At 61.7% G+C, this 57671-nt stretch carries 51 protein-coding genes, 1 tRNA gene, 1 other RNA gene and 1 pseudogene (1 of these 54 only partly in view); 36 read left to right on the forward strand and 18 right to left on the reverse strand.

Features of this window, described 5'->3' with window-relative positions:
* Nucleotides 1-403 carry the 3' portion of an NUDIX domain-containing protein gene (locus tag JOE62_RS07180; RefSeq protein WP_204721477.1) on the forward strand. It extends 101 nt beyond the left edge of the window, so 403 of the gene's 504 nt are visible here — the last part of the coding sequence; its start codon lies off the left edge, out of view; it ends in the stop codon at nucleotides 401-403.
* On the opposite strand, the gene JOE62_RS07185 is transcribed toward JOE62_RS07180, so the two are convergent.
* The 6 genes from JOE62_RS07185 to JOE62_RS07210 all read right to left on the reverse strand — a co-directional run bounded on the left by JOE62_RS07185 (nucleotide 400) and on the right by JOE62_RS07210 (nucleotide 5613).
* A complete protein-coding gene (locus JOE62_RS07185) occupies nucleotides 400-630 on the reverse strand; it encodes a helix-turn-helix domain-containing protein (RefSeq protein ID WP_204721479.1) in 231 nt (76 codons plus the stop codon). The genes JOE62_RS07180 and JOE62_RS07185 overlap by 4 nt on opposite strands.
* Nucleotides 630-1127, reverse strand: a complete 498-nt coding sequence (locus tag JOE62_RS07190; protein WP_204721481.1) for a DUF2975 domain-containing protein — start codon at nucleotides 1125-1127, stop codon at nucleotides 630-632. Before JOE62_RS07190 ends, JOE62_RS07185 begins: the two co-directional genes overlap by 1 nt.
* 152 nt (nucleotides 1128-1279) lie before the next feature.
* Nucleotides 1280-2419 (reverse strand): bifunctional 2-methylcitrate synthase/citrate synthase, encoded by a 1140-nt coding sequence (locus tag JOE62_RS07195; protein WP_128470670.1) that lies wholly within the window; start codon nucleotides 2417-2419, stop codon nucleotides 1280-1282.
* A gap of 95 nt (nucleotides 2420-2514) precedes the next feature.
* Nucleotides 2515-3444, reverse strand: coding sequence for a methylisocitrate lyase (gene prpB, locus JOE62_RS07200; protein ID WP_204721483.1), 930 nt, complete (start codon nucleotides 3442-3444; stop codon nucleotides 2515-2517).
* A gap of 1 nt (nucleotide 3445) precedes the next feature.
* Nucleotides 3446-4963, reverse strand: coding sequence for an MmgE/PrpD family protein (locus tag JOE62_RS07205; RefSeq protein ID WP_204721484.1), 1518 nt, complete (start codon nucleotides 4961-4963; stop codon nucleotides 3446-3448).
* On the reverse strand, nucleotides 4960-5613 hold the full coding sequence (locus JOE62_RS07210) for a GntR family transcriptional regulator (RefSeq protein ID WP_204721486.1): 654 nt from the start codon (nucleotides 5611-5613) through the stop codon (nucleotides 4960-4962). The genes JOE62_RS07205 and JOE62_RS07210 overlap by 4 nt, the downstream gene beginning before the upstream one ends.
* A 187-nt stretch (nucleotides 5614-5800) precedes the next feature.
* Between JOE62_RS07210 and JOE62_RS07215 the strand changes: the two genes are divergently transcribed.
* On the forward strand, nucleotides 5801-7717 hold the full coding sequence (locus JOE62_RS07215) for an AMP-binding protein (RefSeq protein ID WP_204721488.1): 1917 nt from the start codon (nucleotides 5801-5803) through the stop codon (nucleotides 7715-7717).
* Nucleotides 7718-7729: 12 nt separating this feature from the next.
* On the opposite strand, the gene JOE62_RS07220 is transcribed toward JOE62_RS07215, so the two are convergent.
* Together JOE62_RS07220 and JOE62_RS07225 are read right to left on the reverse strand one after the other, a co-directional pair.
* On the reverse strand, nucleotides 7730-8479 hold the full coding sequence (locus JOE62_RS07220) for a response regulator (RefSeq protein WP_338085762.1): 750 nt from the start codon (nucleotides 8477-8479) through the stop codon (nucleotides 7730-7732).
* A gap of 15 nt (nucleotides 8480-8494) precedes the next feature.
* Nucleotides 8495-10192, reverse strand: a complete 1698-nt coding sequence (locus JOE62_RS07225) for an ATP-binding protein (protein WP_204721490.1) — start codon at nucleotides 10190-10192, stop codon at nucleotides 8495-8497.
* Between the two features lie 177 nt (nucleotides 10193-10369).
* On the opposite strand from JOE62_RS07225, the gene JOE62_RS07230 reads away from it, so the two are divergent.
* Both JOE62_RS07230 and JOE62_RS07235 read left to right on the forward strand, forming a co-directional pair.
* A complete protein-coding gene (locus JOE62_RS07230) occupies nucleotides 10370-11668 on the forward strand; it encodes a cation:dicarboxylate symporter family transporter (protein WP_204721493.1) in 1299 nt (432 codons plus the stop codon).
* A 127-nt stretch (nucleotides 11669-11795) separates the two neighbouring features.
* The gene (locus JOE62_RS07235; protein ID WP_204721495.1) at nucleotides 11796-12239 is read left to right on the forward strand and encodes a cytidine deaminase family protein; all 444 of its coding nucleotides are present in this window, start codon (nucleotides 11796-11798) and stop codon (nucleotides 12237-12239) included.
* Nucleotides 12240-12255: 16 nt separating this feature from the next.
* Here JOE62_RS07235 and JOE62_RS07240 read toward each other — a convergent pair whose 3' ends face one another.
* Together JOE62_RS07240 and JOE62_RS07245 are read right to left on the reverse strand one after the other, a co-directional pair.
* The gene (locus JOE62_RS07240; RefSeq protein WP_239543251.1) at nucleotides 12256-12543 is read right to left on the reverse strand and encodes a VOC family protein; all 288 of its coding nucleotides are present in this window, start codon (nucleotides 12541-12543) and stop codon (nucleotides 12256-12258) included.
* A 178-nt stretch (nucleotides 12544-12721) separates the two neighbouring features.
* The gene (locus JOE62_RS07245) at nucleotides 12722-13132 is read right to left on the reverse strand and encodes a hypothetical protein (protein ID WP_204721498.1); all 411 of its coding nucleotides are present in this window, start codon (nucleotides 13130-13132) and stop codon (nucleotides 12722-12724) included.
* 156 nt (nucleotides 13133-13288) lie between these two features.
* On the opposite strand from JOE62_RS07245, the gene JOE62_RS07250 reads away from it, so the two are divergent.
* The 11 genes and pseudogenes from JOE62_RS07250 to JOE62_RS07300 all read left to right on the forward strand — a co-directional run bounded on the left by JOE62_RS07250 (nucleotide 13289) and on the right by JOE62_RS07300 (nucleotide 25590).
* A complete protein-coding gene (locus JOE62_RS07250) occupies nucleotides 13289-14185 on the forward strand; it encodes a ParA family protein (RefSeq protein ID WP_038990337.1) in 897 nt (298 codons plus the stop codon).
* The gene (locus tag JOE62_RS07255; protein WP_204721501.1) at nucleotides 14185-15087 is read left to right on the forward strand and encodes a segregation and condensation protein A; all 903 of its coding nucleotides are present in this window, start codon (nucleotides 14185-14187) and stop codon (nucleotides 15085-15087) included. The genes JOE62_RS07250 and JOE62_RS07255 overlap by 1 nt, the downstream gene beginning before the upstream one ends.
* Nucleotides 15080-15670: an SMC-Scp complex subunit ScpB gene (gene scpB / locus JOE62_RS07260; RefSeq protein WP_204721503.1), complete on the forward strand. Its 591-nt coding sequence runs from the start codon at nucleotides 15080-15082 to the stop codon at nucleotides 15668-15670. Before JOE62_RS07255 ends, scpB begins: the two co-directional genes overlap by 8 nt.
* A gap of 102 nt (nucleotides 15671-15772) precedes the next feature.
* Nucleotides 15773-16867, forward strand: coding sequence for a pseudouridine synthase (locus tag JOE62_RS07265; protein ID WP_204721505.1), 1095 nt, complete (start codon nucleotides 15773-15775; stop codon nucleotides 16865-16867).
* A gap of 3 nt (nucleotides 16868-16870) precedes the next feature.
* Nucleotides 16871-17971: a prephenate dehydrogenase gene (locus JOE62_RS07270; protein WP_204721507.1), complete on the forward strand. Its 1101-nt coding sequence runs from the start codon at nucleotides 16871-16873 to the stop codon at nucleotides 17969-17971.
* Nucleotides 17938-18648: a (d)CMP kinase gene (gene cmk / locus JOE62_RS07275; protein WP_413456376.1), complete on the forward strand. Its 711-nt coding sequence runs from the start codon at nucleotides 17938-17940 to the stop codon at nucleotides 18646-18648. The genes JOE62_RS07270 and cmk overlap by 34 nt, the downstream gene beginning before the upstream one ends.
* A 65-nt stretch (nucleotides 18649-18713) precedes the next feature.
* Nucleotides 18714-20243, forward strand: coding sequence for a ribosome biogenesis GTPase Der (der, locus tag JOE62_RS07280; protein WP_204721511.1), 1530 nt, complete (start codon nucleotides 18714-18716; stop codon nucleotides 20241-20243).
* 101 nt (nucleotides 20244-20344) lie between these two features.
* Nucleotides 20345-20421, forward strand: a tRNA-Pro gene (locus JOE62_RS07285).
* A gap of 99 nt (nucleotides 20422-20520) precedes the next feature.
* On the forward strand, nucleotides 20521-21363 hold the full coding sequence (locus JOE62_RS07290; RefSeq protein WP_204721513.1) for a PhzF family protein: 843 nt from the start codon (nucleotides 20521-20523) through the stop codon (nucleotides 21361-21363).
* Nucleotides 21364-21568: 205 nt separating this feature from the next.
* Nucleotides 21569-23275, forward strand: a complete 1707-nt coding sequence (gene abc-f / locus JOE62_RS07295) for a ribosomal protection-like ABC-F family protein (RefSeq protein ID WP_204721515.1) — start codon at nucleotides 21569-21571, stop codon at nucleotides 23273-23275.
* Nucleotides 23276-23700: 425 nt separating this feature from the next.
* A pseudogene (locus JOE62_RS07300) lies at nucleotides 23701-25590 on the forward strand (FAD-dependent monooxygenase).
* Between the two features lie 245 nt (nucleotides 25591-25835).
* Here JOE62_RS07300 and JOE62_RS07305 read toward each other — a convergent pair.
* Nucleotides 25836-26198 (reverse strand): DUF488 family protein, N3 subclade, encoded by a 363-nt coding sequence (locus JOE62_RS07305; RefSeq protein WP_204721517.1) that lies wholly within the window; start codon nucleotides 26196-26198, stop codon nucleotides 25836-25838.
* Between the two features lie 266 nt (nucleotides 26199-26464).
* Here JOE62_RS07305 and JOE62_RS07310 point away from each other — a divergent pair, with 266 nt between their 5' ends.
* The 4 genes from JOE62_RS07310 to JOE62_RS07325 all read left to right on the forward strand — a co-directional run bounded on the left by JOE62_RS07310 (nucleotide 26465) and on the right by JOE62_RS07325 (nucleotide 29106).
* Nucleotides 26465-26917 (forward strand): FHA domain-containing protein, encoded by a 453-nt coding sequence (locus tag JOE62_RS07310; protein WP_038990347.1) that lies wholly within the window; start codon nucleotides 26465-26467, stop codon nucleotides 26915-26917.
* Between the two features lie 74 nt (nucleotides 26918-26991).
* On the forward strand, nucleotides 26992-27747 hold the full coding sequence (gene ftsR, locus JOE62_RS07315; protein WP_239543252.1) for a transcriptional regulator FtsR: 756 nt from the start codon (nucleotides 26992-26994) through the stop codon (nucleotides 27745-27747).
* A gap of 40 nt (nucleotides 27748-27787) precedes the next feature.
* On the forward strand, nucleotides 27788-28270 hold the full coding sequence (locus tag JOE62_RS07320) for a bifunctional nuclease family protein (RefSeq protein ID WP_038990348.1): 483 nt from the start codon (nucleotides 27788-27790) through the stop codon (nucleotides 28268-28270).
* Nucleotides 28271-28512: 242 nt separating this feature from the next.
* A complete protein-coding gene (locus JOE62_RS07325) occupies nucleotides 28513-29106 on the forward strand; it encodes a MerR family transcriptional regulator (protein WP_066137538.1) in 594 nt (197 codons plus the stop codon).
* 105 nt (nucleotides 29107-29211) lie between these two features.
* Here JOE62_RS07325 and JOE62_RS07330 read toward each other — a convergent pair whose 3' ends face one another.
* Entirely contained in the window at nucleotides 29212-30027 is an 816-nt protein-coding gene (locus tag JOE62_RS07330; RefSeq protein ID WP_038990475.1) for a ParA family protein, read from the reverse strand.
* A 351-nt stretch (nucleotides 30028-30378) separates the two neighbouring features.
* On the opposite strand from JOE62_RS07330, the gene JOE62_RS07335 reads away from it, so the two are divergent.
* Together JOE62_RS07335 and JOE62_RS07340 are read left to right on the forward strand one after the other, a co-directional pair.
* Complete coding sequence (locus tag JOE62_RS07335) at nucleotides 30379-33831, forward strand: pyruvate carboxylase (protein ID WP_204721519.1); 3453 nt, start codon at nucleotides 30379-30381, stop codon at nucleotides 33829-33831.
* A gap of 100 nt (nucleotides 33832-33931) precedes the next feature.
* Nucleotides 33932-34474 (forward strand): hypothetical protein, encoded by a 543-nt coding sequence (locus tag JOE62_RS07340; protein WP_038990352.1) that lies wholly within the window; start codon nucleotides 33932-33934, stop codon nucleotides 34472-34474.
* Here the strand turns inward: JOE62_RS07340 and JOE62_RS07345 are convergent.
* The 3 genes from JOE62_RS07345 to JOE62_RS07355 form a co-directional block, all read right to left on the reverse strand.
* Nucleotides 34447-36258, reverse strand: a complete 1812-nt coding sequence (locus JOE62_RS07345; protein ID WP_204721521.1) for an AMP-dependent synthetase/ligase — start codon at nucleotides 36256-36258, stop codon at nucleotides 34447-34449. The two genes, JOE62_RS07340 and JOE62_RS07345, sit on opposite strands and share 28 nt — an antisense overlap.
* Before the next feature lie 114 nt (nucleotides 36259-36372).
* Nucleotides 36373-36807, reverse strand: coding sequence for a hypothetical protein (locus JOE62_RS07350; RefSeq protein WP_204721523.1), 435 nt, complete (start codon nucleotides 36805-36807; stop codon nucleotides 36373-36375).
* Entirely contained in the window at nucleotides 36804-37577 is a 774-nt protein-coding gene (locus JOE62_RS07355; RefSeq protein ID WP_161567496.1) for an alpha/beta hydrolase, read from the reverse strand. Before JOE62_RS07355 ends, JOE62_RS07350 begins: the two co-directional genes overlap by 4 nt.
* 136 nt (nucleotides 37578-37713) lie before the next feature.
* Between JOE62_RS07355 and JOE62_RS07360 the strand changes: the two genes are divergently transcribed.
* Both JOE62_RS07360 and JOE62_RS07365 read left to right on the forward strand, forming a co-directional pair.
* Nucleotides 37714-38385 (forward strand): 1-acyl-sn-glycerol-3-phosphate acyltransferase, encoded by a 672-nt coding sequence (locus tag JOE62_RS07360; protein WP_204721525.1) that lies wholly within the window; start codon nucleotides 37714-37716, stop codon nucleotides 38383-38385.
* A gap of 71 nt (nucleotides 38386-38456) precedes the next feature.
* Nucleotides 38457-39860, forward strand: coding sequence for a class II 3-deoxy-7-phosphoheptulonate synthase (locus JOE62_RS07365; protein ID WP_204721527.1), 1404 nt, complete (start codon nucleotides 38457-38459; stop codon nucleotides 39858-39860).
* Between the two features lie 71 nt (nucleotides 39861-39931).
* Here JOE62_RS07365 and JOE62_RS07370 read toward each other — a convergent pair whose 3' ends face one another.
* The 3 genes from JOE62_RS07370 to JOE62_RS07380 all read right to left on the reverse strand — a co-directional run bounded on the left by JOE62_RS07370 (nucleotide 39932) and on the right by JOE62_RS07380 (nucleotide 47200).
* Nucleotides 39932-42148 (reverse strand): Stk1 family PASTA domain-containing Ser/Thr kinase, encoded by a 2217-nt coding sequence (locus JOE62_RS07370; RefSeq protein WP_204721529.1) that lies wholly within the window; start codon nucleotides 42146-42148, stop codon nucleotides 39932-39934.
* 202 nt (nucleotides 42149-42350) lie between these two features.
* Nucleotides 42351-42599, reverse strand: a complete 249-nt coding sequence (locus tag JOE62_RS07375) for a WhiB family transcriptional regulator (RefSeq protein ID WP_013348560.1) — start codon at nucleotides 42597-42599, stop codon at nucleotides 42351-42353.
* Between the two features lie 614 nt (nucleotides 42600-43213).
* Nucleotides 43214-47200 carry an FHA domain-containing protein gene (locus JOE62_RS07380; RefSeq protein ID WP_204721531.1) on the reverse strand — a complete coding sequence of 1329 codons (3987 nt, stop codon included), beginning with the start codon at nucleotides 47198-47200 and terminating at the stop codon, nucleotides 43214-43216.
* Between the two features lie 96 nt (nucleotides 47201-47296).
* On the opposite strand from JOE62_RS07380, the gene JOE62_RS07385 reads away from it, so the two are divergent.
* The 13 genes from JOE62_RS07385 (at nucleotide 47297) to ssrA (ending at nucleotide 57617) form a co-directional block, all read left to right on the forward strand.
* A complete protein-coding gene (locus JOE62_RS07385) occupies nucleotides 47297-48517 on the forward strand; it encodes an ATPase, T2SS/T4P/T4SS family (RefSeq protein WP_204721533.1) in 1221 nt (406 codons plus the stop codon).
* A gap of 2 nt (nucleotides 48518-48519) precedes the next feature.
* The gene (locus JOE62_RS07390; RefSeq protein WP_204721535.1) at nucleotides 48520-49371 is read left to right on the forward strand and encodes a type II secretion system F family protein; all 852 of its coding nucleotides are present in this window, start codon (nucleotides 48520-48522) and stop codon (nucleotides 49369-49371) included.
* Nucleotides 49368-50309: a type II secretion system F family protein gene (locus tag JOE62_RS07395; RefSeq protein WP_204721538.1), complete on the forward strand. Its 942-nt coding sequence runs from the start codon at nucleotides 49368-49370 to the stop codon at nucleotides 50307-50309. Before JOE62_RS07390 ends, JOE62_RS07395 begins: the two co-directional genes overlap by 4 nt.
* A gap of 63 nt (nucleotides 50310-50372) precedes the next feature.
* Nucleotides 50373-50606 (forward strand): hypothetical protein, encoded by a 234-nt coding sequence (locus JOE62_RS07400; RefSeq protein ID WP_371858970.1) that lies wholly within the window; start codon nucleotides 50373-50375, stop codon nucleotides 50604-50606.
* Between the two features lie 6 nt (nucleotides 50607-50612).
* Nucleotides 50613-51032, forward strand: coding sequence for a TadE family protein (locus JOE62_RS07405; protein ID WP_204721540.1), 420 nt, complete (start codon nucleotides 50613-50615; stop codon nucleotides 51030-51032).
* Nucleotides 51025-51471, forward strand: coding sequence for a hypothetical protein (locus tag JOE62_RS07410; protein WP_239543257.1), 447 nt, complete (start codon nucleotides 51025-51027; stop codon nucleotides 51469-51471). The genes JOE62_RS07405 and JOE62_RS07410 overlap by 8 nt, the downstream gene beginning before the upstream one ends.
* 46 nt (nucleotides 51472-51517) lie before the next feature.
* The gene (locus tag JOE62_RS07415; protein ID WP_204721542.1) at nucleotides 51518-51919 is read left to right on the forward strand and encodes a hypothetical protein; all 402 of its coding nucleotides are present in this window, start codon (nucleotides 51518-51520) and stop codon (nucleotides 51917-51919) included.
* A gap of 60 nt (nucleotides 51920-51979) precedes the next feature.
* On the forward strand, nucleotides 51980-53095 hold the full coding sequence (gene prfB, locus JOE62_RS07420; protein WP_204721544.1) for a peptide chain release factor 2: 1116 nt from the start codon (nucleotides 51980-51982) through the stop codon (nucleotides 53093-53095).
* A gap of 280 nt (nucleotides 53096-53375) precedes the next feature.
* Nucleotides 53376-54173 carry a cell division ATP-binding protein FtsE gene (gene ftsE, locus JOE62_RS07425; RefSeq protein ID WP_204721546.1) on the forward strand — a complete coding sequence of 266 codons (798 nt, stop codon included), beginning with the start codon at nucleotides 53376-53378 and terminating at the stop codon, nucleotides 54171-54173.
* A complete protein-coding gene (gene ftsX / locus JOE62_RS07430; protein ID WP_128470639.1) occupies nucleotides 54170-55084 on the forward strand; it encodes a permease-like cell division protein FtsX in 915 nt (304 codons plus the stop codon). Before ftsE ends, ftsX begins: the two co-directional genes overlap by 4 nt.
* Before the next feature lie 107 nt (nucleotides 55085-55191).
* Nucleotides 55192-56601 carry a M23 family metallopeptidase gene (locus JOE62_RS07435; RefSeq protein ID WP_239543259.1) on the forward strand — a complete coding sequence of 470 codons (1410 nt, stop codon included), beginning with the start codon at nucleotides 55192-55194 and terminating at the stop codon, nucleotides 56599-56601.
* A 54-nt stretch (nucleotides 56602-56655) separates the two neighbouring features.
* On the forward strand, nucleotides 56656-57135 hold the full coding sequence (gene smpB, locus JOE62_RS07440) for an SsrA-binding protein SmpB (RefSeq protein WP_204721550.1): 480 nt from the start codon (nucleotides 56656-56658) through the stop codon (nucleotides 57133-57135).
* Nucleotides 57136-57248: 113 nt separating this feature from the next.
* Nucleotides 57249-57617: a transfer-messenger RNA gene (gene ssrA, locus JOE62_RS07445) on the forward strand.
* The last annotated feature ends 54 nt before the right edge of the window (nucleotides 57618-57671 follow it).

The raw sequence follows: 57671 nt of genomic DNA on the forward strand, positions 1-57671 counted from the left end.
CGGGTTCGGCAAGGGAAATATCGTCTTGCCCGGCGGCAAGATCGAGCCCGGGGAGAGCGCAGAGCAAGCAGCCATCCGGGAATTCCGCGAGGAAACCGGTCTGGTGCTCGCACCGCAGGAACTGGAGCTGGCGGCGCACATCAATTTCCGATTCCCGGCTCAGCCGGCGGCCGACATGGAATGCGCAACCTTCATTGCCCGGCAAGCAACGGGCCAGCCGGAAATCACCGAGGAGCTGGAGCCGCTGTGGGCAGATCCGGCCGTCTTGCCCGTCGAGCAGATGTGGCAGGATTCCCCGTTGTGGCTGCCGAAGCTCGTAGCCGGCGGGAATTTCACCGTTGAGATCGTGCTGGCGCCGGACAACATTTCGGTGCAGGAGATCAGCTTCGAAGACTGGGACTAGCCATCGGCCAGTTGCCTGTCTTCATCGGGTTCGAAGACCAGCAGGTCGCCGGGCTGGCAATCCAGCTCCCGGCACAGCGCTTCAAGGGTGCTGAACCGTACCGCCTTGGCACGCCCGTTCTTGAGCACCGCGAGGTTGGCCGGAGTAATGCCGATGCGTTCGGCCAACTCGCCGACGGCCATTTTGCGGCGGGCCAGCATCACGTCGATATCTACGCGGATTCCCATCAGATGACGCCGCCCAGCTCGGTCCGCAGCTCAGCTGCCTGGGCCTCGGTCATCGCGGCTTGCTCGAGCAGCTGGCGCAGCACGAGCACGATGATGCTGATCCCGATCATCAGCAGCCCGGCTCCGCCAACGAGGAGGATGACCCCAGGGGCGATGTCGGTGCTCGCGGCAAAGATGGTCCCGAGGGCGAAAGTGGCAAGCGCGCCAACCGCGAAGGCGACGATGATGGGGGTGACATAGCCCAGCGACGCGGGATCGAAGACGGTGCCGCGCTTGACCCTCGTAGCCAGTTTCCACACGCTGTAGACACAAGTTTCAATGACCAGCCCGGCGAGAATCAGGTAGCCGAGGAAAACGGCTTGGAAGAACTTGTCGGTACCGTTGCTTGGCGACTCATGGATGAGGATCATCGGTATCATGAACAGCTGCACAAAGAGCGTGCCGGCCAGGATGACGGCGAGAACTACCTTCAAGCCGATAATGCTGTACTTTCCCATGGCTAAGACCTTATCGTTCTTCGAAATCTTCCTATCGTTAAACGATAGGCAAAGTGGTCTGCGGCGGCAACTCCGGACAGCTTGGGCATGGAAATGGCCACGGGCTGACGCGGTTGCGCCATTCCCGTGGCCAATGCCAGGACGCGAAGTGCTTACAGCGAACGCTGCTCCACGCCGTTGTAGGCCGAGAGCGGGCGGATCAGCGCGTTGGCTGCGCGCTGTTCGAAGATGTGGCTGGTCCAGCCGGTGATGCGCGCCGCGATGAAGATCGGGGTGAACATCTCGGTGTCGAAGCCCATCAGGTGATAGGTCGGGCCGGCAGGGTAGTCGAGGTTCGGCTTGATGGCCTTGGCCTCGTCCATGGCGGCCTCCAGGCCGTCGTACAGGCCCAGCATTTCATGGCGGCCATAGTGCTCGATCATGCGATCCAGTGCGGCCTTCATGGTAGGCACTCGGGAGTCGCCGTGCTTGTAGACGCGGTGGCCGAAGCCCATGACCTTCTTCTTGGCGGCGAGTGCTTCTTCCATCCAGGCCTTGGCGCGCTTGGCGGCATCCTCGCGGGATTCCTCCTTGTTAATGCCGATCTCGTTGAAGGTGTGCATGACTGCTTCGTTTGCGCCGCCGTGCAGCGGGCCCTTCAGTGCGCCGATCGCCCCGGTGACTGCCGAATGCAGGTCGGAGAGGGTCGAGGTGATGACGCGGGCGGTGAAGGTCGAGGCGTTGAAGGAGTGCTCCGCGTAGAGCACCATCGACACGCGGAAGGCGTCGACGACCTCTGGGGCCGCTTCTTCGCCGAAGGTCATCCACAGGAAGTTCGAGGAGTAGTCGAGATCCTCGCGTGGAGCCACAGCATCCTGGCCGCGGCGGCGGCGCTGGTCGTAGGCAACCACTGCAGGGAAGGCGGCGAACAGTTCCTTGGCCTTGAGCAGCTCAGCCTCGGGGGAGGAGTTCTCGGCCTCGGGGTGGTTGGCGCCGATCACCGAGACCGCGGTGCGGCCCACGTCCATCGGGTGGCAGTCGGTTGGCAGCAGGTCGATGGCTGCCTTGACGCGTGGATCCAGGGCGCGGTTGGCCCGCTCGAAAGCGCAGAACTCGGTCAGTTCGCTTTGGGTTGGCAGCTCGCCGGTCCAGAGCAGCAGGGCCACCTCTTCGAACGACTTGTTCGCGGCCAGATCCTGGACGGGGTAGCCGCGGTAGAGCAGCGAGTTGGTTTCTGGATTGACCTTGGAGACAGCGGTGTAGTCAACGACGACGCCTGCCAGGCCCTTCTTGATTTCCTCGGTGGCAGTCATTCTTGCTCCTCTTCATTGCCGGAGAATAATAATGCTTTGGGTTGCGCCAGCCGGCGGGTGCCGGCCGGCGCAGATGGTGCTAAATGCTTGCGAGCCTAGAGGTTCGCGCTGTTGGAACCAATGTCCAGGGTCGGGACCTGGAAGTTGAAGATTCCGGTATCGAAGCGGTTGTAGGCCTCGTAGTCCACGAGCTCGTACAAACGTGACCTGGTCAACATGTTATCCACTTCGCGCTGCTGGGTGCCATCTTCGCTGATGGCATCCAGTACGCGTTCAGCGGCGCCCATGGCGCTGCGCAGCAGGGTGACCGGGTAGATGATCAGCGCGACGCCTGCATCTGCCAGTTCCTGGCGCTTGAACAATTCCGACTTGCCGAACTCGGTCATGTTGGCCAGCACCGGCACGTCCACCGCGTTGCAGATCGCCTCGAACTCGGCGACGTTCTTCATCGCCTCCGGGAAGATCGCGTCCGCTCCGGCATCAACCATCGCCTTGGCGCGATCGACTGCCGCATCCAGGCCCTCGACCGCACGGATGTCGGTGCGGGCCATGATCAGGAAGTTCCCATCAATGCGCGCGTCGGCGGCGGCCGCGACGCGCTTGAGCATGGTTTCGGTATCCACCACGTTCTTGCCATCCAGGTGCCCGCAGCGCTTCGGGTTGAACTGGTCCTCGATGTGGCAGCCGGCCAGGCCGGCGTGTTCCAGCTCCTGGATGGTGCGGGCCACGTTCATCGGCTCGCCGAAGCCGGTGTCGGCATCCACGATCGACGGCAGGTCGGTCATGCGGGCGATCTGCCCGGCGCGGGTGGCGACCTCGGTCAACGAGGTCAGGCCGATATCCGGCAGGCCCAGATCGTTGGCCAGCACCGCACCGGAGATGTAGACGCCGTCGAAATTCTTCTCGCTGATCAGCTTGGCCGAGAGCGGGTTGAAGGCTCCGGGGAACTGGCGGGCAGCACCCGGGGTGAGCATCTCGCGCAGCGCAACGCGCTTTGCAGCGGGGGTCTTGGTTGAGTACAGCATCTTAGAACAGGCCCTTCGGTGCGGCCGCGGTGTCGATGACCCCTGCTGCGGCCTGGATGTTCAGCTGATCCAGTTCGCCGGCGGCCAGGTTTTCCAGGTTCTCGGCGGCGGCGATGAAGCGGTTGATCTCCGCCTCGTCGACCAGGCCCTCGGCGAGGGTGCGGAACTTGTTGATGTACTGCTCGCGGGCGAATGGACGGGCGCCCAGCGGGTGCGCGTCGGCAACGGCGATCTGATCGGTGATCACGGTGCCGTCGTTCAGGGTGATTTCCACCGAACCGCCGAAGGCCTTCTCCGCGATGTCCAGCGAGTGGTAGCGGCGGGTCCACTCGGCGTCTTCCTCGGTGGTGACCTTGTTCCACAGCTCAACGGTATCGGCACGGCCGGCGCGCTCCGGCGAGTAGGAATCCACGTGGTGCCAGGCGCCGTCCTGCAGGGCGACGGTGAAGATGTACGGGATCGAGTGGTCCAGGGTCTCGCGCGAAGCGGTCGGATCGTACTTCTGCGGGTCGTTGGCGCCGGAGCCGATGACGTAGTGGGTGTGGTGGCTGGTCTTGATCAGCACCGAGGCCACGTTCTTCGGGTCGGTGACTTCCGGGTGCTCGCCGTGCAGCTTGCGAGCCAGGTCGATCCAGGCCTGCGCCTGGTACTCGGCCGAGTGCTCCTTGGTGTAGGTGTCCAGGATGGCGCGCTTGGCTTCGCCGGCCTCTGGCAGCGGCACCTCGTAGGCGGCGTCCTTGCCATCGAGCATCCAGGCGATGACGCCGTCTTCGCCTTCGTAGATCGGCACTGGGGAGGTCTGGCCGCGCATAGCGCGGTCGGCGGCCTCGACTGCCATCTTGCCGGCGAAGGCCGGGGCGTGGGCCTTCCAAGTGGAGATTTCGCCCTTGCGCGACTGGCGGGTGGCGGTGGTGGTGTGCAGGCCCTGGCCCACGGCCTGGAAGATGGTCTCGACATCGAGTCCGAGCAGGGTGCCGATGCCGGCGGCGGCCGATGGGCCCAGGTGCGCCACGTGATCGATCTTGTGCTTGTGCAGGCAGATGGCCTTAACCAGGTCCACCTGGATTTCGTAGCCGGTGGCGATGCCGCGGATCAGGTCCTTGCCCGATGCGCCGGTGTGCTGGGCAACGGCCAGGATCGGCGGAATGTTATCGCCCGGGTGGGAGTACTCGGCGGCCAGGAAGGTGTCGTGGTAGTCCAGTTCGCGCACGGCCACGCCGTTGGCCCAGGCAGCCCATTCGGGGGACACCTTCTCGGAAATGCCGAACACCGAGGCGCCCTTGCCGCCGGTGGAAGGGGCATGGGTCAGCGCCTGGGCGCGGGCAGCGATAATCGGGCCGCGGTTCAGCGACGCGATGGCAACCGAAGCGTTGTCGATGATGCGGTTGATGATCATTTCGGTCACTTCGCTGGTGACCTCTACCGGATCGGCGGCAACCTTGGCGATCTTATGTGCCAGCTGGTCTTCGCGAGCCAGGTTTTCCTCGGAGCGGTATACGCGTACTGGGTGGTTGATCATGCTAACTGCCTTTCTGATCCGACCGCGTGGGTCATGATGTGGGTGAAGGATTCGTGCAGGTGGACTGTGGTGGCCGCGGCTGCGACCTCTGGGTTACCGCTGGCAATCGCTCGTGCGATGGCCGCATGCTCGGAAGCGGAAGCCTTGAGCCTTTCGGGATTGTCCTTGGCCAGGCGCCGCACCCGTTGCAGGTTCACCCGCAAGGTGCGCAGCGCGTTGGACAGGTACTTGTTGCTGGCCGCTTCGTCGATCGACTCGTCCAGCAGCTGCACCAGCTGGTAGTAGGACTCCCGGGATCCGGGAAGCTCCACTTCCTTGACGGCTGCTTCGAAGCGGCTGGCCAGCTCGTTGAAGGCCGCTCGCTCCGTCGACTTGGCAGCTTCGCGTGCGCTGGCGCATTCCAGCGCCACGCGCAGAACGAACAGGTCCTCTACGTGGTCTTCGCTGACCTCGGACACGACAGCGCCGCGTCCGCGTTGCTGCACCGCCAAGCCGTCGGCGACCAATCGGCCCAGGGCCTCGCGCACTGGAGTGCGGGACACGCCCAGGCGTTCGGACTGCTCTACTTCGGCAAGAACGGTGCCGGGAGACAGCCGCCATTCGACGATGTCGGCGCGGAGGCTCTCGTAGACCTTATCGCTTGCTCTCATGGCTCCAGTGTATACAAAGAAGGGAGAAATTTGTGAGCTGGATCCGATTTATTTGGAAGTTTTTCAAAATCTGTATACAACGTAGTTGCGATCATGTGATCGTACTCATACAGTTAATGCCAAGAGGACGACCTCAATCACCACGCAGGTGCCGGGTAATGACGCCCGGGGCCAGGAGGAGAGAACCATGGTGCAGGAATACCGCCAGGCCTTTGAGCAAGCCACCACTGACCCAGCAGCATTCTGGCTGCAAGCCGCCGAGGATATCCGCTGGGAAACGGCACCGCAGATTGCGTTGGACGATTCGCGCAAACCGCTGTACGGCTGGTTCCCGGATGGCACGCTGAACCTTTCGGCCAACGCACTGGACCGCCACGTCGACGCCGGCCGCGGGGAGAGCACCGCGCTGATCTACGATTCGGCCATGCTGGGCACCGTCACCAAATACACCTACTCCGAGCTGCTGCGCGAAGTGGAAGTCTTCGCCGGCGTGCTGGCCGAACGCGGCGTGAAGACCGGGGACCGCGTGCTGATCTACCTGCCGATGATCCCGCAGGCGGCCATCGCGATGCTCGCCTGCGCCCGACTGGGCGCCATCCATTCTGTAGTCTTCGGTGGCTTCGCGCCCAAGGAACTGGCGGCACGCATCACCGACTGCGCCCCGGTGGCGATCGTCACCGCCTCGGGCGGCATCGAGCCGAGCCGCCGCATCGAATACCTGCCGGCGGTGGCCGAGGCGCTGAGCCTGGCGGAGCCTGCGGTCAAGGACGTGATCGTCGCCCGCCGCGAAGGCTTCGAGCACTCGCTGTACGAATACCAGGGCAAGCCGGTCAACGGGCAGCAGATCAATTGGCTGGACTGGGATGAGCAGGCGAAGACCGCGTCGCCGGCCGGGCCGGTGTCCGTGCCATCCACCCACCCGCTCTACGTGCTGTACACGTCGGGCACCACCGGGGCACCGAAGGGCGTGGTGCGTGATACCGGCGGCTACGCCACCGCGCTGCAGTTCTCCATGAACGCGATCTACGACGTGCATCCGGGCGACACCATGTTCACCGCCTCCGATGTGGGCTGGGTGGTCGGCCACTCCTACATCGTCTACGCGCCGCTGATCGCCGGCGCCACCACGGTGCTCTACGAGGGCAAGCCCATCGGCACCCCGGACGCCGGGGTCTTCGGCCGCATCATCGCGGACCACAAGGTCACCACGATGTTCACCGCGCCGACGGCGTTGCGCGCGGTGCGCAAGGACGATCCGGAAGGTGCGCTGATCGCCAGCCACGATTTGTCCAGCCTGCGCGCGCTGTTCGTCGCCGGCGAGCGGCTGGACCCTGACACCTACCACTTCGCCTCGAAGCTGCTGGGCATTCCGGTGGTGGACAACTGGTGGCAGACCGAAACCGGCTGGCCGATCGCCTCGAACCCGCTGGGCCTGGAGGAGCTGCCGGCCAAGGCCGGTTCGCCTACCACCCCGGTGCCTGGCTTCGACGTGCAGATCCGCGACGCGCTGGGCGAGCGGCTCGGTGCGAACCTGGAAGGCAATATCGTCGTCCGGCTGCCCTTGCCGCCTGGCGCGCTGACCACCCTGTGGGGCAACGACCAGCGCTTCATCGACACCTACTTGTCGCAGATCGACGGGTTCTACCTGACCGGCGATTCCGGCTACCTGGACGACGACGGCTACCTGTTCGTCATGGGGCGCACCGATGACGTGATCAACGTGTCAGGGCACAGGTTGTCCACCGGCGCCATGGAACAGGTGCTGGCCAGCCATCCGTCCGTGGCAGAATGCGCCGTGATCGGACTGGCCGATGCGCTCAAGGGCCAGCGGGCCAGCGGCTACGTGGTGCTCAAGTCCGGGGTGGACATCGAGGAGGAAACGTTGAAGAAGGAAATCGTCGCGCTGGTGCGCCAGCACATCGGTGCGGTCGCCGACTTCCGCGAGGTCACCGTCGTCGCCGCGCTGCCCAAGACCCGTTCGGGCAAGATCCTGCGCAAGACCATGCGGCAGATTGCCGACGGCAAGGAGTACTCGGTCCCGTCGACCATCGAGGACACGAGCGTGCTCGACGAGCTGGTGCCGCTGCTGCGTCCAGAGGCCTAGATCTCGTCAGTGCTAGCCATGGGAGGCCGCCCGGTATTCATATTCCGGGCGGCCTCTCGTGCCGTGCCGGGGCTGCTTGACCACGGCCTTGGCCTCGGTCAGATGCTCCAGATAGCGCCGTGCGGTGACCCGGGAGATGCCCAGCTCTTCGCCGAGCTCGGTGGCGGACAAGCAGGTATCGGGCTTGCTGCGCAGCAGGCCGGTGATCTGCGCCAGCGTTTCAGGGATCAGGCCCTTGGGCAGCGACGCCGAGGCGGTGGTGGTGCGCAACGCGGAGAACGCATTATCCAGCGCGGCCTGGCTGGTATCCGGGCCGCTGGAGCTGATCTCGGAAATGAAACGCCGGTGGTTCTCCAATTTCTCGGTGAACGCCGCGAAGGTGAAGGGCTTGATCAGGTACTGGGTGATGCCTGTGGCGACCGCCGAACGCACCACCGCCAGGTCGCGCACCGCGGTGATCGCGATGATGTCGGTGGTCAGCCCGTGGCCGCGCATGCGCTTGGCGACGTCGATGCCGTGCAGGTCGGGCAAGGTCATATCCAGCAGGACCAGGTCGAAGGGTTCGTGCGCTGCGCGCGCCTCGGACAGCAGCGCGAGCGCCTGCTGGCCATTGGCTGCAATGGCTCCGGTGGCGAATCCGGGCACGCGGTTGACGTACTTCGCGTGGGAAGCTGCGGTTTCCGGTTCGTCGTCGACAACGAGGACCCTGAAGGTGTGCGCGGGCAAGCCCGGCGCGGGCGTGGCTGCAGCGGAGTCGTGCACTCGAAACCTCCCGGTCTAGTCGCTGTTTTTCAGGGGCAGGGTGACGGTGAAGATTGCTCCGGCGTCGTTGTCAACATTCATTGTGCCACCTAGCCGGAGCACCGCCTGCTGCACCAGCGCCAGGCCGAGGCCGCGCGGTTGGCCGCCGGCCTTCGTGCTGACCCCGAAGCGCAGCAGCTGATCGAGGAATTCCGGCTCGATGCCCGGACCCGAATCGGCCACCGAGATGATCAGCTCGTCATCGGCCGCTGCGACTTCCACCCACACCGTCGCGTCCTCGGTGCCGGCCGAGGCGTCCAGCGCGTTATCCAGCAGGTTGCCGACGATCGTGACTATATCGGTGGCGGCGAACGCGTCGCTCGGGATCTGTCCCTGCGTGTTGATATCGAGCTGCACGCCGCGCTCGTTCGCCTGGGCGGCCTTGGCCACCAGCAGGCTGGAGAGGTAGACGTCGTCGATGGAATGCACAATCGCATCGGTGAGCTTCTGCGAGTGCTGGCGGTCATCGACCGCGAAAGCCAGCGCCTTGCCGCTCTGCCCATTTTCGATCAGCGTGGCAATGGTGTGCAGGCGGTTGGCATGCTCATGGGTCTGCGCTCGCAGGGCGGTGGAGAAGGTCTTCAGCGACTGCACCTCGCCGGCCAGCTCCTGCACTTCGGTCAGATCGCGCAGCGTCATGACCTGGCCGGTCAGCGGCTGGGAACGGAACCAGCGTACCGGCAGCCCGCCGCGCCGGGGCAGGCGCGCGTTGGTCAGGCGGGCCGGCCCCTGGGAGATGGACAGCACCGTGCGGGCGCCCAAATGGATCTCGTCCTTGCAGCTGCGCCCGGTCGCCATCAGGGTGCGCAGGGTTTCGGGGATCTGCACCTGGTCGAGATCCAACCCGCCGGGAGGGACTTCTTCGGGGAAGCCGAGCAATCGGGCCGCTTCCTGGTTATAGAGCACGATGCGGTGCCGCCGATCCAGCAGCACCAGGCCTTCGCGCACCGAATGCAGCGCGGAGAAATAGAAGGCGTAGAGCCGGCGCAACCCGTGCGGGCCGAAGCCCAGCGTGGCCTGGTTGACGTAGCGGGAAAAGGACCATGAGCTGAAGCCGGCCAGCAGCAAGGCCAGCGCCGACACGGCCAGGATCTGCGGCAGCTCGCTGCGGTAGATCGACTGTAGGCTTTCCAGCGTGATGCCAGTGGCGACCATGCCCACCAGCTTGCCATCGTGGTACACCGGGGCGATGGTGCGCACCGAAAGCCCCAGGGTGCCCAAGGCGACCTCGTTGTAGGTTTGGCCGGCCTGCGCCTGGCGGATGCTTCCCGAATAAGGCTTGCCCAGCTGCGCGGGATTGGGGTGGGTGACGCGCAGGGCTTCGGCGGTCATGATCGTGATGAAATCCACGCCCTGCCCGCGGTCCAGGATCTTGTTGGTGTAGGGCTGCAGCAGCTCAGTGGGGTTCTCGCCGGCCAGCGCTTCGGCCACGAAGGGGTCGTTGGCCAGGGTGATGGAGATCGCGGCCACCGTGGCCTGCTTGTCGTCCTGGATCACCTGCGCCTGGTGCTGGTAGGTGGCGACGGCCAGGCCCACGACAACGAGGATGACCACCAGCATCTGCGCCGCGAAGATGACTACCGCAAGGGACCAGCCGTCGCGGCTCAGCGGGGCGGGGGAAGCGGAGTAGCCGGCGGGGCGGGCCAGCGACAGGTCGGTGAAATGATCGGTCACTGCGCGCATCTCCTCGTGCTGGTTGCTCCTGGCAGGCCCACCGCGTGACCAATATGAACGCAATGGAGATGCGGATCACTTTGCGCCGCACCATGGATACAGAACGATTCTACGTAATGCCGGCCGCGCAAGGGTGCGCCGTCCGGTTCCACACGCACACGAGGGTAGGACCACGCAATGGCTGTCACAGATCAGATGACGCCGGCAGGCAATTCGCCGCAGGCCGGAACGAAGAAGAAGGACAAGACCCACTGGCTGTACATCATGGTGATTGCCGCCGTGGTGCTCGGCGCAGCGGTCGGCCTGTTGGCCCCGGATCTCGGCAAGGCGCTCAAGCCGCTGGGCACCGGATTCGTCGCGCTGATCAAGATGCTGATCGCTCCGGTCATCTTCTGCACCATCGTGCTGGGTGTCGGTTCGATCGCCAAGGCGGCGACCGTCGGCAAGGTCGGCGGCCTGGCGCTGATGTACTTCATCACCATGTCCACCTTCGCGCTGGCCATCGGCCTGGTCGTGGGCAACATCATCCACCCGGGCTCGGGGCTGCGGCTCGAACCGTATGAGTCTGGCGCCAAGGGCGAAGAGAACTCCACCGTGGCCTTCCTGCTGGACATGATTCCGGGCGACATCCCCGTGCTGCCTACCCTGGTGCTGGCATTGCTGGTCGGCTTCGCGCTGCAGTCCATGGGCAAGCCCGGCGAACCGGTGCTCAACGGCATCAAGCACATCCAGGCCGTGGTCTTCCGCTTGATGATGATGATCATGTGGGCTGCCCCGATCGGCGCGTTCGGTGCCATCGCCGCAGTGGTCGGTGCTACCGGCTGGGCCGCCATCGGCTCGATGGCGATCCTCATGGGTGCCTTCTACGTCACCTGCGCGCTGTTCATCGTCGTCGTCCTGGGCAGCCTGCTGCGCCTGGTCACCGGCCTGAATATCTTCCTGCTGCTGAAGTACCTGGCTCGCGAGTACCTGCTGATCTTCTCCACCTCTTCCTCCGAGTCGGCGCTGCCGCGCCTGATCGCCAAGATGGAGCACGCTGGCGTGTCCAAGCCGGTTGTCGGCATCACCGTGCCGACCGGCTACTCCTTCAACCTCGATGGCACCGCCATCTACCTGACCATGGCTGCCCTGTTCGTCTCCACCGCCATGGGCATGCCGATGAGCCTGGGCGAGCAGATCGGCCTGCTGCTCTTCATGATCATCGCTTCCAAGGGCGCCGCCGGCGTGACCGGTGCCGGCCTGGCAACCCTGGCTGCAGGCCTGCAGTCGCACCGTCCGGAGCTGCTGGACGGCATGGGCGTGATCGTGGGCATCGACAAGTTCATGTCCGAGGCCCGCGCGCTGACCAACTTCACCGGCAACGCCGTAGCAACGCTGCTGATCGGCAAGTGGACCAAGGAAATCGACATGGACCAGGCCCAGGCAGTGCTGGCCGGCAACCGTCCATTCGACGAGAACAGCGTCGAAGGGCACTAGTTCGCCAGGCCCTTAGCCAGGAATCCGTTATCCGACACGTTCGGGTAGCGGATTTCTGGGTTTAAGCCCTTTGGCACGACAGGCCAAAGCGTCGTGGCTGCGAGAGGCCTGTGGCTAGGCTGGAGCCATGAACGCAACACCGTACGAGCTGCACTGCCGTGAACTGGCAGAAGCCGAAGTAGAGCTGATTGAGCTGGCCCGGCGGACCATCGAGGCGGTGACCGACGCGCCCGATGGCGGCGACGGGATGCACACCATGGGGGCCGCTGTGCTTGCTGCCGATGGCACGATGCATGCAGGAGTGAATTTCTACCATTTCACTGGAGGCCCGTGCGCAGAGCTGGTGGCCCTGGGAGCCGCTCGCGCCTCCGGGGCGGTGGATCCGCAGGTGGTGGTCGCGGTGGGCAATCAGGGGCGCGGAATCAAGAACCCGTGCGGTCGCTGCCGGCAGGTGATGGCCGACAGCTACCCGCGGCTGCGGGTTATTGTCCAGACACCGGGCGGGGCGCGCAGCATCGCCATCGGTGAACTGCTGCCATGGTCCTTCGATTGGGTGGTCGAGCAGGCCTGAGTGCCTGGGGCAAGGCTCAGCGCGAAAGTCCCACCAGCGGAGAAGCCAGCACCACCCGGTTGCCGTTGGGGTCCTGAAGCTGCAGGATCCGTGCCCCGCCGGGCTGCGGGCCCTGGTGCTCGATGCCTGATTCGAGCAGGCGTTCGGCCTGGTCATCCAGGTCGGCGACTTCCAGGACTATTGTGCTGTGCCCTGCGCGTTCGGGGTCCGCGAAGACCTGGACGCCGATGCCCGGGGCCAGATGCCATTCGATCAGCCTGTCCATGAGCCGCGCATCCGGCGCCCCGGCCAAAGAGCCGGGCATACCAGTTCTCCGCCCGAGACACATCGGACACCGTGCAATTGACGAGCATTCCCGTGAACATCGCCCTCGCCCCTTTGGCCACCAGTTACCAACGCGTGTTCAACCATTCGACCACCGCACGGCGGCAGGTTCAAGAGCTCGGCCGGAGCGCCAGCGGATGACCGGGCTGGGCGCCGGATCAGCGGCCGCCCGAAGCGAGCAGCCGCTGCAGGCGCGGGCCGAAACGGACCTCGTGCTCCAGCTTCACCAGCTCCTCGGCGGGCACCTGGATCCGCTGGGCGGCCAGCAGGGAAGCGATGTAGTTCCAGTAATCGTGCAGCGCCTCGGCCTGGGTTTGCCCCGGAGACGGCTCGTCCGGACCGACCACGACCAGCGAAGTTGCACGGATTTCAGCAGGTGTCACCTGCTGCCACTGCGCGCTGGTGGAGAACCCGCGGTCATCGAGCAGCACGATGCATCTCCCGTCGTCCAGCTGGGCTTGGAAGAGCACGCCGACGCTGACCTGGGTGCTGCCCGGCTCGGCTTCGGCCAGGCTGAGGAACTTGGCAATCGCCTTCATCGCTGCCTTTCGGTTAAGGCCAGTTGGCATTCAGCTCGCATACAACATTAGAGCTAAGGTTCAAGGTAAAGGCTCGCCGTGAAAGAGCCCAAAAAACCAAGATCTTTTGCTTCGGCCGATAACCTTGGAATGAGCTTACAGCTCGAGGAATCAGGTTTATCGAACGGGAAGTGTGGTTTACCCATCGTGAGCGAGGAACAGGGAAATAAGCACCGCGGAGCGGGGATGCTCAAGGAGCCTCGCCCGGTGGGTCCAACTGGCAAGCCATTGACAGATTTCCCCGTGCCAGCACCGCTGCCTTCGCACGGCCCGGCACGCGTGATCGCCATGGTGAACCAGAAGGGCGGCGTCGGCAAGACCACCTCCACCATCAACCTCGCCGCCGCGCTCGCCGAGTACGGCCGCAAGGTGCTGCTGGTGGACTTCGACCCGCAGGGCGCGCTGTCCGCGGGTTTCGGAACCAACCCGCACGAAATGGACATCACCGTCTACAACGTGCTGATGGACCGCAAGGTCAAGATCACCGACGCGATCGTGAAGACCGACGTCGAGAACATCGATCTGCTGCCGGCCAACATCGATCTGTCCGCCGCCGAGGTGCAGCTGGTCAACGAGGTCGCCCGCGAGCAGGTGCTCGAACGCGCGCTGCGCCACGTCATCGACGACTACGATGTGGTGCTCATCGACTGCCAGCCATCCTTGGGCCTGCTGACCATCAACGCGCTGACCGCCGCCCACGGCGTGATCATCCCGCTGACCGCAGAGTTCTTCGCGCTGCGTGCGGTGGCCCTGCTGATGGAAACCATCGACAAGGTCAAGGACCGGCTGAACCAGGTGCTGGAGCTGGACGGCGTGGTGGCCACCATGTACGACGCGCGCACCCTGCACAGCCGCGAGGTCATCACCCGGCTGGATGAGGCCTTCGGCGACAAGCTCTTCGAAACCGTGATCAAGCGCACTATCAAGTTCGCCGATGCGAACGTGGCCGCCGAACCGATAACTTCCTACGCGGCCAACCACCCGGGTGCCGAGGCGTACCGCAACCTCGCCCGCGAACTGATTTGGCGTGGTGGTGCCCCGTAATGAGCGCCACGCTCAGCGAGGAAACCGCCACCGAATCCACGACGCCAGCTGAAGCTGGGCAGGAATCGGCTGGCGGTTTTCGCCTTGCCCTGCAGAACTTCAACGGGCCCTTCGATGTGCTGCTGCACCTGATTACCAAGCGCGAGCTGGATATCACCGAGGTCGCACTGGCCGAGGTCACTGACGAATTCATCGCCTACCTGCGCGAACTGCAGGCTGCCAGCGCAGGAAGCGGCAGCGACGGGATGAAGGTGCTCGACGAGACCACCGAATTCCTCGTGGTCGCCTCCACGCTGCTGGATCTGAAGGCTGCCCGGCTGCTGCCGCGTGGCGAAATGGCCGACGAGGATGACTTCGAGCTGCTCGAAGCCCGCGACCTGCTGTTCGCCCGCCTGCTGCAGTACAAGGCTTTCAAGCAGGCCGCCGAATTCCTGGGCGAACGCTACACCGCCGAGGGCGCCCGGCATCCCCGCGAGGTCTCGCTGGAGCCGCAGTTCGCCGCCCTGCTGCCGGAACTGGTGTTCACCATCGGGCCCGACGCGCTGGCCGCGATGGCTGCCAAGGCGCTGGCGCCGAAGCCCGAACCTGCCACCGAGGTCGGGATCGGGCACTTGCACGGGGCGAATGTCACGATCGCCGAGGAAGCCGAGGCGATCACCGCCCTGCTCGAAGCCCGCGGCACGCTGGCCTTCACCGAGCTGGTCGCGGACGCGCCGGCGCAGCTGGTGGTGGTCGTGCGTTTTCTGGCATTGTTGGAGATGTTCAGGCAGAAAGCCATCAGCTTTGCGCAACAAGATCCGCTCGGGCCGCTGCTGATCTCGCTGATCCAGGAATCGAGCTTCGATGCGCAGGCGGTGCAAGACGACTACGAGGGGAGTGGTGGTGAGGTGAATCATGAGTGAGATTGCACCCATTGACCGGCTGCCGGGGGGCCTGGAATCGGGTCTTGAAGCGGTGCTGATGGTCGCCGATATCCCCGTATCCTCGGCACGTTTGGCCGAAATCTTCGAGGTGCCCACGGCCAGGGTTGCCGCCGCTTTGGAGAATCTTGCTTCCGAGTATGATGGTAAGGATCGCCCGCGCGGATTTGAACTGCGTCGCGTCGCCTCCGGGTGGCGCTTCTATTCGCGGGCCGATTACGCCGATTTCGTCTCCAGTTATGTGCTCGACGGGCAGACAGCACGCCTGTCGCAGGCCGCCCTAGAAACCCTGGCTGTCATCGCTTACCGACAGCCGGTCTCGCGTGGACGTATTTCGGCGATTCGAGGTGTCAACGTCGATTCAGTGGTGCGCACGCTGCTCACCCGCGGATTGATCACGGAGTATCCGGAAATTGGGGATGGCGGAGCGACGCTGTACCAAACCACCGAATACTTCCTGGAACGACTGGGACTGGGCTCGCTTGATGAGTTGCCTGCGCTGTCCCCGTATCTTCCCGGGGTGGCCGACCTCGAATCGCTCGATTCGGCAACCTACGACGACTAGGTAGCTGCCAGCCGGCAGCTACACCGGACCAACCACGCGTGAAGCCGATGCCACTGGCGGGCTCGCGCAGCGAACACGTAACAGCAAGGGACACAGGCAAGCATGAGCAGGGGATCCTCCTCCGGCCGCAATGAACGCGGCGGCAATTCAAACTTCGGCGGCAAGCCAGCAGGCGGCCGCAACAGCAACGGCGGCAAGTCCTACGGCAAGCCAGGTGGCGCTGGCCGCACCGGCGGCAAGTCCTTCGGCGAGAAGCCGTACGGCAAGTCGTCCTCCGGCAAGCCGGGCGAGAAGTCGAACCCGGCCAAGCGCAACACTTCGGCAGCGCGCAAGAACTCCGAGCGGGCTTTCGGCAAGGAACGCTTCGGCAACTCCGTGCCGAACAACTACGCACGCCCGACCCAGCGCGCCCGCGCCCAGGCCCGTGCCGAGAACCAAGCGGCCCGCGAGATCAACGGGGAGCAGCAGGGTGGCATCCGCCTGCAGAAGGCCATGGCCAACGCCGGGGTGGCATCGCGCCGTGTCTGCGAGGAGATGATCCTCGAAGGCCGCGTCGAGGTCAACGGCAACCTCGTCGTCGAGCTGGGCACCCGCGTGGACCCGGACAAGGACCGCATCCACGTCGACGGCATGCGCATCCAGACGAACCAGGCCAACCGCTACTTCGTCTTCAACAAGCCGAAGCACGTGATGTGCACGATGGACGACCCGGAAGGCCGGCGCACCATCGCCGACTACTTCAAGAACGAGCACAAGTCGCTGCGCCTGTTCCACGTCGGCCGCCTGGACTACAAGACCGAAGGCGTGCTGATCCTGACCAACGACGGCGAGCTGGCCAACCGCCTGCAGCACCCGAAGTACGAGGTCCCGAAGACCTACCTGGTGCAGATCCCCGGCCCGCTGCCGCGCGCGGTGAGCAACCAGCTGCGCGAGGGCATCAAGCTCGAAGACGGCTGGATCAAGGTCGATGACCTGAAGATCATCGCCACCACCCCGAAGCACGTGATGGTCGAGGTGACCCTGCACTCGGGCCGCAACCGCATCGTGCGCCGCATGTTCGACGCCGTCGGCCACCCGGTCCAGCGCCTGGTGCGCGTCGCAGTGGGCCCGGTGCAGCTGGGCGACCAGAAGCAGGGCACCATCCGCTCCCTGGGCAACCAGGAAGTCGGGCACCTCATGGCCATGGTGGGGATGTAGCTGATGGCCGCCTCGCACCTCGCAGGCCCGGTGCTGGTCATCGGCACCGGCTTGCTGGGCACCTCGGTGGGACTGGGACTGCGCGCCAAGGGCGTGCACGTCTACCTGTCGGATATTTCGCCGACCGCGGCCGGGGTTGCCCAGGACATCGGCGCCGGCGTGCTGCTGGATAACCAGCAGATCGCCCCCGAGCTGGTAGTGATCGGCGCTCCGCCGGATGTCACCGCTGCGCTGGTCGGCGACGCGCTGCTGGCCTACCCGAACGCCACGGTGGTGGATATCGCCAGCGTCAAGGGCTCGATCCTGGCCGGCGTGCTGGCCGATTCCCGGCTGGGAGAGGCAGAGAGATCCCGCTATGTGGGGACGCACCCGATGGCCGGCCGCGAGAAATCCGGCCCGGCCGCCGCCCGCGGCGAGCTGTTCACCTCCATGCCGTGGGTCATCTGCGCCCACGACGGGGCGCAGGCCTCGCGCGTGAAGGCCGCCGAATCCCTGGCCATCGACCTGGGCGCGACCATGCACCGGATGAGCGTCACCGAGCATGACGAATCCGTCGCGCTGATCAGCCACTTCCCGCAGGCGGCCAGCTCGATGATCGCCTCGCGCCTGCTGAACGCCGAAAGCCACCAGCTGGCCCTGGCCGGCAACGGGCTGCGCGACACCACGCGCATCGCGGCCAGCGACGAGAAGCTCTGGATCCAGATCTTCTCGCACAATGCCGACGCGCTGGTGCCGATCCTGACCGGGATGAAGGAAGACCTGGACCGGCTGATCAACACGCTGCGCAACCCGCAAGGTGCCGGCGCGCTGCTGGACCTCTCGCAGCTGATGGCCGAGGGCAACGCCGGGCGTGCCCGGATCCCGGGCAAGCACGGCGCACCTCCGCAGGCCTTCGCCCTGGTGACCGTCGTGATCGACGACCGCCCGGGGCAGATCGCGCAGCTGCTGACCGAAATCGGCGACGCGCAGATCAATATCGAGGATTTGCGCATGGAACACTCCGCCGGCCACCAGGTCGGCATGGTGGATGTTTCGGTCGTGCCCGGCCGGCGCGATGAACTGATCGACGTATTGACCAAGAACGGATGGAAAGTAGCCCAGTGAGCACCTTGAACAACGACAAGCTTGTTATTGCCATCGACGGCCCCAGCGGCTCCGGCAAGTCCTCGGTCTCTAAGGCCGTCGCCCGCAAGCTGGGCGCAGCTTACCTGGACACCGGTGCCATGTACCGCGCGATAACCTACTCGGTGCTCGCCGACGGCACCGACCTGGCCAACGCAGACGCCGTGGCCCAGGCTGTGCGCGATGCGAAGCTGTCCATCTCGGTTGATCCGGATGCCGAACTGGTCGAAATTGGCGGGGTGGATGTGACCGCGGCGATCCGCGAACCGCGCATCTCCGAGCAGGTCTCCACCGTGGCCACCAACCTGGACGCGCGAGCCGAACTGGTCCGCCGCCAGCAGGAGATCATCGCCGCCAACGCCCGCATCGTGGCCGAAGGCCGCGACATCACCACCGTGGTCGCCCCGGATGCCGATGCGCGCATCCTGCTGACTGCTTCGGAGGAAGCCCGCCTGCGCCGCCGCGGCCTGCAGTTGGGCGGAACCCAGAGCAACGCGCAGCTGGCCACCCAGGTGCTGGCGCGCGATGCGAAGGACTCCACCGTGGTGAACTTCACCCAGGCCGCCGACGGGGTCATGACCGTTGACTCCTCGGAGCTGGATTTCGAGCAGACCATCGACGCGGTGCTTGACGCCATCAGCACCGCAACGAAAAACTAGCCTCAAGCTGGTGCCCATCCTCGGCGAGAGCCGATGAAGATTACGATCGCTGTGAAGGGAAAACCATGAGCGAGAACAACTCCACCCACGACGAGGAATACATCCCCGTTGGAGACGACGATATCGCCGAGCGCCTGGCCGAACTGAGCGAGGAAGAGGCCGACGTCCGCGCCAAGGCCCTGCTCAGCGGACTGGAAGACTACGAACTGGACGACGAGGACTCGGCCCTGCTGGCAGGCCTGGACCACTTCGACGACGATGAAGACGTCGTCATTCCACCGGTCCTGGCTGTCATCGGACGCCCCAACGTGGGCAAGTCCACCCTGGTCAACCGAATCCTCGGCCGCCGCGAAGCGGTCGTGGAGGACACCCCGGGCGTCACCCGCGACCGCGTGTCCTACTCCGCCGAGTGGATGGGCCGCCCGTTCACCATCGTGGACACCGGCGGCTGGGAGCACGATGCCAAGGGCATCCACGCCTCGGTGGCCGACCAGGCGGAAATCGCCGCCGACGTCGCCGACGCCATCCTCTTCGTGGTCGACTCCCATGTGGGGGCCACCGCCACCGACGAGGCGGTGGTGAAGATGCTGCGCAAGAAAGGCAAGCCGGTCTTCCTGGTGGCCAACAAGGTCGACGACTTCAACCAGGAAGCCGAAGCCGCCGTGCTCTGGGGCCTGGGCTTCGGCCAGCCCTGGCCGGTCTCGGCCCTGCACGGCCGCGGCACCGCCGACCTGCTGGACGCGGTCATGGAGAAGCTGCCGGAGCATTCGGCGTTCGGCGGCATGATCCCCTCGGGCGGTCCGCGCCGCATCGCGCTGATCGGCCGCCCGAATGTGGGCAAGTCCTCGCTGCTGAACAAGGTGGCCGGTTCCGAGCGCGTGGTGGTCGACGACTACGCCGGCACCACCCGCGATCCCGTGGACGAACTGGTTGAGCTGGGAGGCGAAGTCTGGCGCTTCGTGGATACCGCAGGTATCCGCCGCCGCCAGCACATGGCCGTCGGCTCCGACTACTATGCATCGCTGCGCACCCAGACCGCGCTGGAAAAGGCGGAGGTCGCAGTGATCCTGCTGGCCGCCAACGAGACCATTTCCGAGCAGGACGTGCGTATCATCCAGCTGGCCATCGAGGCCGGCCGCGCGATGGTCATCGTCTACAACAAGTGGGACGAGGTGGACGAGGACCGCCGCTACTACCTTGAGCAGGAGATCGAGCGCGACCTCGCGCACATCGAATGGGCCCCGCGCGTGAACATCTCGGCGAAGACCGGCTGGCACAAGGACAAGCTCGTTCCCGCGCTGAATACCGCGCTGGAATCCTGGGACAAGCGCATCCCGACCGGCAAGCTGAATGCCTTCCTGGGCGAGCTTGTCGCGGCCCACCCGCACCCGGTGCGCGGCGGCAAGCAGCCACGCATCCTGTTCGGCACCCAGGCCTCGGCCCGCCCGCCGCGCTTCGTGCTGTTCACCACCGGCTTCCTGGATCCAGGCTACCGCCGTTTCATCACCCGCCGGTTGCGTGAAACCTTCGGTTTCGAGGGCAGCCCGATCGAAGTTTCGATGCGAATCCGCGAGCGCCGCGGACGCAATCGCTAAATTTCGAAAATAGCCCTTCACTTGGTGTAGGCTAGTAGAGGAGCTTTTCGCAGACGGCACCCTTGGTTCTCACGACTTGGGGATAACGGCTGCGAGGGCATCGGGCTATGGCGCAGCTTGGTAGCGCGCCTCACTGGGGGTGAGGAGGCCGTGGGTTCAAATCCCGCTAGCCCGACCAACCGATCGGAAAACCCCGTCGAGATTAATTCTTGACGGGGTTTTGCCGTGCCCGCCGGCAATTGCGCACTCGGCGCCCGAACATCCGGAGGATGGTCCAATGCAACGCAGATTCCAGCAGGTCGATGTCTTCAGCGCCGTCCCGTACAAGGGCAACCCCTTGGGCGTGGTGCTCGATGGTGAAGGGCTGGAGGAGGACGCGATGCGCAACTATTCGCTGTGGTCCAACCTCTCGGAGGCCACCTTCATCCTGCCGGCACGCCACGTGCAGGCCGACTACCGGTTCCGTATCTTCGCCCGCGACCGCGAATACCCGTTTGCCGGACACCCGGCCCTGGGCACTGCACGCGCCTGGCTGCAGGCCGGGGGAGTGCCGCGCGACCCGAAGCAGCTGATCGCCGAATGCGGTGCCGGGCTGGTGCCGATCAGGACCGACGGCGAGTTGCTGTCCTTCGCCTCGCCGCCGGCGACGCGCACCGGCGCGATCGGGCAGCAGGAACTGGCGGAAATGCTGCAGATCCTGGGCATCGTCCCGGAGCAGGTGGTGGACGCGCAATGGGTGGACAACGGCCCAGGCTGGGCCGCCATCCTGCTGCAGGATGCGCAGCAGGTCCTGGAGATCTCGGCGCAGGCTCCGCAGCGGTCCGGCCGCTGGAAAATCGGGGTGCTTGGCGCGTTGCCACCCAGTACGCCAGGCGGGGGCTTCGAGGTGAGGGCGCTGACCATCGAAAACGGCGCAGTGCGCGAGGATCCGGTCACCGGGAGCCTGAATGGCGCGGCCGCGCAATGGCTGATCGACGCCGGGCATGCCACCGCGCCGCTGGTCAACCGGCAGGGCGCCAAGGCGGGACGCGATGGAGAAGTGCATTTGGAGATGGCTGACGGGCAGCTCTGGGTGGGCGGCGCCACGAATGTGCTCATCGAAGGCAGTATCGACCTCTAGCCGCACGAGCCTTGCCAGCACCGAACCCAGAGCATTAGTCTTGGACGATGGGCACGATAATTCTTGGGATCCATTTCCTCTAGGCGCCAGCCAGCGTTGAGCTCTGCTTCGCTGCCGCCAAGTCCTCGGCACCTGCGAGTGCCTCCAACCACCAGCACCGAAGCCTGCTCCGGCGGGCAGAACCGGTGCGAGGCAGGAATGACCCATGACCCACTCCCGGAATGTGCGCCCCTCCGATCGGCGCGAACAAGACACCGAACCGGATTACGTCTGCTTGTTGCAGGACATCGCGGTCAGCTTCGGCGAACGAGATGTCCTCGCCGGCATCGAGCTGTCCATTTCCGCTACCGATCGCATCGCCGTGCTTGGCGATAATGGTTCGGGCAAATCTACGCTGATGCGTGTCATCGCCGGAAATCTGGCACCCGACCGCGGGCAGCGCACGATGAACGCGCCCGGCGCCGTTGCCTATGCCGCGCAGAACCCGCGCTTCGCGCAAGCGATGAGCGTGCAGCAGGTGATCGACTCCTACCACCAGCGCTTCCGCGAACTGGAAACCTTGATGCGCGTCATATCCAATAGGCTCGACGATGCCCCGGAGGAGCAGGCCCAACGGCTCCTGCAGCAGCTGCAGAAAGTTACCGATCTGTACGAAGCCGCCGACGGCTATTCGCTGGCGCCGCGCCTGGACAGCGCGCTGGAGCAGCTGGGGCTGGGGCAGATGGACCGGCAACGGCCCGTTGCGCAGCTATCCGGCGGGCAATCTTCGCGTCTCGCCCTGGCCTGCGTGCTGTGCTCCGGTGCGCAATTGCTTCTGCTGGATGAACCGACGAACGACCTTGACGAGACAGCCATGAACTGGCTGGAGCGGACCATCGACAAGCACCGCGGCGCCCTGGTGCTGATCAGCCACGACCGGATGTTCCTCAAGCGCTTCGCCCGGTCCATCATCGAGGTCAGCGATGGCCAGCTCGCGCACTACGGCAACGGCTATGACGGTTACCTGCATGCCAAGGAGCAGGAGAGAACCGCAATCCGCGTGGCCTATGAGAATTGGGTCCAGGAGTATGAGCGTTCGCAGAATCTGGTCGACAAGTACGCTTCGCGCGTTGCCGCCATCCCGCGCAAGCAGGAGAAGGCAGGTTTCGGGCACGGCAATTTCCGTGCCCGCGATTCCAGCCACGGCTCGACCTCGAAGATTCGCCAAGCCAAGTCGCGTATCGAGGAACTCGAAACCCACCGTGCCCCTGAGCCTGCTGCCGAATTGGCATTCGCCATGCCTAGCGGCGGCGAAGGCCAGCACAGCGGTGAAACCCTGCTGAAGGTGATGAACGCGCAGCGCAGCATCGCGCCGAAACTGTCCACCGGCAGCTTCGAAATCAAGCTCGGTGAGCGTTGGCTGGTCACCGGCTCCAACGGCGCTGGCAAATCTACGCTGTTGAAGATGCTTGCCGGCGAACTGGAATGCACCGCGGGGCGGATCGAGCGCGCTGCGAACTTGCACTGCGCTTGGCTGCGCCAGGACATCGGGATCCTTCCCGGCGACAGCCTGATCGAAGCTTTCGCCTCGGCCACCAGCCAGTACGTCCAGGATGCTGGTGCGTCCTTGGCCAGGCTTGGCTTGTTTGCGCCGCAGGATTTCCTGCGGCATCCCATGGCGCTGTCGGTGGGACAGCGCCGCCGCTTGGAACTGGCCGTTGCGGTCAGCACCAAGGCGCAGGTGCTGCTTCTCGACGAGCCGACAAACCATCTTTCCCCGGTCCTGGTCGAGCAGCTGGAAGCCGCACTGGTGGATTATCCGGGCACCGTGATCACGGTGAGCCATGACCGGCGATGGCAGCAGAAAATGCGCGAGCACGCGGTAGTGCATCGCCTCTCAGCTTCAGCCGGACGCGTCGAGCTGGTTAAGTAGCCCTCTGCCAGCCAGCACCTGCCACTTAAGCCGCCGTTTCGATTTTCCGGTTCGCGGCCCGAACAGCCGACGAACGTGCCGCGGGGTGGGCACGGCTCAGCTGAAATCCAATTCATCCGCTGCTTGCTGCCAGCTGCACAGTCCCGGCTCCCGGGTGGTCTGCGCAAAGGCCAGCAGTGCACAGAGCGCTCAAGTGCAGTTCGAACCTTCATGAACAACAAGTACGGGAGTCTGCCGGCGCGCAGTGGGAGCATCTGCAGCAAAGGGCATCAGGCGACCCGAGCGCGTGGGGTTCCGCCTACGTCCGCTTGTGTGTGAGCTCACAGATCGTATATGACCAGTGCGCGAAAAAAGATCACGGCGTTCTAATATTGAACAAATAGCGTATTGACTGAGGTCACCAGGGGGAATTGGGGGATGAAACGGTGCAGTTTCACGACAACGGATACATTTCGGCGGATCCACGAGTGTAGCCAGCTGCTGGTGCGGGCGTAAATCGGCCCGCCGAGCTGCCGGCTGAAATGGATGTGCTGATCGTCGGCGCCGGTCCGGCCGGGATCATCACCGCCGCCCAGCTGTCCCAATTCCCTGATGTGCACACCCGCAGCATCGACCGGCGCCCGGGCCGGCTGGAAATCGGCCAGGCCGACGGAATCCAGTCGCGCACCGTCGAGACCTTCCAGGCGTTCGGCTTTGCCGAGCGCATCACCGCCGAGGCCTATATCATCAAGGAAACCACCTTGTGGAATCCCGACCCGGCAAGCCCGGAGCGGATCATCCGCACCGACCGCACCCCCGATGACCCAACGGGTGTCAGCGAATTCCCGCACCTCGTCGTCAACCAGGCTCGAGTCATCGACTAGTTCGCTGAATTCGCCGTGAACTCGCCAGCCCGCACCGTCCCGGACTACGGCTGGGATTTCAACGAACTGGTCGTCGAAGACGGCGAGGAGTACCCCGTCAAGGTCACCCTGATCGGTTGCATGGATGGCAACGAGGGCATCGAGCGCGTAGTGCGGGCCAAGTATGTGGTCGGTTCCGACGGGGCCCGTAGCAACGTCCGCCGCTCAATTGGCGCGAAGCTCGCGGGCGATAAGGTCAACCACGCATGGGGTGTCATGGAAATCCTGGCGCTGACCAACTTCCCGGACGTGCGCACCAAATGCGCCATCCATTCCAAGGCCGGCTCGATTCTGCTGATCCCGCGCGAGGGCGGGCAGCTCTTCCGCCTCTACGTCGACCTCGGCGAAGTTCCGGAAGGGGATAACAGCAAGGTCCGCGAGACCCCGCTGGAAGAAATCACCGAGCGCGCCAAGGTGATCCTGAATTCCTACACCTTGGAGGTCAAGGACGTTGCGTGGCACAGCGTGTACGAAGTGGGCCACCGGCTGGCCGACCGCTTCGACGATGTAGCGGTCGAGGACATCGGCACCCGCGAACCGCGCGTGTTCATCACCGGCGATGCCTGCCACACCCACTCCGCCAAGGCGGGGCAGGGCATGAACGTGTCCATGCAGGACGGCTTCAACCTGGCCTGGAAGATCGGCTACGTGCTCTGCGGCCGGGCTCCGGAAAGCCTGCTGCGCACCTACTCGGAGGAACGCAAGGTGATCGCCAAGAACCTGATCGACTTCGACAAGAAGTGGTCCTCCATCATGGCTGCCTCGCCCGAGGAGCTTGAAGGCCAGGAAGGAGTTGCCGAGTTCTACGTGCGCACAGCCGCATTCCCTGCGGGCTTCATGACCGAGTACGCGCAGTCGTCGCTGACCGCCAGCAAGGACTACCAGGAACTGGCTGCCGGCTTCCCTATGGGCAAGCGCTTCCGCTCCTCGCAGGTCATGCGCCTGGCCGATGCCAATCCGAAGCACCTGGGCCACCACCACCGGGCCGATGGCCGCTACCGCATCTACGTCTTCGCAGACCAGCTGCCAATCGGGCAGTCGCAGAAGATTGCCGACCTGTCGAGCTGGCTGCTGGAGGACGAGCGGTCTCCGCTGGTGCGCTTCACCCCGAAGGGAGCCGACACCGATGAGCTGTTCGACATCAAGGTCGTCTACCAGCAGGACTACACCACGATGAACGTCAACGACGCGCCCATGGTGTTCCGTCCGAACATCGGGGACTTCGGACTCATGGATTACGAGAAGGTCTACACAACGCTGGAAGGCTCGGATATCTTCGAGGAGCGCCAGGTCTCCCGCGATGGCGCGATCGTGATTGTCCGTCCGGACATGTACGTAGCCAGCATCCTGCCATTGGACGCTACCGGAGAGCTGGCCGGCTTCTTCGAACCGATCCTGCTCGAGCAGCGCTAAGCAGTGCGCTGACTTCCGGCACCTAGAATAACGATGGCACCTCGAATATTTCGCGGTGCCATCGGTCTCTTGCTGGAGTCGGTCGCAGCTTCAAATCCGGAATATTTGCTGGCCTGGCGCGGTTGAAACACTTGGACAGGGCTATTCGAGGAAAGGTGCCACGGTGGGCGGGGAATTCAGCTTCGATCTTCAGCAGGTTGTCGCTTCGGACATGGTGTGCGCCGACGGCGTGTGCTTCGTGCCTCCTACGGAGCAGACAGCTGATCCAGCAGATAGTCACGCAACACCACCGCGTGATTAGTATGCTCATCCTTCGCTCCGTAGACGAAGGTGACCACTGGATGCTGGGAGAGTAATTCCAGGAAAGCGTCGACTGCGGGATTCTGGTTCAGTTCGGTGCGATAGTGCTGCGCGAATTCATCAAAGCGGGCGGGGTCATGATCCCAGCCTTTGCGCAGCTCGGTGCTCGGCGCAATGCCCTTGGCCCAGTGATCCAGCTGGAGCACCGCCTTGCTTTGCCCGCGCGGCCAGAGCCTGTCAACCAGAATCCTGTAGCCATCCTCGGCGCTGGGCGCTGCGTATGCCCGCTTGAGCAGTATTTTCGTCACGATTCACCTGAAAGTTCCTGATATGGCCTTGCATCGATTTCATCTGTGCGAAAAGATCGAAGTGTTGGCGATCCCAGTGCATCTTCTTCTCTAATGGCATCATGCCACACTGGCCATCCGGCGCATCGGAAAATATGTACTTTCTGTTATCACTTGGGCAGTGAGTAGGCTAATCTGTAAATAGTTTGGTAATACTGACTGTGCCAACGTAGAACACAAGGTCGTCACGCACGAACTGTAAGCAGAATTTTCTGGAGGACCCCACAATGTCGGAACATCGGCCGGTTGACCCGCACAACGAGTCTGCCTCTGAGACGACCAATATCGCTCTTCCAGGGGCGCACAAGGGTGCTGAACCTTCGGTCATCTACACCCTGAGTGAAGATGAGAAAAACGCAGTTAACGCCCTTCCGGCTGGTTCTGCGCTGCTTATCGCCCATTCAGGACCGAACAAGGGCGCGCGTTTCCTGCTGGATACCGACGAGAGCATCGCAGGCCGGCATCCGAACGCCGATATCTTCCTGGATGACGTAACCGTTTCGCGTCGTCACGCCAAGTTCTCCCGTACTGGCGAGCGCTTCACCCTCAGCGACATCGGATCGCTCAACGGCACCTACATCAACGGGGACCGCATCGACGAAATCCCATTGAGCACCGGCGTGCAAGTTCAGATTGGCAAATTCCGCCTGAATTTCTACCAAAGCGTTCCCAACCTTTAAACTGGTAGAGTTCGAGGTTTTGTCCGCCGGCGTCTAGCACGCCGACATATCCATACATCCGAGGTGTAGACCCTTTGCCGATCTTTGACGCAGCCCGCAGCCCACGACTCGAGGCACCACGCCACGAGACGGTCCGGCAGGCCGCGCTGAATATCGGCGAAGTGCTCTCGGAACTCAAGGATGAATTCCCGCGCGTCACCGCTTCCAAGATCCGTTTCCTGGAAGACAAGGGTTTGATCATCCCACAACGCACCTCAGCCGGATACCGGAAGTATTCCGCGTCGGACGTGAGCCGCTTGCGTTTCATCCTGTCCGTGCAACGCGACCATTACCTGCCTTTGAAGGTCATCAAGGACCACCTTGACTCGGTGGACCGCGGTGAAGCACCGGCGGCATTGCCTGGGGGAGCCCCGGTGGCTCCCAGGGCAGTCAACAACGACATGGCAGAGGCCGTGGAGCGAAAGGCCCGTTCGGTCTCCATGGCTGAGCTGCAGGGGCTGACCGGCGCCAGTGAGGATCTCATCGGCGAATTGATCAAGTTCGGCTTGATCGAACCGTTGGCTGGGCTGTTCGACGCCAGCAGCATCAAGGTCACCAAGTCGGCGGTACAGCTGGCCGGTCACGGCGTCGAGCCTCGCCATCTGCGGCAGTTCCGCACAGCGGCCGATCGCGAGTTCTCGCTAATCGAATCGATTGTCGGCAACGAACTGAAAAAGCCGGAAGTTTCCGCCCGCGCCCGTGCCGCGGAAGAGGCCCAGGAAATCTCCCGCCAGTGCCTGGAAATTCACGAAGCCCTAGTGCAACGTGCTATTTCCCAACTAGATCACTAGGCTGAATTCCAACAGGAAACCACAACTCTAAGGGGCTAGCATGCTGGAACTGGAGTTTGCAGGGATCCGTATTCAATTGCCGGCGAATCAGCCGCTGCTGCTGCTCAAGTATCCAGAGCGGAATCTCTACCTGCCGCTGTGGATTGGCGCGCCCGAGGCTTCGGCCATTGCCATGTCCGAGCAAGGGCTCACACCACCGCGTCCGATGACTCACGACCTGTTGATCAGCGTCATTGAAAGCATGGGCGTGAAACTTGAACGGATCGAAATCGTCTCGGTGCACAACGCCGTATTCGTCGCCGAACTCGTCCTCTCCAACGGCAAACGCGTGGATTCGCGTTCCTCTGATGCGGTGGCGCTGGCCGTGCGCGCGCAGTGCCCCATCATGTGCGCCGAGGATGTCCTGGAGGAAGCAGGAGTGGCGATCGAAAACGAGTCAGACGGCGAAGAAGCGCCCGAAGAGCAAATGCGGGAATTCCGGGAATTCTTGGACAACATTGATCCAGAGGATTTCTCCTCATAGAAATCGGACGTTTGGTTTCAGCGGAATACAGGCCTTGAATTGGGTAATTCCCGAAGCTCGCGCGACACGCCTTAAAGTTAAGCTTGAAGGTCTTTGACCATTAGGCATTATCGCCGTACCGTCTTTGCATAGGGACATTTAAATAGAGCTGTATTTTGATAGTCATCACTCGCATCTGCGCGGTTCTTATTCGGTCCCTGGATACTCGTTTAGGAACGTGCTGACACGCAAGGAGCAATTGGATGGAGTCTCGCCAGACTGGACCTCACTATGGGGTCGATGGTGGCACCAAGCAATCCAGTACCCAAGGGTTGCTCTTCACCGATGACCTGCCTGAGTTGGACGAGCATGCAGGCTACCGTGGACCGATTGTGTGCAAGGCGGCAGGCATCACCTACCGCCAGCTAGACTACTGGGCACGTACCGGCTTGGTCGAGCCAGCAGTGCGCGGAGCCAAGGGCTCTGGCAGTCACCGGCTCTACTCCTTCCGGGACATCCTCGTGCTCAAGGTCGTCAAGCGGTTGCTGGACACCGGAGTATCACTGCAGCAGATCCGGTCGGCTGTTTTGCATCTGCGTGAACGCGGTGTCGAGGATCTTGCCCAGATCACCCTGATGAGCGATGGCGCTTCGGTCTACGAATGCACGAGCGCCGATGAGGTCATCGATCTCGTCCAGAAGGGTCAAGGCGTGTTCGGCATCGCCGTGGGCCGCGTCTGGCGCGAGGTCGAAGGATCGCTGGCCCAGCTGCCATCTGAGAGCTCTGCGCAGCAGGCACTGCCTGAAGACGAGCTGGCTGCCCGTCGTGCCGCCAAGGCCGCTCGCAACGTCGGTTAAGCCTGGGACTGGAAACCAATACTTAAACTACTGGCCGGATCTTCCACGAAGGAAGATCCGGCCAGTAGTTTAAGTTCCAATTTCTCCAGATATTGTCCGGAGATCCTAGGTGTTGTTCGGGCCTGCGGCAGACATGACTTCCTTGAGCAAGGCGTCGAACTGGGCCAGCATCGGGGCGGTGGCTTTCGAAGGCCACTGGTGCACCGAATACGCGGCGCCCTGGATCTGCTGCCACTCCGGGTGCTCGGGAATTTCGGGCTTGACCATGGAATCGCCGAACATCTGGCGCATTTCGCCCAAGCGGAAGGTGTGCTCTGCAGAATCCTTGCGGACCCGGTTGGCGACGACGTGTACCGGTCCCAAGGACGGAGCGAACTCGCGGCGGAACAGTTCCAATGCGCGCTGGGTGCGCTCGGTGCCGGCGACGGAGAACAGGCTGGGTTCTGCGACCAGCAGGAGCTGATCCGATGCGCTCCATGCCATGCGGGTCAGGCCGTTGAGCGATGGCGGGCAGTCGATGAGCACCAGCTGGTAACCGCTGGTGCGGCTCAGGAGCTGGGAGAGGCGGCGCAGGTCGCGGGTGCGCAGATCAGGGCGATCGTAGATTCCGGTGAAGGCGTCGCCAACAGCAACGTCGAGCACTGGAATGCGGGTGCGGGACTTCTTCTCTGCTGCCTTTGACTGCCAGGCGCTGGCGACAACCTGATCCTGCAGGCGGGCACGGCGAGCGTTCTTGAGCATCTGCCCAATTGGCTGCTTTCCGTTAGCCCGGACTCCGAGGCCAGTGCTGGCATCCGCATGGGGATCCAGGTCAATGACGAGAGTCGGAATGCCGGCGGCAAGTGCTGCTGAAGCCAATCCGAGTGTCACGGAGGTTTTTCCTACGCCACCCTTGAGGCTGCTGATGCTCACTACGTGCACGGACCAGACCACGCCTTTCACTGTTCGTTAGTTTAAACGTCCCACCGAATTTTTAGTCTCTCATCATCATAGTGTGCCGACCGGCGTTTCTCCGACTTTGCAACGTGAGTTTTTGCCATTAGGCACAAGTTAGTGATTAAAACTTCACAGCTTCAATTATTTCATGTGGTCTGACCACAAGATGAAATGTTTGGGCGTTCTGGAGATTCCCCGTGTAGGGTATTTCACAGAAGTGGCAAATGCTTGCCGCTTTTCGAGACCCGACACGCTGGTGTGGCGGGCAAGCACCTGACGGAAACAGTCCCGAGGGTGCCGTTGTACCAGCGTGTAATGATTCGATGTAGGGACACTATGTTTGAAAAGATCTTGGTCGCCAACCGCGGTGAGATTGCAATTCGTGCCTTCCGTGCCGGCTACGAGCTGGGCGCAAAGACCGTTGCTGTCTACCCACATGAAGATCGCAATTCGATCCACCGCCAGAAGGCCGCGGAGGCCTACCAGATCGGCGAAGAGGGCCATCCGGTCCGAGCCTACCTGGATATAGACGAGATTATCCGCGTTGCCAAAGAAGCCGGCGCGGACGCAATTTACCCGGGCTACGGATTCCTCTCGGAGAACCCCGACCTCGCCCGCGCTGCCGAAGCAGAAGGCATCAAGTTCATCGGTCCAAAGGCGGACGTGCTTGAACTGGCCGGCAACAAGGTCGCGGCACTGAAAGCAGCCCGCGAAGCAGGCATTCCGGTACTGGAATCCTCCGAGCCAAGCGATGACGTCGACTACCTGATCGCCGAGGCCGATCGCATCGGCTTCCCGATCTTCGTCAAGGCAGTAGCCGGCGGCGGCGGTCGCGGCATGCGCCGCGTCGACAAGCGCGAAGACCTGCCGGAACTGATGGGGGCGGCCATGCGCGAAGCCGGCACCGCCTTCGGCGACCCAACCGTCTTCCTGGAGCAGGCAGTGCTGCGTCCGCGCCACATCGAGGTGCAGATCCTCGCCGACGAGCAAGGCAACATCGTCCACCTGCATGAGCGCGACTGCTCGCTGCAGCGCCGCCACCAGAAGGTTGTCGAGATCGCTCCGGCACCGAACCTGGACGAGTCGATCCGCCAGGCGCTGTTCCGCGACGCCGTGAAGTTTGCCCAAACCCTGGGCTACCAGAACGCCGGTACCGTCGAATTCCTCGTCGATACCGTGGGCGAGCGCGCCGGTCAGCACGTCTTCATCGAAATGAACCCGCGCATCCAGGTGGAGCACACGGTGACCGAAGAAGTCACCGACATCGATCTGGTCCAGTCGCAGATGCGCATCGCCTCCGGCGAATCGCTGAAGGACCTGGGCATCAGCCAGGACGCAGTCCAGGTGCGTGGCTGGGCACTGCAGTCCCGCATCACCACCGAAGATCCGGCCAACGGCTTCCGTCCGGATGTCGGAACCATTACGGTGTACCGTTCGGCCGGCGGCTCGGGCGTACGCTTGGATGGCGGCACGATCTACACCGGTGCGGAAGTCTCGCCGCACTTCGACTCGATGCTGGTCAAGCTCACCTGCCGCGGCCGCGACTACGCCACCGCCGTGGCCCGCGCCCGCCGTGCGCTGGCCGAGTTCCGCGTGCGCGGCGTGGCCACCAACATCCCGTTCATTCAGAATGTGCTCAGCGACCCGCAGTTCCTGGCCGGTGATGTCGCTACCAACTTCATCGATTCCCGTCCGGATCTGCTTACCGGCAACGAGTCCCAGGACCGCGGCACCAAGGCGCTGAACTACCTGGCCCATGTCACGGTGAACCAGCCCAATGGCAGCCGTGTCGAGGGCATCGACCCGCGCAAGAAGCTTCCCGCGTTCCCGGGCGACAAGTCCGACGAGCCGGAGCGTTCGCCATTCGACGGCCCATCGAAGTCTGCCGCACCGGTTGATGGGTGGCGCCAGAAGCTGCTGGAGCTGGGCCCCGAGGGCTTTGCCAAGGCGCTGCGCGACTCGAAGGCGGTGGGCATCACCGATACCACCTTCCGCGACGCGCACCAGTCGCTGCTGGCCACCCGCGTGCGTACCCGCGACCTGCTCGCCGCCGCTCCGGCCTACGCGCACAACGTGCCGCAGCTGTTCTCCATGGAGGTCTGGGGCGGTGCCACTTACGATGTGTCCCTGCGATTCCTGGGCGAGGATCCATGGAAGCGCCTGGAGCTGCTGCGCGCCGAGCTGCCGAACATCCCGCTGCAGATGCTGCTGCGCGGACGCAACACCGTGGGCTACACCCCTTACCCGACCGAGGTGACCGACGCGTTCGTGAAGGAAGCAGCCTCCGCCGGCATCGACATCTTCCGCATCTTCGACGCGCTGAACGATGTGTCGCAGATGGCCCCGGCCATCAAGGCAGTGCGCGAAACCGGCACCGCGGTCGCCGAAGTGGCCCTGTGCTACACCGGCAACCTGCTGGATGCCAACGAGAAGCTGTACACCCTGGACTACTACCTGGACCTGGCCCAGCAGATCGTCGATGCCGGTGCGCACATCATCGCGATCAAGGACATGGCAGGCCTGCTGCGCCCGGCCGCTGCCACCAGGCTGGTGACCGCGCTGCGCGAACGCTTCGACCTGCCGGTGCACCTGCACACCCACGACACCTCCGGCGGCCAGCTGGCAACCCTGATGGCTGCCATCGATGCCGGCGTCGACGCCGTGGACGTGGCCAGCGCGGCCATGGCGGGCACCACCTCGCAGCCTTCGGCGTCCGCACTGGTTGCGGCGCTGGAATTCACCGAACGCGATCCGGGCCTGTCGCTGGATGCCGTGGCGTCGCTGGAACCGTACTGGGAAGCAGTGCGCGCGATGTACAGGCCATTCGAATCCGGACTGCCGGCGCCGACCGGCCGTGTCTACCAGCATGAGATTCCTGGCGGCCAGCTTTCGAACCTGCGCCAGCAGGCCATCGCGCTGGGCCTGGGCGAGCGTTTCGAAGCCATCGAGTCGATGTACGCTTCGGTCAACGACATGCTCGGCAACGTGGTGAAGGTTACCCCGTCATCCAAGGTCGTCGGCGACCTGGCCCTGCAGCTGGTCGGCTCCGGCGTGCCCGCCGCGGACTTCGAAGCGAACCCGCAGAACTACGACATCCCGGATTCGGTCATCCAGTTCCTCTCGGGCGAGCTGGGCAACCCTCCAGGCGGATGGCCAGAGCCATTCCGCACGAAGGCGCTGCAGGGACGCAACGTCAAGGCCCGTATCGAGGACCTCTCGGCGGAAGACGCGGCGGCGCTGAAGTCGGATTCGGAGACGATCCGCGGCACCCTGAACCGGCTGCTCTTCGCAGGCCCAACCCGCGACTTCGAGAAGTCGGTGGAGAACTACGGCGATTTGTCCGTACTGCACACCCGCGACTACCTCTACGGCCTGGTTCCAGGCATCGAGCATGTCATCTCGCTGGGCACCGGCGTCCGACTGCTCGTCCGGCTGGTATCGGTGTCGGAAGCTGACGAGAAGGGCCTGCGCACCGTCGTGGTCAACCTCAACGGCCAGTCCCGCCAGGTCAGGGTCCGCGATGAATCGGTGGAATCCACCGTGAAGTCCGCGCCGAAGGCCGACCCTAACGACAAGGGCCATGTCGCCGCACCATTCGCCGGAGCCGTGACGGTCAACGTCAAGGTCGGCGACCTGGTCGAGGCCGGCCAGTCGGTAGCCACCATCGAAGCCATGAAGATGGAGGCAGGCATCACCGCCAACACCGGCGGCGTGGTCAGCCAGGTAACCCTGAACGGCACCAGCCAGGTGCAGGGCGGTGATCTGCTGCTGGTCATCGAACCGAAGTAGCACCCGCCGTACCCGGAGCGCAGGGGCTCGCAACCACGGTTGCGGGCCCCTGCGCTCTGCCGCAAATGATCGTGCGAACCAACTAGCTGAAGGAGCAGGGATGCGCGCACACAAGACGAAGCCCGGGGCTGCGCCCGAGGAGCTGAAGCAACAAGTTGCCGAGCTGGGATCCAGGATCCTGCCCATCTCGGTACTGGTCTTCACCCTCGACACGCATCTGCCATTTTGCGAAATTGCCGAGCACTTGGCCGAGCAATTCGGCGAGCTGGAGTGCCAGGCCACGGTAGCCACGGCCGGGCCGCAGCGCGTGCAATCGGTGAGGGAAGGCAAATTCACCGGTGTGAACGTGCTGGTGGCGGTGGGGGATACCAGCGCCGAATCCGAAGACCGGTTGATGGAACTGGTGGAATGGCTGCTGGCCAACGGCCGCAAGGAGCTTGCCGCGAACCTGATTTACGCGGTGCTCGGCCACGAGCACCAGAACCATCCCGCCCCGGCGTTCAGCCGCGTGGTCCTGCCGCGCAGCTACTATGCCCGGACACAGCAAAGCGGCCTCAAGTTGCCTTGGGCCGCTTCAGCTCGCGAATCGTGGGAGCTGGCTCATGCTGTGCTGGATTATGCAGTGGGCTTGGGGGCCGAGTAGATCTGATCGATCACTGCTTCGTAGTCCTTGAGCACTACCGCACGCTTGATCTTCATAGAGGGAGTCAGATGGCCGGTTTCCTCGGTGAAGTCAGCGGGCACGATGCGGAAGGACTTGATTGCCTCTGCCTTGGAGACCGAAGCATTGGCCTTGTCGATTACCGCCTGCACGGTTTCGAGCACCTTCGGGTGGGTCGACAGCTCCTCCAGCGACAGGTCCTTGTCCATCTGGTGGCGGGCCAGCCAGCCCGGCAGGGCTTCCTGGTCCAGGGTCACCAGAGCCGCAATGAACGGCCGGCCCTCGCCGATGACGACGCATTGGGATACCAGCGCGTCGGCGCGGATCTGGTCCTCGAGCAGGGCAGGAACCACGTTCTTGCCGCCAGCGGTCACGATGATTTCCTTCTTGCGGCCGGTGATCTTCAAGAATCCATCGGCGTCGAGCTCGCCGATATCCCCGGTACGGAACCAGCCATCGGTGAAGGTCTCGTCCTGGAGTTCCGGGCGGTTGCGGTAGCCGCGCATCACGCAGATGCCCTTGGCGAGGATCTCGCCGTCAGCGGCAATGCGCACGGCGTTGCCCGGCAGCGGCTTGCCGACGGTGCCGATCTTGATTCGGTCAAGCGTATTGACCGAAATCGGCGCGGTGGTTTCGGTCAGTCCGTAACCTTCCAGAATGGTCACGCCCATCCCGTTGAAGAAATGGCCCAGGCGTTCGCCCAGCGGGCCGCCTCCGGAGACGGCATGGCGGATGTTGCCGCCCATGGCGGTGCGCAGCTTCTTGTAGAGCAGGGCGTCGAAGAGTTTGTGCTTCAGATTCAGCGCCAGCGGAACCTTGCCCTGCTGCGTGGCCTTGGAATAGGCCACCGCGACGCTGACGCCCGCGTGGAAGACCTTGCTCTTGCCGCCGTCCTCGGCCTTGAGCATGGCTGAGTTGTAGACCTTCTCGAAGACGCGCGGCACGGCGAGGATGAAATTCGGCTTAAAGGACTGCAGGTCCTCGAGCAGGTGCTTGACGTCCGGGGTATGCCCGGTGCGGCAGCCGGCGGCCACGTTGACCACAGAGATGAAACGGGCGAATACGTGGGCCAGCGGCAGGAACATGATGGTTGACGCGCCAGGGTAGACGGCACCGGGCAAGGCAGCCACCGCATTCTCTGCCAGCTCCACGAAGTTGCCATGGGTCAGCTCGCAGCCCTTGGGGCGGCCGGTTGTGCCAGAGGTGTAGATGATTGTGGCAACATCTTCCAGGGATGCGCCTGCTCGGCGGGTTTCGAGCAGCTGGTCATCGACGTTCGTGCCATCTTCGGAGAGCTGGTCCAGCCCGCCGTCGAACTGCCAAACATGATCCAGGGAATCGAGCTGTTCCTGATGGGCGGCGCGGCGCACGACCGCTTCTTGGGCGGCGGCCTCGACAACCACGGCCTTGGCGCCGGAATCCGAAACGATCCAGGCAACCTGGCTGGGGGAGGAGGTTTCGTAGATGGGAACGGTGATGCAACCGGCGAACCAGATGGCGAAGTCGACCAGTGTCCACTCGTATCGGGTCTTGGCCATCAGGGCGATCCGGTCGCCGGCCTCGATGCCGTTGGCGATGAAGCCCTTCGCGATGGCCCGGGCATCGGCAGCGAACTGCGAGGCAGTGACATCATTCCATGTTCCGTCGGCTCCCGGCTTGGAGAACAAGGCCGGGTTCGCCGCTGAATTCGCGTGGCGCAGCAGCAGATCGGTAATGTTCGACTGCTCTGGCGAATGAATGCGAATTGGCGAGTCGTATTCGCGCATCTGGTCTTCAACTCCTGAAACTTCGTGTGGCCACATTCAGCAAATGCGGGTAATCCGCATCACATGTTTATTACTATAGAGTAACCTACGGTGGTTCGTGCTCAAAGCCGTTTTCTAGACTTGCGCCCCATCATCTCCCGGATCGCGTTCAGTGGGAAGACGTTTCAGCAAGTATGCGACTCCGAGCAGGGCGATGATTCCCAAACCGAAATAAATGAACGCCGGAGCCGAGCGGAAAAACAGCACGCACAGCAGCAACCCCAGCGGGCCGCCAGCCGCGCCAGCCCAGGCGAGATTCAGCATCGGATCGCCAGAACCCAGTGCGGCGGGTGCTTCTGGAACGAACATTTCGCCGGTGTCGTCGTTTTCGTAGTCGCGTGGACCGCGAACCGCGGCAGGTCCAGCGTTGAACAGCTTCTCCAGCTGCGCCTTACGCTCTTCGGCGCTGGGTTCGCGTGGTGCCGTGGTATCGAGCTGGCGGAAATTCTCGACCAGCTGATCCCATTCGGGGTCTTGCTGGTTCGAAGGATGGGCATCATCTTGATTCATGCGTGTTTCTCCTTCCGCTTCTGCTCCTTGGCGGCCAGCTGCGCGAAGAAGCGGGCCGATTCATGGAAGATCTGCTCGGCATCGTAATCCAGCGTGGCCACATGCTTGGAGTGCAGGAGCATATGGTGCTCGGCCAAGGTGCCCGGGTTCAAGCCCGCGACAAGTTCGCGCACCGATTGCTCCGAAACCACGTTGTCAACGGTGGACCGGAAGAGCTGCACCGGGGCGCTGACCAATTCCAGGCGGCGGCGGGTTTGGGTAAAGAGCGCGTGGAGTTCGGCTACTGCTGCTACCGGGGTGCGCGGGTAGGCCCCTTCATCGACGCCGCGCTTGGCAATGTCATTGCTGATCGGGGCGACAGTGCGCACGGCATGCTTGAGCCAACGGGTATAGGGCGCCAAGCGGGAGTCCACGACCAGTCCAGGGTTGACCAGCGACACACCAGCCACGTTGCGCCGGGTCGCCAGGTGCAGGGCCAGCGCGCCGCCCATCGATAGCCCGGCGACGAATACCTGCTGGTGGGTCCTGGCGAGCTCGTCGAACGCTTCTTCAGTGGCATGGATCCACTGGTCGTACCCTCGGCCGACCATGTCCTGCCACTGTGTGCCGTGGCCTGGCAAAAGCGGGACGTCAGTGTCGAACCCGGCCAGCTCCAGGGAATCCGCCCAAGGCCGCATGGCGACGGGGGAGCCGGTAAAACCATGGATCAAGAGCACTGCGTTGGAGCGCACGGGCTCATTGAGCGGAGTATTGCCTTCATCAATTTTCATCATGGTATCCTCTCGAATTCTGCCTACACCTCCGAGCGTAGTGCACAATTGAATGGTGCGGAGTGCGCTTCGACCAGCAAGGTCGCGGTTTCTCTTCCCGCGTAGCTGGTCAACTAGAAGAAGGACTTTTCCCGCCGTGCTGTACGACTTCCTCAAGCGTTTCGCTGTCCGGCCACTTATCCGAATTTTCTTCCGCGTCAAGATCCAGGGCATCGGCAATGTGCCGGAAACCGGCGCGGCAATCCTGGCTTCGAATCACTTGTCAGTGTGCGACTCGGTGTTTCTCCCCGCTGCGTTGGACCGCACCGTCATCTTCCTGGCCAAGGACGAGTACTTCAATGGCACCGGCATCAAAGGCCGGATCACCGCGTGGTTCTTCCGCAACATCAACCAGCTGCCCATGGACCGGTCGGGCGGGCAGAAATCGGCGGCCTCGCTGGCCAGCGCCAAGAAGGCGCTGGAGCAGGGACAGATGCTGGGCATCTATCCCGAAGGGACGCGTTCTCCGGATGGCCGGTTGTACCGGGCCAAGCTCGGTGTCGCCAAGCTCGCCTTGGAGACCGGCGCACCGGTGATACCGATTGCGATGATCGGTACCGACAAGGTGCAGCCCATCGGTCAGAGCCTGCCTCATCCGGGAAAGGTCGGCATCAAAATCGGCAAGCCGCTGACCTTCGAGCACCTGGGCGGCCAGCCATTGAACCCCGAAACGCTCCGTGCCTGCGCCGACGAAATCCGCAAGGCGATCAATGTCCTCTCAGGCCAGAGCTACGTTGATATCTACGCACCGCGCAAAGCGAAGAATTAGCAGCGCACCAGTGGCAGTGTTACGGCTCGTTGTTACATTCGTCGCGGTGCTTTGAGCCCACGCCACGTAGAATGGGCAAGGTGAGCGAAGAAAACCGAACCCCATTGCCCGGCTCCTCTGTAGCCGGCCCCGCCACCGATCCGCAACTAGATTTGTGGCGTGAACTGCCAATTGCCCAGCAGCCGACCTGGCGTGAGCACAAGGACTATCAGTCCTCCATCAAGGAATTGGGTTCGCGTCCGCCACTGGTATTTGCCGGCGAAGTCGACGTTTTGCGCGAACGCCTGGCCGCGGCGGCCCAAGGCAAGGCCTTCTTGCTGCAGGGCGGCGACTGCGCCGAAACCTTTGCCGACGCGACCGCAGACAAGATTTCCTCGCGTGTGCGCACCATCTTGCAGATGGCCGTCGTGCTGACCTATGGCGCCTCGATGCCGGTCATCAAGATGGGGCGCATGGCTGGCCAGTTCGCCAAGCCGCGCTCCTCGAATGACGAAACCCGAGATGGTGTAACTTTGCCGGCATTCCGCGGCGACATCGTCAACGGCTACGATTTCACGCCGGAGTCCCGTGCCCACGATCCAAAGCGCATGGTGCAGGCCTACAACACCTCATCTGCGACGTTGAACCTGATCCGTGCCTTCACCCAAGGCGGATTCGCCGACCTGCGTAGCGTGCACTCTTGGAACAGCGGCTTCATGGCCAATCCGGCGCACTCCGCCTACGAGCAGCTGGCCGGAGAAATCGACTCGGCCATCCGCTTCATGGATGCCTGCGGAGCAGACTTCGAGGCGCTTAAGCGCACCGAGTTCTTCGCTTCCCACGAAGCCTTGCTGCTGGACTACGAGCGTGCGCTGACCCGCACCGACTCGCGGACCGGCTTGCCATACGACACCTCCGGCCACTTCCTGTGGATCGGCGAACGCACCCGCCAGCTGGACCACGCCCACGTTGATTTCCTTTCGCGCGTGCGCAACCCAATCGGCGTGAAGCTGGGCCCAACCACGGATCCAGAAGATGTCCTGGCGCTGATCGACAAGCTCGATCCGAACCGCGAGCCAGGCCGCTTGACCTTCATCACCCGCATGGGTGCGAAGAACATCCGCGAGAAGCTGCCGAACCTGGTGGAGAAGGTCGCTGCATCAGGAGCACAGGTGCTGTGGGTTACCGACCCGATGCACGGCAACACGGTAACCAGCCAGAATGGCTACAAGACCCGCAACTTCGAAGATGTCATGGACGAAGTCCGCGGCTTCTTCGAGGTGCACGACTCGCTGGGCACCTTCCCGGGCGGTCTGCATGTGGAGATGACCGGCGACGATGTGGCTGAGTGCCTCGGCGGCGCGGATCCGATCCGCGAAGAAGACTTCGATTCGCTGTATGAGTCGCTGTGCGACCCGCGGCTGAACCACCGCCAGTCCCTGGAAATGGCCTTCCTGGTCTCCTCGGCACTGCAGAGCCGCAGCCGCAATCGCTAGCAGCTAGAAAAGTAATCCGGTTCCCCAAGCGGGAACCGGATTATTTTTGTGAAGTGGAAGCGCCAACGGCCCTAGAAAGCGTAGATGCTGATCTCGCTGCCTCGCACGGCTTGCTGGTGCAGCGGAGATTGCATGCGCACGGTTTGGCCGAAACCGCCAAAGACATCATGGGTCTTGACGGTAAAACCGGCGGATTCCAGCGTCGTGACGGCTTCTTCCACGCCCATGCCAATCACGGACGGGATCTGGACGTACTCCGGTCCCTGCGAAAGATTTACCGTCACGGTGCTGCCATATGGGACGGTGCCCTGAGCTGGATCCTGGAGTGCGATGAGGTCTTTTTCGACCGTCGAGGAATGGACGGCTTTACCCGCCTCAAGTTCCAGGCCAACCGCCTCAAGCTTCTCCTTGGCCGCCTCCTTGCCAAGGCCGATGACCGAAGGAACGCTGACCGGAGCATGTCCCTTGGAAATGGCAAGGGTGATGATGTTCTTCCTCGGCAATTTCTCGCCGGCGGCCGGGGAAGAACTGATGACTTCGCCCTCCTTGACAGATTCCGAGTAGGCTTCGGTGGTCTTAACGTCCTCGAAGCCGACCTCGGTCAGAGCCGTGGTGGCCTGCTCAAGGGTATGCCCAGCAACATCCGGAACCGCAAAAAGTTCCGGGCCTTGTGAAACGATCAGGTCGATTCCCTGGAACTTCATGATGTTTTCGCCGGTTCCAGGTTGCGAATCCACCACCCGGCCGATGGCAATCTCATCGTCGTAGGCGGTGCCTATGCGAACGGGAACGCCTTGGCCGTCCATCTGCGCGATTGCCTGCGACTGGAGCATGCCGGTCAATGACGGGATGCGGATAATTGTTCCGGGGCCGCGGCCGAAGAACCATCCTGCGCCGGCCACCAGAGCGACGACGAGGATCCACATCAGGGTGACGACGAACTTTTGCGTTCCGGTGCGCGGCTGGCGCAAACGGTGGGTTGGCACCTGGGCTTCCTTGCGCCACTTCCTTGCCGCTTGCTTCTGCGCACGCTTCTGGCCACGGACCGATAGCGGTGATTCATTGGCTTCGCCAGGTTCTTCGGTTGCGCCCAACCCATCGCGACGGGTGTACACCGACGTCGCGGCAATTCCAGGATCCGAGCCGGGATCAGCCGCACGAGGCTGGGCCAAGGTGGCTTGCGCATCGCGAAGGTCCAGGACTTCGGTGGCATCGGCCGCGGCTATGACCGTCGTCCGATCAGTATCGGCTGGAGCATCATCTAGTTCGTAGCCGGCCTCTTGCTGTGCAGCGTTCCGCTCCAGCCACAGCTGTTCACGTTCTTCCTCGCGCTCGCGTTGCATCGCATCAAGGCGCTGCTGCAGCGTCGTAGGCATCTGGGCGAATGCTTGCGGCGCGAGATCTTCGATCCCGCCGAGGTCCTCGGCACCGACATCCAATTGCGCATCGCTGAGCGTGGAGCGGATCTGGATGATCTCCTCCAGCAGCAATGAGGCATCCTGCGGACGCTTTTCCGGATCCTTCTCGGTGCACCATCGGACAAGTTCATCGAGATCTTCGGCCAACCCGGGAACGAGGTCCGAGGGCGGGGGCATGGGGGAGTCCAGATGATGTTTCATCAATGCGGCTGCATTGGTTTCGGTGTACGGCAATTGCCCAGTCAGCATCTGATAGATCATGATGCCCAGGGCATAGATGTCGCTGCGCGAATCGGCTGGCGCGCCTGAAACCAGTTCAGGAGAAACATGGGACAGCGTTGCCACGAGCGTCGCCGACTGGGTATGGGCGCTCGCGGCACGGGCCAAGCCGAAGTCGGTGACTTTGACTTCACCGGTATCGGAGAGCAGCACGTTGGCCGGTTTCATGTCCCGGTGGATGATGCCCTCGCTGTGCGCGGCTCTGAGGCCGCGGCAAATCTGCTCAAGGACGCTGAGGGCCTGGCGCGGTGTAAAACGCCCGCGTTCCTCTATGACCTGTTCGAGATTGCGCCCGCGAACATATTCCATCACGAGGTACACCAGATTGCCGCTCACGTTGTGATCTCGGATGGAGACCACATTCGGATGGGTGATATTCGCGGCGATGACAGCTTCAGATTCGAATCGTTCACGAACCGTGGACTCGCTGGCGAAGTTGTCATTCAAGATCTTCACGACAACGGCTCGGTGCAGGCGCTTGTCCATGCTGCGGTAGATCCGCGACATGCCACCCAGAGCGAGCAGATGGTCGAGCCGGTAGCGGCCATCCAGCGTCTTGCCCAGGTTCGGGTCGGTCAGGGCCGGGCTCATTTTGCGGACGCACCTGCCTGAACGGTGCGCGCGAAGCGGGCCAGAGTCACTAACGGATCCTTTCGAACATGAATACTACCTTTAATGTACCTAGGTGAGCTGACAATTTGCCGTTTAAACTCGAAATCCGCCAGTGGTGTTGACCGCTGGCGGATTTCGTATAGCGTCTCGGGTTGCGAGAATTACCTCGAGCGCAGCTCAATTAAGAAGCGCGGCGAGCTCGTGCTGCGCGACGCTTCAAGGCACGGCGCTCATCTTCGCTCATGCCGCCCCATACCCCTGCGTCCTGGCCGGACTCAATGGCCCACTGCAGGCAGGTTTCGGTTACTTCACATCGACGGCAGACGCTCTTGGCCTCTTCGATCTGCAACAGGGCCGGACCGGTGTTTCCCACTGGGAAAAACAGTTCCGGGTCCTTTTCCAGACACGCCGCGCGGCTACGCCAATCCATGCTTATTGATGCTCCTTGAAATCTGAGAGGGTCTGAAACGCCAACGGCAATCAACACACAGGCAACAACGACCTAGGAGTGAAATGAATTCCTGGTTGCCTAGTGGTTAACTTCTGGCGTTTCGAAAGGTCGGTGAAGTCCGTTCGGGCACTTCGTTTAACCAACCACATAAGGTTTTCATGTAACGCGGAAGTAAACAAGAGTCGCGGAAGTGAAAAGTTGCTGAATGCCTGAGGGCTTTCTCACATGGCATTTGGCCCTTGGATCCGCTAATTATCGGTGGTGTGGCGCGAACAACAGCGAAAGTCAATTGTTGCGGTTTGAGTTCCTGTAGAAGGTCAACGAAAATTGTTGATGTGAGCAACGAAAATACAACCCCGTCCCGCCCAACCAGTGTTTTCGTGGTTGCCGCGCTCGTCCTGATTGAAGCACTGGCTACCCTGGCGTACGCCATCAGCTACATGCTGAACCTGGATGCCAACGGAACAGTCAACATGGGCGGACAACTATTCATGCTGGCCCTTTGCTTGCTGCTTGCTGTTTGGCACGGCTCGGTTGCTATTAACTTCTTCAAGGGAAAAGCGTTCACTCGTGCTCCGATTATCGTTTGGCAACTATTCCAGCTCATCCTCTCCGTTTCGTTCCTGAGCTCCGACATCCCGATGGTGACGGCCGCGGGGGTCCTGTCCATTGTCATCGCCGGAACTACTGTGGTGATGCTCTTCGCTCCGAAGACGACCGCTTTCCTCGGAGACCGACCGAATCGCTGAAAGCCCGCCAGATAATTCGTACGGAATGTGAATCACACGAGGGTTGCCTCGTTTAGAGATGATGGCGGCCCAATAATCCTTGGACCCTTGGTCAATCTCCGGGTGGATCGGCGGCCAGTTCATCGGTTGAAGATCCTGCGGATGATGGGCTTCGACAACAATCACCTGGCGATCATCTAGCCCGTTGACGCTCATTCCCAAGTCGTAGGCGATCCTGTTGGACGGTGGAACGAATAGCGCGACACCGATCCCACTGGACTTCAGTGCCTCAATGAGCGGAGGCAGGCGCGAATCGCTAGTGGTTTCCAAGTACACGCAGAGCAATTCCTGCCGGTCCCCGGATGAGGCGTCATCGAGTGCCCGGACGAACCGATCCAAGTCCGTCAAGCCGCAAATATGCATGGCGTTCCAGCGTCCGGCGAGCACATCGCTCAACTGCCGGCGCTGTAGCATATCGGGACAGAGCACAATGGCTAGTTGCCCCGCTGGTCGAGGCACGGCTTCTCCATCAAAGGGCGAGAATCCCAGAAAAGTTTCCGGGCGCAGCGCAGATCCTGCAAAGATCTCTCTGGCCGTTGGCCGGACCGGCCAGGCGCTATCGGCGATGCTAGCCGAATGTGCGTGGGTGAGTTGGAAGACTTGCGGCGGTTGCCCGGAACTTAGTTTGACTCCGCGGCCAGGCAGCGGAGAACAGGCCGGAATCTTAGGCCAGATCATCTTCAACGACTCGGTGGCGTTGTACGGGAAAAACCATTGCTCGGTGCAAAGACCAGTGGACTTCAAGGCATTCTGGTCCCGGTCGACGGAACAAAGAACCATTGGCGATTCAGGCCCACCGAAGCGCAATAGCGTACCGAGTGCTTCATCCAAGCGTTGAAAATGCTGGGGGTGGATGTTGGACTGCAGCTGGGTGAGTGAATGTACAAGAATGATCAATGCCGGATCCTTCGGCATGGATTCCACGAAGTCGACAGCTTCGAAGAAGTCGTAGGGATCTTCACCAGTGACGACTTTGAGGTTCTTGGCGGCATCCGGAATTGGCGATGGGCCGAAGCACAATATTTTTCTTGTCGAATCCGCCAGGGAAGCAAATAGCATGCGTGCACCGGCTTCAGGCAGGCCGCAGATCAACGTTGATCGTGAACGGGCAGGGTCGAGGACCAGCGGCTCGAGCCGGGCCAGATGCAGGTTATCTGCAATGCCGCAGTAGATAGCCCCTCGCTCCTTCCCCTCCCAAGTCGGCGGCGATGGACATGGTTCTGATGGCAATGGCAACGCCGGAGCAAAACCGGATGCCGGCAGCTCCGTACCTGACCATCGTGAAGAAAGCTCGGAGGCATGGTCGCGCAATGGATCTCCGGTTGCTGATGCAACGCTCTTCTCGAATTGGCACAGGGGAAGCAAGGTGAGATCTTGGCGATTCCGCTCGAATAATTCGCCGTGCAGAGGTGGCTCGATGGCCAGATGGAATTGCAGACACCGAGTTGGCTTGGAAGCACTCTTGATGATCGCCTGGCCAGGGAAGAGGAATTTGGACGCTTGGACGGAGCCAACCAGTTCAATCGATTCGCCTGGGTCGTTGACCCTCAAAGCAATTGTCGTGTTCAAGTTCGCCTTGGTTTGCCCCGTCAATGCGCCAGCCGGCCGTTGCGTACTGAGAATCAGGTGGATACCGAGAGCCCGACCTACCGCAGCCAAGCGATCAATTCTGGCGCTGGCTTGAAGCAGGGTTTCGATGAAGACGCGAAATTCGTCAATGACGACCAGCAATCGAGGCAGGACTGGGCCGGGTTCAGCGAGATCTTGATATTCGGCAATGTCGCTGCAACCGTGATCCGCCAAAAGCTCTTCGCGCCGACGCACTTCATGCTCCAATTGCTCTAACGTACGCTGAGCCGCAGCTTCATCAAGGTCGCTTGCGAAGAGCTGGACGTGTGGCAAGCCTGCATAAACACCGAGCCCAGCTCCACCCTTGAAATCAATGAGCACGAGAGCGAGCTGAGCCGGCGAATAGTTGCAGGAAAAATCAGCGATGATGCGCCTGAGCGCTTCTGACTTGCCCGAGCCGGTCGTGCCGCATACCAGTACGTGCGGACCGTCCTCGTGAAGGTCGAGGAACACGTCCTCTTGCTGGTCATCCAGACCCAGAAGTGCACGTAGGCACCGGGAGCCAGAGGGCCTTGAGTCTGGATTCCTTGTTGCTGCTTTCTTCGGCAGCTGCACATATTGCTGCACCATCTTGTCGAACCGAGCGAGGCTCAGCGTGCTCAGGCTCTGAAGAACTAGCCGTTCGTCGGGCAAATGCGCGCAGACGGGGCTTGGAACAATCCAATTCTCCACAGACTCGGACAATACCGGCGAAATGCCCAGCACCAGTGTGCCGGAAATGGGTTTCGGTGATTGGGCAGTGACGTAAAGGGTGGCCAGACTTGCTTCCTCTTTCCTGAGGAAGCTCGATTCATCGGAAGCGGATAGATGGGACATGCAGACGTTGTTCATCAAGAGCAACGACGCAGGAAGACAGCGAATGCTGGGATCGATCACCAGCCGTAGCTGGCCGTCATGTATGGCGGGGAGGTATCGCGCCAGAACTGCGGCGAGAATCGATCCCGCACTTCGCCCTTGCACAGTCTTCAATTGCCAGACGCCCGGGGTGCTTGGGAAGAACACCGGACCAAACCAGGGTGCATCCGTCTTCGTCTTTCTGAGGCCTCGAAATATCTTGCGCACGCCCGTGGGAGAAGGGCGGGAGATTTCTTGGGGAGACCATAAGCCCTCGCCCCAAACCAAGGGTGGTATCCGGTTACAGGACAGGCCCAAAGAGGAAGCGTCCAGTCCAGCTACGAACGCTTCGCCAAGGTCCGGGGAGTATCTCGTTCTTGCGATGATCGCGGACGCCCGCTGCTCTTGTAATTCGCTTTTCCACCGACGCCGTTCCACCACCAGCTGACCCGCAGGTACCAACCCCATCAGGGCAGAAACGCCGCTCAGGACCAGGAAGAGCATTGAACCGGTAACCACGGCAAGCAAGACGCCGGAAATGATCGGGACAAATGCGGCTAAGGCCAATGCAATCAATCGGGACAGTTCGGGCTTTGAAGGTGCCTGGATTTCCAACTGTTCGGAGGAGACCAGATGACCGGCGTCGGCAGCTAATGGATCGCCTACGGCGAATTCGGTGTTGCCTAGCCGGAAGCGTGATCCCTGTTCCAATTCGACGGACTGACGGTGGCTTCCATCTGGCATGGCAATGTCTTGCTCGGCACTCGCGTGCAGGTGCAAGCCCTGTGCTGTCACGATGACCTTCGCATGATTCCTGGAAACCAGCGGATCTTCCAACCAGAGCGGGGCAGTTCGGCCGATGGCATGCTCTCCCTTCGAGAGCGGAATCCAGGCACCAGCGTCGGGGCCGCGAAGCACTAGCAGCTTGAGGCGCGAAGCAGCGGTGCCTGTGACGAGAGGGGGCTGGGGCAGTTCATGGAGCACGAGGCGATCGGCAGCAGACAGAGTCTCCAATTCTTCTATCCGCGTTGCTCCCGCAAACCATCGATGGTCCGGGAAGTTCCGCTGCAGGAGCACGGCGAGCTGCTCGCCCGAGATTCGCCCGGACATGACAAGTTCGAATTGTCTCGGATGCTGGAATTTTCGGGAAACCAGAAGCAATTCATAGCGGACCATGAGCCCTCCTGAAGGTGATGGAAAGTAGTCGTTCCCATCAAAACCAGCAATTTGGTCGGCATCGGGAAATATAAATCCCTTTGTGGAGAAAGAATTAAGAACTATCCACAACTGCAGCAACCTCTTGAAAGCGGTCTCCGCTGCAGATAGCATCCCTTGTCATACGAATAGGTATGCTGCACCGACGACGCGCTCGCCGATGGTCCCCGACTTCGGGATTCTCCAACAGGAAAGCCAAAGGAGCCAGTGGTGGATGCGCTGTCCATTGTCGAAGACGAAGTACGCGAGCTGGTCCGGCGTCGCGGATTGGACCCAGCCAAGCAGCCAGCGATGATCCGGGCCTTAATAGACGAAGTCATCCGAGACTACGACGAACGCGCATTGCTTGGAGCTGTGCCTTCACTTGGATCGCTAGAGGCCGCCCAACGTTCAGTTTTCGACAACGTGTCCGGTTTTGGGCCGTTGCAACCCCTGCTGGATGATCCTTCTGTCGAGGAAATTTGGGTCAATTCGCCGCATCAAATTTTTTGCGCCAGAGGCGGCCAAAGCGAACTGACCCACATCCGCATGGAATCGGCCGAAATTGCAGCACTGGTAGAACGGATGCTCAAGTCCTCTGGCAGGCGCCTGGATCTTTCCCAACCATTCGTCGACTGCCAGTTGCCCGATGGGTCTCGTCTGCACGTCGTGATTCCGGATATCACCCATGAGCATTGGGCCATAAACATTCGCAAGTTCATAGCACGCGCAGGAAAGCTTGAAGACCTGGTCGAGCTTGGATCATTGAGCGAGCAAGCGGCGAGGTTCCTTTCCATCGCCATCGGCGCAGGTCTTAATGTCATCGTGACTGGACCTACCCAAGCCGGCAAAACCACAATGCTCAACTGCCTGGCATCAGCGATCGGCCCCAGGGAACGAATCATCACCATCGAGGAAATTTTCGAGCTCAATCTCTCGCTACGGGATGTCGTTGCGATGCAAACTCGTCTCGCCAATCTTGAAGGAACTGGCGAAATCACCATGCGCCGATTGGTCAAGGAAGCTCTGCGCATGCGCCCTGAACGCATCATTGTCGGCGAGGTTCGCGAAGCAGAGTCCTTGGATATGCTGATTGCGTTGAACTCGGGAATCGCGGGGCTGTGCACCTTGCATGCGAATTCTGCCCGTGACGCGATCACGAAAATTTGCACCTTGCCCCTGCTTGCCGGACCGAACATCACCAGCGACTTCACCATCAAGACGGTAGCCGCATGCATTGACCTAGTTGTCCATTGCGTACGAAGCCCCCAGGGCCATCGCTACGTCAACGAAATTCTCAGTGTGCGCAATCGAGTGGAGGAGGGGCAAATTGAGTCCTCGACGCTTTTCGAACGGCAGGCCGATCGTCTGCAACCGGCCAGGGGCGCTGATTGGTCGCATGAAAAGTTCGATGTAGCTGGCATCAATATTGCCGACCTGATGGCGGTGTAGCGGTGGTTGCTTTCTTTGCTCTCCTTGGCGGGCTAGGCATTGCCCTCCTGATTGACTGGTTGCTGTTTGCCCCGTGGGAGAAATCGCCTAAACGCAGCTCGGCGATCAAGAACGCATTGCTCCATGCTGGCATGAGCAATCTGGCGCCGACAAAATTCATCGCTATTTGCGCGGTCTGCGGCCTGACTTTCGCGTTGGTGACCTTGGGACTCACCGCTTCGTGGCTCTTCGCCGTCGTGTTTTGCCTCTTTGGGTCATTTGCACCATGGGTCTATCTACGCCATCAGGCAGCAAAACGCCACGCGGCGTTGCAAGAACAATGGCCCGAGGTGGTTGACCATTTGCGAAGCGCTATCCGGGCAGGTCTCTCGCTTCCTGAAGCCTTGAGCCAGTTGGCAGTGGTGGGACCGGGCGTATTGCGGCCTCTATTCCGGGACTTCGCTTTGGACTATCGAGCCACCGCGAACTTCGCCGTGGCACTGGACCAGCTGGGCGAACGATTGGCAGACCCGGTAGCTGACAAAATTCTCACGACATTGCGCATCACCCGTGAGGTCGGAGGCACCGACTTGGGCCATACGCTCACAACGTTGTCGGCATTCCTGCGAGATGACGTGCGAACACGAGGAGAACTCGCGGCCAGGCAATCATGGATTGTTTCAGCAGCACGTCTGGCCGTGGCGGCGCCGTGGATCTTGCTGCTGGTCCTGGGCACCCAGGAAGCGGCGAAAGATGCGTATATGACATTCGGGGGAGTGATCGTGCTCGGCCTCGGCATGGTGGTTTCGTTCGTCTGCTATCGAATCATGCTCCGGCTTGGTACCTTGCCAGTAGAAGAACGAGTGCTGGCATGAGCAGCTATACGTCATGGGCGGCGCTTTGCGGTTTGGGACTTGGTCTCGGACTATGGCTGGTCTTCGTGAACCTGCCGGGCTGGCGCAGAATGGCCTTCGCTGATCGTATTGCGCCGCACGTCCGTGTCGGCGTTCGAGGCTCGCGCATGCTGGAAGACTCCTGGCACTCGGACTCCGGGCACTCGGCTTTGGGCCAGCTAGCTGCCCCTATGCTGCAGCAAATCAAGAAGCTGGCTAGCTTGCACAGTCCTTCTGCGGATACGCTCCGGAAGCGCCTGAACGCTGCAGGATTGGACATGAGCCTCGTTGACTATCGGTCCCAGGAAATTGTTTATGCTTTGGCTGGTTTGGTAGCAGGTTCTGCATTCATGGCTCTTGCTGCCGTCCAGTATCAAGTTTCTTTGTTCTTATCAGTGCTGGTTGTCATTGGTTTTGGAATTTCGGGCTACGCCTTGCGTGGTTGGTGGCTTGGCGAACAGATCCACCGGCGGTCCAGAAAAATATTGACTCAATTCCCCACCGTGGCCGAGGTGCTGGCGCTAACTGTCGGCGCGGGCGAATCCACAACGGGAGCAATCGAGAGAATATCGCGAATCTGCCATGGAGTGATCGGCGAGGAATTCACGAAGACCTTGAACGACATTCACGCAGGTACGCCAATGGTCCAAGCTATGCAGAATATGTCTGACCGGATGCAAGTTGGGGCGATGACGCGCTTTGTCGATGCGATCGTTGTTGCCACAGAGCGGGGCACGCCCTTGGCACAAGTGCTCAGAGACCAGGCACAGGATGTTCGCGATGCATCGAAACGCGAACTTATGGAAGTTGCCGGAAAACGTGAAATTTCCATGCTCATCCCGGTGGTATTCGGGATTCTGCCGCTCACGATCGTTTTTGCCGTATTCCCCGGCCTAGCGCTATTGGAGATGAGCTACTGAACGGTGCACAGAAAATCTTGAATATCTCACTATGAATTCTTTTAGCACGTTGGAAGGGCTGTCATGAACCACGTACAACAAATGATGCTCAAACTGGCAATGCAGATCATCGCAGCCGGTGAACTACTCATTCATAAGCTTTCTCCGAAACTCAGGGATAGCAGAGGCGACGTTCCGGGGTGGGTCATGATCACGCTCATGTCTGCTTTGCTGGTCGCCGCGTTGCTGGCCATCGCAGGACCTAGGCTGCAGGACCTGTTCAACCAGGCCATCGATCGAGTTTCCGGATTGGGATAACCGTTCATGAGCTCCGGCGCGCGGTTATCTGGATCTCCGAGTTCGTCGGAGTCCACGCGCAGCGAGCGCGGGTCTGCTGTAGCGGAATTTGTCATGGTGACAACGTTGCTTGTGGTGATCGCGATGACGCTTGTCCAGCTCGCGCTGGTTCTGCATGTGCGCAATACGCTGATTGACGCGGCTTCCAACGGCGCCCACTACGGTGCCCTGGCCAATCGTTCAGCGGCAGACGCCCAAGGCAGAACGCGGACATTGATCACCGAAAGCCTGCATGGTGGATTCGCCCGTGACATTGCCGTGAGCACCACTCCAGTAGGGGACAGCCAGTTGGTTACCGTATCGGTCAGCACCCGAGTGCCATTGATCGGACTCTTGCCCAATGGGTGGGACTTGCACGTGAAAGGAGAAGCAGTGCGTTATGGGTAGAGCCAAGAATCTGGCTACCGCCATGCATCGCAGAATCCGGAATGAAGATCGTGGAAGTGCGGTAGTGGAGTTCGTTTTCGCTTCAACCGTCTTGCTGATTCCCCTGGTGTACCTGATACTGGCCGCCGGCCAGCTTCAAGGAGGCAGCTATGCCGTGGTTGGTGCTGCAGATCATGCCGCCAAGGTCTTTGCCGCCGCCGAAGACCCTGCGCAGGCGAGGAACGAAGCACACGCTGTGGTGCGAAGAACCATGAACAATTTTGGGTATCGCAACGCCCGCACTTCAATTCGTTGCGAAAAGGAATGCTTGAGCCCGGGCAGTGTCGTCACCGTGACTGTAGCCTTGGATGTCCCGCTTCCTTTCGTATCCGAATGGGTCGAGGCGTCCGCATTCACCGTGGATTCCTCCGCGTCGCAAAGGACTGATCGATTTGGCTAGGCCGCAGCGTGTCGTCCGGAATCTGCGGAATGAGGATGGGCAATCCTTGGTGATGGCAATCGGCCTGTGCGCCATCACATTGCTGACCATTTCCGTGGTGCTGGCAGCCAGCGCCGTCAACCTCAAAGCGCGCCAGCTGTTGTCAATTGCCGACGGAGCGGTCGTGGCTGCCGTAGATGAATTCGAGTTCGTTGCGGACAACGGCAACCCAAGGATCCAGCTGAACCAGCAACGCGTGCAGCAAGCAGTGCAGCAGTACCTTTCAGATGTTGGTGCGGCCGGCCGGGTCGAGGATCTGCGAATCGGCCGGGTTCAGATCATAGCCGATGGCCAAGGTGCCAATCTCCAGTTGAGCGGTTCGGTGCAACCGCCGATAGTAGGGTGGCTTGTTCCCGATGGAGTGCCGATATCAGTCGAATCATCCGCTCGAACCGTATTGAGCAGGTAATCACCGCGTCGGCCGCCGGACTCAATGATCAGAGGCCAAATGACGTAGTCTTAGAAGACCATGGCAAAAACTGACTTCTCCGCTGAAATCCGCTCACTGCGTTCTACATTCGCCGCAATTGAAGACGTGAGCGATGTCGAGCAGATCAAAGCTGACATCGCAGTCCTCTCGGAAGAAGCGGGCGCTCCCAACCTCTGGGATGATCCGGCCGCTGCGCAAATCGTCACCAGCAAGCTATCTCATCGCCAGTCCGAGCTGGAACGGCTGACTCGGCTGCAGACGCGAATCGATGATTTGGAAGTCCTGGTTGAGCTTGCCGAGCTCGAAGAAGACGACGATACGCTGGATGAAGCGGACAAGGAGCTCACCAGCATCCAAAAGGCCCTTGCTGAACTCGAGATAGTTACCCTCCTCAACGGCGAATTCGATGCCCGAGGTGCGGTTGTCACGATTCGCTCTGGTGCCGGTGGTGTTGACGCCGCGGACTTCGCGGAGATGCTCCTGCGCATGTACCTACGTTGGGCTGAACGCCGTGGATACAAGGCCACTGTCATGGACACCTCGTACGCCGAAGAAGCCGGCCTCAAATCGGCAACCTTTGAAATTGATGCCCCGTATGCCTTCGGCACGCTCTCTGTAGAAGCCGGTACCCACCGCCTGGTGCGCATCTCGCCATTCGATAATCAGGGTCGTCGCCAGACTTCGTTTGCGGCCGTGGAAGTCGTGCCGCTGATTGAGCAGACCGACACTATCGAAATCCCGGAATCTGAAATCCGCGTGGACGTGTTCCGCTCCTCGGGGCCTGGTGGCCAGAGCGTCAACACCACCGACTCCGCGGTACGCATGACGCATATTCCTACCGGCGTCGTCGTCTCGATGCAGAACGAGAAATCGCAGATCCAGAACCGTGCTGCCGCGCTTCGAGTTCTGCAGTCGCGCTTGCTGCTCTTGAAGAAGGAGCAGGAGGACGCGCAGAAGAAGGAACTTGCCGGCGATGTGAAGGCATCCTGGGGTGACCAAATGCGCTCCTACGTGCTTAACCCGTATCAAATGGTCAAGGACCTGCGAACGGAACATGAAGTGGGCAATACCCAGGCGGTGCTTGACGGTGAAATCGACGATTTCATCGATGCAGGCATTCGCTGGCGTGCAGGACAACGTCGACCAAGCAAGTAGGCGGTCTCGCTAACACTGACCGCGGTGGATTCTTCTGTCATGTAAGGTGTAAGCATCATCACCGTTGCGGAGCCTGCTGCGCCAATTACAGCTAGTCATGCCGAAGCAGCGCACTTCGCGTTAGCTGGACGTACGGCACGAATCTTGCAACACGCCTTATATTTCGGCTGGTTCGCAACTTTGCACCGATAGTCTTTGGAAGACTGGCGCATCAATAGACGTTTGATCTCGAGATTGGTGTTCGTGGGTCGCGCCCCGACGAAGACTAGCGATTGAAGACATGATTAAATTCGAAAACGTCTCGATGGTTTACGAGCCGAAGCAGCAGAATGCGGCTTTGGACGAGGTAAGCATCGAGATAGACCGTGGCGAATTCGCCTTCCTGGTTGGTGAATCCGGTTCGGGTAAGTCGACCTTCCTCAGCTTGGTGCTGCGCGAAAAGCGCTCCACCGACGGATCCGTCTACGTAGCCGGACAGAACCTCAACCGCATACCGAGCCGTCGTGTGCCCAAGCTGCGCCGCGACATCGGGTTCGTTTTCCAGGACTTCCGCCTCTTGCGTGAGCGTACGGTCTTCGACAACGTCGCGTTCGCCATGGAAGTCATCGGTGCTTCCCGTGCCCAGATCCGCGAGCGAGTGCCGGACGCATTGAAAATGGTCGGCCTTGAAGACAAAGCACGCCGCAAGCCAACCGAGCTTTCCGGTGGCGAGCAGCAACGCGTTGGCATTGCCCGCGCCATTGTGAACAGGCCGTCGATTCTGCTGGCCGATGAGCCTACTGGCAACCTTGACCGCAAGAACAGCATCGAAGTGATGAACGTGCTCAATCGCATCAACCAGAACGGCACGACCGTCCTGATGGCTACGCACGCGCACGAGCTGGTGAGCGAATACCGCCACCGCGTTATTGAACTGAAATGCGGACGAGTCATCCGCGATGAAATTGATGGCCAGTACACGCCGATGACCACTGTGGTGAACCAGGACGGCTCGCGCGAACTGCTCGTCGGCGATTCGGCCGTGGAGTACGACGAAGAATCGCAGGTTGCCGAGGATAAGAAAGACGAGGACCAGTGAGACTAGGATTTATTCTCCGCGAAGCGGCGAAGGGCCTGCGGCAAAACGTCGTCATGGTTGTTTCCGTGGTGCTGGTGACCTTCGTATCGTTGACCTTCGTTGGCGCTTCGGTGTTGCTTCAGCTCCAGATCAACCAGATGAAGGGCTACTGGTACGACCGCATGGAAGTCGCGGTGTACCTCTGCGATGACACGAGCACCTCGCCGAACTGTGCCGGCAGTGCGGTTACCGAGGAACAGCGGCAGAACATCGAGGAGATGCTCAAGTCCGAGCAGCTCGCCCCATACATCAAGGAATTCGCCTACGAATCCAAAGAACAGGCGTACGAGAACTTCCTTGACCAATATGAGAACTCCGCGTTGGTCGACCAGGTTACTGCAGAACAACTTCCCGAATCCTTCCGCGTCGCACTGGTTGATCCGGAAAAGTATCCGGTGATCAACGAAGCGTTCTCCACCGTTGAGGGCGTTGACTCGGTAATTGACCAACGCGAACTGCTTGAAAAGGTATTCCAGTTGGTGCGCGTGGCTTCCGCTGCCGCCGCCGTCGTGGCAATCGTGATGATTGTTTGCGCGGTGTTGCTCACCGGGACGACCATTCAGCTCTCGGCCATGCACCGTCGGCTCGAAACGACCATCATGCGGCTGGTCGGCGCTTCGAAAGCAACGATTCAATTGCCATTCATCATCGAAGGCGTGATCGCGTCGCTGATTGGCGGCCTGCTGGCTTCGGGCACGCTGTGGTTGCTGCTGAAGTTCCTCGTTGAGGACAAGTTGGCCAACGAAAACGTCGGTGTCGCGTTCATCTCCACCACCGAAATATGGCTAGTTGCTCCGATACTCTTGATTATTGGTATCGTTTTGGCCACAATTTCATCAGTGGTAACGTTGAAGCGTTACCTTAAGGTTTAGCCGAAACGTTATCTAGGCTTGAACTGAAGTACGCAATTTCTTAAAGGAGCTTTATGCTGTCGAACGCCGTGCGACGTAAATTCTTACGCGCCTCTATCGGTGGAGCTATGGCTCTTGCGCTCACTCTGCCAGCGGGCCTTGTGGTCGCTGACGAGCTGGACGACAGGAAAGCTCAGGTCGAGAAGAACATCGAAAACCTCGAGACCGACATGGAATTCCTGGATGCCGACATCCAGGAAACCGACAAGAAATTGCGTGACCAGCAGGCGCAGGTACCCATTGCCCAGCAGGCATTGGCTGACGCGCAAAGCCGCGTAGCCAATGCGCAGGCAACCCTCTCCGATCTGAACAACCGCTTGATCAGCGCGCAGGCGACTCGGGATGAAGTGGCCCAGCAGATCGAAGAGAACACTGCGAAGTTGTCCGAAGCAGAAGACGCGATGGCGCAGATTGCCTCGGAAGCCTATAAGCGCGGCGGTGTCTCGGGCGGGCTGGACATGATCCTCAACATGGATTCGGCAACCAAGATGGCCGACGGCCTGGACATGGCCAATCGTGCCATGGAATCCCAGAATGCCGCATACAACGATTTGGCCCAGGAACAGGCCAACAACGAAAGCAACAAGCTTCGCCTGGTTGCCGTGGAGAAGGAAATCTCCTCCCTAAAAGCCCAGGCGGAGGAAGCCTTGGCGCAGGAACAGGCAGCGCGAGATGCTGCGCAGAACGCCAAGAACGAGCTGGATGCACTGGTAGCCAGCACCGAAGCGCTCAGCGCCGAACTCGAAGCGCAGAAGCCGCGCATCCAGGCGAAGCTGGAATCGCAGCAGAAGGAATACGCTGCGGTCAATCAGGAGATCAAGGAACGCCAGGAGCGCCTGATCCGGGAGGCCGCCGAGCGCAAGCGCAAGGCAGAAGAAAAGGCGCGTCGCGAAGCAGCGGCCGAGCGAAAGCGCATTGCCGAGGAAAAGGCCGCCTACGAGGCTGAGCAGGAACGCAAGGCTGCCGAAGCCCGTGCGGAGAAAAAGACCTACAAGAAGAAGTCCTACGTTGCACCGAAGTCCGAGCCGAAGTCTTCGGACTACGCCGAGCCAAGCAGCTGGGGATTAATTAAGCCGACCAACAGCAACCGTATGACCTCGACCTTCGGATGGCGCCCAACGCCAGCCGGAACCATCGATTACGGTGGCCGCGGCGGCTATGTCCACGCGGGTATCGACTGGGGCTTCGGCGGCCAGTGCGGCTCGCCAGTCATGGCGGCAGCATCCGGCGAAGTCTGGATGGCCGGCTGGGGTGGATCCGCGGGCAACAAGGTCACCCTCTCGCATGGAGTCATCAAGGGCAAGGCCTTGGCCACCAACTACCACCATATGTCCCGCATCGCGGTCAGTGTCGGCCAGTATGTGAAGCAGGGCCAGGTCATCGGCTACGTTGGTACCACCGGCAATTCGACCGGCTGCCATCTGCACTTCGAAACGATCATCAATGGATCACAGGTGAACCCATTGGGACTTCTCTAGCGCTAGACTTGTAGTCTGTGCGCGGGAATCCGCCCGCGACATGCAAGGAGTAAAGTGGCTAAGAAGAACCAAGAAGATCGAGTCATCGCGAGCAACCGCAAGGCGCGCCACGATTTTGAAATCCTCGACACCTTCGAAGCTGGCATGGTGCTCACCGGTACCGAAGTGAAGTCGCTGCGCGAAGGCAAAGCCTCGCTCGTTGACGGTTTCGGCCAGTTCTACCGCGATGAGCTGTACATCGAGAACATCTACATCCCCGAGTACCTCAATGGATCGTGGACTAATCATGCCGCTCGTCGTCGGCGAAAGCTCTTGCTGCACCGCCAGGAACTTCTGAAGATCGAGCGCAAGATCGGTGAAGCCGGCCTGACTGTCGTGCCGCTGAGCTTGTACTTCAAATCCGGTCGGGCGAAGCTGGAAATCGGTGTCGCCCGCGGTAAGCGCGAGTACGACAAGCGGCAGACCCTGCGTGAAAAGCAGGATAACCGCGAAGCATTGCGTGCCATGCGCGAACGCAACCGCGGCAACGCGTAAGCAGAGGTTGTGGCGCATTTCGCATTGGGGCAACCCGGCGTGATGCGCTATGATTGATGAATACGCCCTAGGGTGTGGTTGTATCCGGGAAGCCGGGACTGACAACAAAATACGGGGATGATCGGTTTCGACGGTGTGAGTCGCGACAGATGAAGCGGGCCGAGGACGCAAAGTTATCTCGTAAACGCTCTTTGCAAACCAATAAGTGCCGAATCAAAGCGCACTGACTTCGCTCTCGCTGCCTAAGCAGCCAGACGGTCCGTTAGCCAGGGGACGCTATCGCCCCTGTTCCTAACGTCATTTAGATAGCCAATGTATTCAGCAGTTGTTGCCGCTGCCGGATACACATTCAGGCAACTGTGCCCGGATCAACCACATGTTTGCGTGATGGTTGGGGCAGAGAAAATCCACAGCAAACTGCGCCCGGAGAAGACCTGGCAACACCACATCGGACGGGAGTTCAATTCTCCCCATCTCCACAAATTCCAGCTCCGGATCCAAGCCCACAAGATTGGATCCGGAGCTTTTTGCTTGCC

This window comes from Glutamicibacter nicotianae (assembly GCF_016907615.1).
Taxonomy (GTDB): Bacteria; Actinomycetota; Actinomycetes; order Actinomycetales; family Micrococcaceae; genus Glutamicibacter; species Glutamicibacter nicotianae.

Bases quoted from the DNA above. Each gene is read 5' to 3' on its own strand.
- JOE62_RS07185 (WP_204721479.1), bottom strand. From the start codon at position 630: ATGGGAATCCGCGTAGATATCGACGTGATGCTGGCCCGCCGCAAAATG.
- JOE62_RS07190 (WP_204721481.1), bottom strand. From the start codon at position 1,127: ATGGGAAAGTACAGCATTATCGGCTTGAAGGTAGTTCTCGCCGTCATC.
- JOE62_RS07195 (WP_128470670.1), bottom strand. From the start codon at position 2,419: ATGACTGCCACCGAGGAAATCAAGAAGGGCCTGGCAGGCGTCGTCGTT.
- prpB (WP_204721483.1), bottom strand. From the start codon at position 3,444: ATGCTGTACTCAACCAAGACCCCCGCTGCAAAGCGCGTTGCGCTGCGC.
- JOE62_RS07205 (WP_204721484.1), bottom strand. From the start codon at position 4,963: ATGATCAACCACCCAGTACGCGTATACCGCTCCGAGGAAAACCTGGCT.
- JOE62_RS07210 (WP_204721486.1), bottom strand. From the start codon at position 5,613: ATGAGAGCAAGCGATAAGGTCTACGAGAGCCTCCGCGCCGACATCGTC.
- JOE62_RS07215 (WP_204721488.1), top strand. From the start codon at position 5,801: ATGGTGCAGGAATACCGCCAGGCCTTTGAGCAAGCCACCACTGACCCA.
- JOE62_RS07230 (WP_204721493.1), top strand. From the start codon at position 10,370: ATGGCTGTCACAGATCAGATGACGCCGGCAGGCAATTCGCCGCAGGCC.
- JOE62_RS07235 (WP_204721495.1), top strand. From the start codon at position 11,796: ATGAACGCAACACCGTACGAGCTGCACTGCCGTGAACTGGCAGAAGCC.
- JOE62_RS07240 (WP_239543251.1), bottom strand. From the start codon at position 12,543: ATGCCCGGCTCTTTGGCCGGGGCGCCGGATGCGCGGCTCATGGACAGG.
- JOE62_RS07245 (WP_204721498.1), bottom strand. From the start codon at position 13,132: ATGCCAACTGGCCTTAACCGAAAGGCAGCGATGAAGGCGATTGCCAAG.
- JOE62_RS07255 (WP_204721501.1), top strand. From the start codon at position 14,185: ATGAGCGCCACGCTCAGCGAGGAAACCGCCACCGAATCCACGACGCCA.
- scpB (WP_204721503.1), top strand. From the start codon at position 15,080: ATGAGTGAGATTGCACCCATTGACCGGCTGCCGGGGGGCCTGGAATCG.
- JOE62_RS07265 (WP_204721505.1), top strand. From the start codon at position 15,773: ATGAGCAGGGGATCCTCCTCCGGCCGCAATGAACGCGGCGGCAATTCA.
- JOE62_RS07270 (WP_204721507.1), top strand. From the start codon at position 16,871: ATGGCCGCCTCGCACCTCGCAGGCCCGGTGCTGGTCATCGGCACCGGC.
- der (WP_204721511.1), top strand. From the start codon at position 18,714: ATGAGCGAGAACAACTCCACCCACGACGAGGAATACATCCCCGTTGGA.
- JOE62_RS07290 (WP_204721513.1), top strand. From the start codon at position 20,521: ATGCAACGCAGATTCCAGCAGGTCGATGTCTTCAGCGCCGTCCCGTAC.
- abc-f (WP_204721515.1), top strand. From the start codon at position 21,569: ATGACCCACTCCCGGAATGTGCGCCCCTCCGATCGGCGCGAACAAGAC.
- JOE62_RS07310 (WP_038990347.1), top strand. From the start codon at position 26,465: ATGTCGGAACATCGGCCGGTTGACCCGCACAACGAGTCTGCCTCTGAG.
- JOE62_RS07320 (WP_038990348.1), top strand. From the start codon at position 27,788: ATGCTGGAACTGGAGTTTGCAGGGATCCGTATTCAATTGCCGGCGAAT.
- JOE62_RS07325 (WP_066137538.1), top strand. From the start codon at position 28,513: ATGGAGTCTCGCCAGACTGGACCTCACTATGGGGTCGATGGTGGCACC.
- JOE62_RS07335 (WP_204721519.1), top strand. From the start codon at position 30,379: ATGTTTGAAAAGATCTTGGTCGCCAACCGCGGTGAGATTGCAATTCGT.
- JOE62_RS07340 (WP_038990352.1), top strand. From the start codon at position 33,932: ATGCGCGCACACAAGACGAAGCCCGGGGCTGCGCCCGAGGAGCTGAAG.
- JOE62_RS07345 (WP_204721521.1), bottom strand. From the start codon at position 36,258: ATGCGCGAATACGACTCGCCAATTCGCATTCATTCGCCAGAGCAGTCG.
- JOE62_RS07350 (WP_204721523.1), bottom strand. From the start codon at position 36,807: ATGAATCAAGATGATGCCCATCCTTCGAACCAGCAAGACCCCGAATGG.
- JOE62_RS07355 (WP_161567496.1), bottom strand. From the start codon at position 37,577: ATGAAAATTGATGAAGGCAATACTCCGCTCAATGAGCCCGTGCGCTCC.
- JOE62_RS07365 (WP_204721527.1), top strand. From the start codon at position 38,457: ATGGGCAAGGTGAGCGAAGAAAACCGAACCCCATTGCCCGGCTCCTCT.
- JOE62_RS07370 (WP_204721529.1), bottom strand. From the start codon at position 42,148: ATGAGCCCGGCCCTGACCGACCCGAACCTGGGCAAGACGCTGGATGGC.
- JOE62_RS07375 (WP_013348560.1), bottom strand. From the start codon at position 42,599: ATGGATTGGCGTAGCCGCGCGGCGTGTCTGGAAAAGGACCCGGAACTG.
- JOE62_RS07380 (WP_204721531.1), bottom strand. From the start codon at position 47,200: ATGCTATCTGCAGCGGAGACCGCTTTCAAGAGGTTGCTGCAGTTGTGG.
- JOE62_RS07395 (WP_204721538.1), top strand. From the start codon at position 49,368: ATGAGCAGCTATACGTCATGGGCGGCGCTTTGCGGTTTGGGACTTGGT.
- JOE62_RS07400 (WP_371858970.1), top strand. From the start codon at position 50,373: ATGAACCACGTACAACAAATGATGCTCAAACTGGCAATGCAGATCATC.
- JOE62_RS07405 (WP_204721540.1), top strand. From the start codon at position 50,613: ATGAGCTCCGGCGCGCGGTTATCTGGATCTCCGAGTTCGTCGGAGTCC.
- JOE62_RS07410 (WP_239543257.1), top strand. From the start codon at position 51,025: ATGGGTAGAGCCAAGAATCTGGCTACCGCCATGCATCGCAGAATCCGG.
- prfB (WP_204721544.1), top strand. From the start codon at position 51,980: ATGGCAAAAACTGACTTCTCCGCTGAAATCCGCTCACTGCGTTCTACA.
- ftsE (WP_204721546.1), top strand. From the start codon at position 53,376: ATGATTAAATTCGAAAACGTCTCGATGGTTTACGAGCCGAAGCAGCAG.
- JOE62_RS07435 (WP_239543259.1), top strand. From the start codon at position 55,192: ATGGCTCTTGCGCTCACTCTGCCAGCGGGCCTTGTGGTCGCTGACGAG.